Annotated in this window: 51 protein-coding genes (1 of these 51 only partly in view); 37 read left to right on the top strand and 14 right to left on the bottom strand. The window is 68.1% G+C overall.

What is annotated here, in order from left to right; genetic code table 11:
• Both ABQF13_RS03460 and ABQF13_RS03465 read right to left on the bottom strand, forming a co-directional pair.
• On the bottom strand, nucleotides 1–704 hold the 5' portion of the coding sequence (locus ABQF13_RS03460) for a 3-oxoacyl-[acyl-carrier-protein] synthase III C-terminal domain-containing protein (RefSeq protein WP_448391294.1). 172 nt of this gene lie to the left of the window's left edge; the window shows 704 of its 876 coding nt (coding positions 1–704); its start codon is at nucleotides 702–704; the stop codon falls past the left edge of the window.
• The gene (locus tag ABQF13_RS03465) at nucleotides 688–1,773 is read right to left on the bottom strand and encodes a 3-oxoacyl-ACP synthase III family protein (protein ID WP_448391391.1); all 1,086 of its coding nucleotides are present in this window, start codon (nucleotides 1,771–1,773) and stop codon (nucleotides 688–690) included. The genes ABQF13_RS03460 and ABQF13_RS03465 overlap by 17 nt, the downstream gene beginning before the upstream one ends.
• Before the next feature lie 124 nt (nucleotides 1,774–1,897).
• On the opposite strand from ABQF13_RS03465, the gene ABQF13_RS03470 reads away from it, so the two are divergent.
• Nucleotides 1,898–2,590: a hypothetical protein gene (locus ABQF13_RS03470; protein ID WP_448391295.1), complete on the top strand. Its 693-nt coding sequence runs from the start codon at nucleotides 1,898–1,900 to the stop codon at nucleotides 2,588–2,590.
• Between the two features lie 114 nt (nucleotides 2,591–2,704).
• Nucleotides 2,705–4,387 (top strand): sensor histidine kinase, encoded by a 1,683-nt coding sequence (locus ABQF13_RS03475; protein WP_448391392.1) that lies wholly within the window; start codon nucleotides 2,705–2,707, stop codon nucleotides 4,385–4,387.
• 2 nt (nucleotides 4,388–4,389) lie between these two features.
• Here the strand turns inward: ABQF13_RS03475 and ABQF13_RS03480 are convergent, their stop codons facing one another.
• Nucleotides 4,390–5,595 carry a serine hydrolase domain-containing protein gene (locus tag ABQF13_RS03480; protein ID WP_448391296.1) on the bottom strand — a complete coding sequence of 402 codons (1,206 nt, stop codon included), beginning with the start codon at nucleotides 5,593–5,595 and terminating at the stop codon, nucleotides 4,390–4,392.
• 111 nt (nucleotides 5,596–5,706) lie between these two features.
• Here ABQF13_RS03480 and pyrR point away from each other — a divergent pair, with 111 nt between their 5' ends.
• The 12 genes from pyrR (at nucleotide 5,707) to metK (ending at nucleotide 18,779) form a co-directional block, all read left to right on the top strand.
• Entirely contained in the window at nucleotides 5,707–6,261 is a 555-nt protein-coding gene (gene pyrR / locus ABQF13_RS03485; protein ID WP_448391297.1) for a bifunctional pyr operon transcriptional regulator/uracil phosphoribosyltransferase PyrR, read from the top strand.
• Nucleotides 6,258–7,211 (top strand): aspartate carbamoyltransferase catalytic subunit, encoded by a 954-nt coding sequence (locus tag ABQF13_RS03490; protein WP_448391298.1) that lies wholly within the window; start codon nucleotides 6,258–6,260, stop codon nucleotides 7,209–7,211. Before pyrR ends, ABQF13_RS03490 begins: the two co-directional genes overlap by 4 nt.
• Entirely contained in the window at nucleotides 7,208–8,512 is a 1,305-nt protein-coding gene (locus ABQF13_RS03495) for a dihydroorotase (protein WP_448391300.1), read from the top strand. Before ABQF13_RS03490 ends, ABQF13_RS03495 begins: the two co-directional genes overlap by 4 nt.
• Entirely contained in the window at nucleotides 8,509–9,009 is a 501-nt protein-coding gene (locus tag ABQF13_RS03500; RefSeq protein WP_448391301.1) for a PH-like domain-containing protein, read from the top strand. Before ABQF13_RS03495 ends, ABQF13_RS03500 begins: the two co-directional genes overlap by 4 nt.
• Nucleotides 9,006–10,130 (top strand): glutamine-hydrolyzing carbamoyl-phosphate synthase small subunit, encoded by a 1,125-nt coding sequence (carA, locus tag ABQF13_RS03505; RefSeq protein ID WP_448391303.1) that lies wholly within the window; start codon nucleotides 9,006–9,008, stop codon nucleotides 10,128–10,130. The genes ABQF13_RS03500 and carA overlap by 4 nt, the downstream gene beginning before the upstream one ends.
• A gap of 69 nt (nucleotides 10,131–10,199) precedes the next feature.
• The gene (gene carB, locus ABQF13_RS03510; RefSeq protein WP_448391304.1) at nucleotides 10,200–13,547 is read left to right on the top strand and encodes a carbamoyl-phosphate synthase large subunit; all 3,348 of its coding nucleotides are present in this window, start codon (nucleotides 10,200–10,202) and stop codon (nucleotides 13,545–13,547) included.
• A complete protein-coding gene (gene pyrF, locus ABQF13_RS03515; protein ID WP_448391305.1) occupies nucleotides 13,544–14,362 on the top strand; it encodes an orotidine-5'-phosphate decarboxylase in 819 nt (272 codons plus the stop codon). The genes carB and pyrF overlap by 4 nt, the downstream gene beginning before the upstream one ends.
• A gap of 508 nt (nucleotides 14,363–14,870) precedes the next feature.
• On the top strand, nucleotides 14,871–15,185 hold the full coding sequence (gene mihF, locus ABQF13_RS03520) for an integration host factor, actinobacterial type (RefSeq protein ID WP_006244838.1): 315 nt from the start codon (nucleotides 14,871–14,873) through the stop codon (nucleotides 15,183–15,185).
• A 16-nt stretch (nucleotides 15,186–15,201) separates the two neighbouring features.
• Nucleotides 15,202–15,777, top strand: coding sequence for a guanylate kinase (gene gmk / locus ABQF13_RS03525; RefSeq protein ID WP_448391306.1), 576 nt, complete (start codon nucleotides 15,202–15,204; stop codon nucleotides 15,775–15,777).
• Between the two features lie 132 nt (nucleotides 15,778–15,909).
• A complete protein-coding gene (gene rpoZ, locus ABQF13_RS03530; protein ID WP_448391393.1) occupies nucleotides 15,910–16,179 on the top strand; it encodes a DNA-directed RNA polymerase subunit omega in 270 nt (89 codons plus the stop codon).
• A 19-nt stretch (nucleotides 16,180–16,198) separates the two neighbouring features.
• Entirely contained in the window at nucleotides 16,199–17,446 is a 1,248-nt protein-coding gene (gene coaBC, locus ABQF13_RS03535; RefSeq protein ID WP_448391307.1) for a bifunctional phosphopantothenoylcysteine decarboxylase/phosphopantothenate--cysteine ligase CoaBC, read from the top strand.
• Nucleotides 17,447–17,570: 124 nt separating this feature from the next.
• Nucleotides 17,571–18,779, top strand: a complete 1,209-nt coding sequence (gene metK, locus ABQF13_RS03540; RefSeq protein WP_448391308.1) for a methionine adenosyltransferase — start codon at nucleotides 17,571–17,573, stop codon at nucleotides 18,777–18,779.
• 50 nt (nucleotides 18,780–18,829) lie between these two features.
• Here metK and ABQF13_RS03545 read toward each other — a convergent pair whose 3' ends face one another.
• Entirely contained in the window at nucleotides 18,830–20,332 is a 1,503-nt protein-coding gene (locus ABQF13_RS03545) for a flavin-containing monooxygenase (protein ID WP_448391309.1), read from the bottom strand.
• A 9-nt stretch (nucleotides 20,333–20,341) separates the two neighbouring features.
• Nucleotides 20,342–21,292: an alpha/beta hydrolase gene (locus ABQF13_RS03550; protein WP_448391310.1), complete on the bottom strand. Its 951-nt coding sequence runs from the start codon at nucleotides 21,290–21,292 to the stop codon at nucleotides 20,342–20,344.
• Here ABQF13_RS03550 and ABQF13_RS03555 point away from each other — a divergent pair.
• The 8 genes from ABQF13_RS03555 to ribD are packed head-to-tail and all read left to right on the top strand — an operon-like array spanning nucleotide 21,291 to nucleotide 30,407.
• A complete protein-coding gene (locus ABQF13_RS03555) occupies nucleotides 21,291–22,028 on the top strand; it encodes a lysoplasmalogenase (RefSeq protein ID WP_448391311.1) in 738 nt (245 codons plus the stop codon). The genes ABQF13_RS03550 and ABQF13_RS03555 overlap by 2 nt on opposite strands.
• Nucleotides 22,029–22,079: 51 nt before the next feature.
• Nucleotides 22,080–24,026 carry a primosomal protein N' gene (locus tag ABQF13_RS03560; RefSeq protein WP_448391394.1) on the top strand — a complete coding sequence of 649 codons (1,947 nt, stop codon included), beginning with the start codon at nucleotides 22,080–22,082 and terminating at the stop codon, nucleotides 24,024–24,026.
• Nucleotides 24,027–24,051: 25 nt separating this feature from the next.
• Complete coding sequence (locus tag ABQF13_RS03565; RefSeq protein WP_448391313.1) at nucleotides 24,052–25,863, top strand: DUF2207 domain-containing protein; 1,812 nt, start codon at nucleotides 24,052–24,054, stop codon at nucleotides 25,861–25,863.
• A complete protein-coding gene (locus ABQF13_RS03570; RefSeq protein WP_448391314.1) occupies nucleotides 25,857–26,393 on the top strand; it encodes a LemA family protein in 537 nt (178 codons plus the stop codon). The genes ABQF13_RS03565 and ABQF13_RS03570 overlap by 7 nt, the downstream gene beginning before the upstream one ends.
• Nucleotides 26,394–26,423: 30 nt before the next feature.
• Nucleotides 26,424–27,353, top strand: coding sequence for a methionyl-tRNA formyltransferase (gene fmt, locus ABQF13_RS03575; RefSeq protein ID WP_448391315.1), 930 nt, complete (start codon nucleotides 26,424–26,426; stop codon nucleotides 27,351–27,353).
• Complete coding sequence (locus ABQF13_RS03580) at nucleotides 27,350–28,729, top strand: RsmB/NOP family class I SAM-dependent RNA methyltransferase (RefSeq protein ID WP_448391316.1); 1,380 nt, start codon at nucleotides 27,350–27,352, stop codon at nucleotides 28,727–28,729. The genes fmt and ABQF13_RS03580 overlap by 4 nt, the downstream gene beginning before the upstream one ends.
• A 5-nt stretch (nucleotides 28,730–28,734) precedes the next feature.
• The gene (rpe, locus tag ABQF13_RS03585; RefSeq protein WP_448391317.1) at nucleotides 28,735–29,409 is read left to right on the top strand and encodes a ribulose-phosphate 3-epimerase; all 675 of its coding nucleotides are present in this window, start codon (nucleotides 28,735–28,737) and stop codon (nucleotides 29,407–29,409) included.
• Nucleotides 29,406–30,407, top strand: a complete 1,002-nt coding sequence (gene ribD / locus ABQF13_RS03590) for a bifunctional diaminohydroxyphosphoribosylaminopyrimidine deaminase/5-amino-6-(5-phosphoribosylamino)uracil reductase RibD (protein WP_448391319.1) — start codon at nucleotides 29,406–29,408, stop codon at nucleotides 30,405–30,407. The genes rpe and ribD overlap by 4 nt, the downstream gene beginning before the upstream one ends.
• On the opposite strand, the gene ABQF13_RS03595 is transcribed toward ribD, so the two are convergent.
• From ABQF13_RS03595 to ABQF13_RS03605, 3 genes are read right to left on the bottom strand one after another with little or no spacing between them, the layout of a single operon-like run.
• Nucleotides 30,404–31,420 carry an ABC transporter ATP-binding protein gene (locus ABQF13_RS03595; RefSeq protein WP_448391321.1) on the bottom strand — a complete coding sequence of 339 codons (1,017 nt, stop codon included), beginning with the start codon at nucleotides 31,418–31,420 and terminating at the stop codon, nucleotides 30,404–30,406. The two genes, ribD and ABQF13_RS03595, sit on opposite strands and share 4 nt — an antisense overlap.
• Nucleotides 31,421–31,423: 3 nt before the next feature.
• A complete protein-coding gene (locus ABQF13_RS03600) occupies nucleotides 31,424–32,473 on the bottom strand; it encodes an ABC transporter permease (protein ID WP_448391322.1) in 1,050 nt (349 codons plus the stop codon).
• Between the two features lie 47 nt (nucleotides 32,474–32,520).
• Complete coding sequence (locus ABQF13_RS03605; protein ID WP_448391323.1) at nucleotides 32,521–33,084, bottom strand: type 1 glutamine amidotransferase domain-containing protein; 564 nt, start codon at nucleotides 33,082–33,084, stop codon at nucleotides 32,521–32,523.
• Between the two features lie 150 nt (nucleotides 33,085–33,234).
• Here ABQF13_RS03605 and ABQF13_RS03610 point away from each other — a divergent pair, with 150 nt between their 5' ends.
• On the top strand, nucleotides 33,235–33,387 hold the full coding sequence (locus tag ABQF13_RS03610; RefSeq protein WP_448391324.1) for a hypothetical protein: 153 nt from the start codon (nucleotides 33,235–33,237) through the stop codon (nucleotides 33,385–33,387).
• 10 nt (nucleotides 33,388–33,397) lie between these two features.
• Here ABQF13_RS03610 and ABQF13_RS03615 read toward each other — a convergent pair whose 3' ends face one another.
• Together ABQF13_RS03615 and ABQF13_RS03620 are read right to left on the bottom strand one after the other, a co-directional pair.
• Nucleotides 33,398–35,011: an MFS transporter gene (locus tag ABQF13_RS03615; RefSeq protein ID WP_448391325.1), complete on the bottom strand. Its 1,614-nt coding sequence runs from the start codon at nucleotides 35,009–35,011 to the stop codon at nucleotides 33,398–33,400.
• Nucleotides 35,011–35,703, bottom strand: coding sequence for an LppX_LprAFG lipoprotein (locus ABQF13_RS03620; RefSeq protein ID WP_448391326.1), 693 nt, complete (start codon nucleotides 35,701–35,703; stop codon nucleotides 35,011–35,013). Before ABQF13_RS03620 ends, ABQF13_RS03615 begins: the two co-directional genes overlap by 1 nt.
• 43 nt (nucleotides 35,704–35,746) lie before the next feature.
• On the opposite strand from ABQF13_RS03620, the gene ABQF13_RS03625 reads away from it, so the two are divergent.
• From ABQF13_RS03625 to ABQF13_RS03640, 4 genes are read left to right on the top strand one after another with little or no spacing between them, the layout of a single operon-like run.
• Nucleotides 35,747–36,355 (top strand): riboflavin synthase, encoded by a 609-nt coding sequence (locus ABQF13_RS03625; RefSeq protein ID WP_448391327.1) that lies wholly within the window; start codon nucleotides 35,747–35,749, stop codon nucleotides 36,353–36,355.
• Nucleotides 36,356–36,413: 58 nt separating this feature from the next.
• Complete coding sequence (locus tag ABQF13_RS03630; protein WP_448391328.1) at nucleotides 36,414–37,739, top strand: bifunctional 3,4-dihydroxy-2-butanone-4-phosphate synthase/GTP cyclohydrolase II; 1,326 nt, start codon at nucleotides 36,414–36,416, stop codon at nucleotides 37,737–37,739.
• A complete protein-coding gene (ribH, locus tag ABQF13_RS03635; RefSeq protein ID WP_448391329.1) occupies nucleotides 37,736–38,212 on the top strand; it encodes a 6,7-dimethyl-8-ribityllumazine synthase in 477 nt (158 codons plus the stop codon). Before ABQF13_RS03630 ends, ribH begins: the two co-directional genes overlap by 4 nt.
• Complete coding sequence (locus ABQF13_RS03640; RefSeq protein WP_448391330.1) at nucleotides 38,209–38,658, top strand: PH domain-containing protein; 450 nt, start codon at nucleotides 38,209–38,211, stop codon at nucleotides 38,656–38,658. Before ribH ends, ABQF13_RS03640 begins: the two co-directional genes overlap by 4 nt.
• A gap of 3 nt (nucleotides 38,659–38,661) precedes the next feature.
• On the opposite strand, the gene ABQF13_RS03645 is transcribed toward ABQF13_RS03640, so the two are convergent.
• Complete coding sequence (locus ABQF13_RS03645) at nucleotides 38,662–40,554, bottom strand: gamma-glutamyltransferase family protein (protein ID WP_448391331.1); 1,893 nt, start codon at nucleotides 40,552–40,554, stop codon at nucleotides 38,662–38,664.
• A gap of 61 nt (nucleotides 40,555–40,615) precedes the next feature.
• Here ABQF13_RS03645 and uvrC point away from each other — a divergent pair, with 61 nt between their 5' ends.
• From uvrC to secG, 9 genes are all read left to right on the top strand, one after another.
• Complete coding sequence (gene uvrC / locus ABQF13_RS03650) at nucleotides 40,616–42,619, top strand: excinuclease ABC subunit UvrC (protein WP_448391332.1); 2,004 nt, start codon at nucleotides 40,616–40,618, stop codon at nucleotides 42,617–42,619.
• Nucleotides 42,616–43,557, top strand: a complete 942-nt coding sequence (gene rapZ / locus ABQF13_RS03655) for an RNase adapter RapZ (protein WP_448391333.1) — start codon at nucleotides 42,616–42,618, stop codon at nucleotides 43,555–43,557. Before uvrC ends, rapZ begins: the two co-directional genes overlap by 4 nt.
• The gene (gene yvcK / locus ABQF13_RS03660; RefSeq protein WP_448391334.1) at nucleotides 43,554–44,567 is read left to right on the top strand and encodes a uridine diphosphate-N-acetylglucosamine-binding protein YvcK; all 1,014 of its coding nucleotides are present in this window, start codon (nucleotides 43,554–43,556) and stop codon (nucleotides 44,565–44,567) included. The genes rapZ and yvcK overlap by 4 nt, the downstream gene beginning before the upstream one ends.
• On the top strand, nucleotides 44,564–45,541 hold the full coding sequence (gene whiA / locus ABQF13_RS03665; RefSeq protein ID WP_448391395.1) for a DNA-binding protein WhiA: 978 nt from the start codon (nucleotides 44,564–44,566) through the stop codon (nucleotides 45,539–45,541). Before yvcK ends, whiA begins: the two co-directional genes overlap by 4 nt.
• 88 nt (nucleotides 45,542–45,629) lie before the next feature.
• Complete coding sequence (locus ABQF13_RS03670) at nucleotides 45,630–46,337, top strand: ABC transporter substrate-binding protein (RefSeq protein ID WP_448391335.1); 708 nt, start codon at nucleotides 45,630–45,632, stop codon at nucleotides 46,335–46,337.
• Nucleotides 46,338–46,420: 83 nt separating this feature from the next.
• A complete protein-coding gene (gene gap, locus ABQF13_RS03675) occupies nucleotides 46,421–47,443 on the top strand; it encodes a type I glyceraldehyde-3-phosphate dehydrogenase (RefSeq protein WP_448391336.1) in 1,023 nt (340 codons plus the stop codon).
• Between the two features lie 2 nt (nucleotides 47,444–47,445).
• Entirely contained in the window at nucleotides 47,446–48,669 is a 1,224-nt protein-coding gene (locus ABQF13_RS03680; protein WP_448391337.1) for a phosphoglycerate kinase, read from the top strand.
• Nucleotides 48,670–48,701: 32 nt separating this feature from the next.
• The gene (gene tpiA, locus ABQF13_RS03685; RefSeq protein WP_448391338.1) at nucleotides 48,702–49,487 is read left to right on the top strand and encodes a triose-phosphate isomerase; all 786 of its coding nucleotides are present in this window, start codon (nucleotides 48,702–48,704) and stop codon (nucleotides 49,485–49,487) included.
• Between the two features lie 30 nt (nucleotides 49,488–49,517).
• A complete protein-coding gene (gene secG, locus ABQF13_RS03690) occupies nucleotides 49,518–49,751 on the top strand; it encodes a preprotein translocase subunit SecG (protein ID WP_448391339.1) in 234 nt (77 codons plus the stop codon).
• Here the strand turns inward: secG and ABQF13_RS03695 are convergent.
• Nucleotides 49,748–50,158: a hypothetical protein gene (locus ABQF13_RS03695; protein ID WP_448391340.1), complete on the bottom strand. Its 411-nt coding sequence runs from the start codon at nucleotides 50,156–50,158 to the stop codon at nucleotides 49,748–49,750. The genes secG and ABQF13_RS03695 overlap by 4 nt on opposite strands.
• A 131-nt stretch (nucleotides 50,159–50,289) precedes the next feature.
• On the opposite strand from ABQF13_RS03695, the gene ppc reads away from it, so the two are divergent.
• Nucleotides 50,290–53,055 (top strand): phosphoenolpyruvate carboxylase, encoded by a 2,766-nt coding sequence (gene ppc, locus ABQF13_RS03700; protein ID WP_448391341.1) that lies wholly within the window; start codon nucleotides 50,290–50,292, stop codon nucleotides 53,053–53,055.
• Here the strand turns inward: ppc and ABQF13_RS03705 are convergent, their stop codons facing one another.
• Entirely contained in the window at nucleotides 53,056–53,427 is a 372-nt protein-coding gene (locus tag ABQF13_RS03705) for an ATPase (protein WP_448391342.1), read from the bottom strand.
• Between the two features lie 216 nt (nucleotides 53,428–53,643).
• The coding region (locus tag ABQF13_RS03710) for an HNH endonuclease signature motif containing protein (RefSeq protein ID WP_448391344.1) at nucleotides 53,644–54,685 on the bottom strand (1,042 nt) is incomplete at its 5' end.

Consider the following 54,685-nt stretch of genomic DNA (forward strand, 5'->3'; position numbering starts at 1 on the left):
CCCAGGCGCTGGGCCAGCGCTGTCCGGTAACGCCCCCGCGCCGGGGCGGCGATGACCATGTTGACGTCCGAGGTTTCGAGGGATTCTTCGCGAAGGCACCGGTGGGCCGCCTCGGCGGCAGCATCGGCGAAGCGTTCATCGAGTGCCGCCGATTCATGGATGCGAAGCACATTGCGCCGGTCGACAAGTCCGACTGTGGCGCGCAGGTTTGCGCCCTCATCGGGCCGGTGGATCCAATACACCTGGCCCAGCCCGTCGTGGCCATCGGCCCAGGAACACGACATCGCCGCTCCGACAGGTGAATACGGGAAGCGGTCGCAGGATCCGCTGCCGGGGTCGGCGTCACTTGTCACGATCACCGCGTTGCCGATGGTGCGTGCCTTCAAGAATCCGTCGACCACCTGCAGGGCTGTCATGACACCGCAGGTTCCGTTCGCGACATCGAAGGAGAAGGTTCCGTGGCCGCCGCTGTGCGGTTCTTCCGGATTCGCTCCGATGTCGTCCTGGATCATCGCCGCGAGTGCGGGCTCGCCGAGATTGCGGTCCCGGTAGATGCCTGCGTTGACCAGAAGGTCGACGTCGTGCGGGTCGAGGCCGGCCCGGCGCAGGCAGGCTCTCGCCGCCGCGTCCGCAAGACGTAGCGCGCTACGCCGGCGACGCCAACCGCCGCGGATTACGACGATATCGTCAACGATCGTGCCCATAGCGGCCCACCAGTTCCGAATCCAGGGTCAAGAGCACCACACCGATCTGCAGTCCGGAAGCCAGGGCGATCAAAGCGATCGTCTCGCCCGGCTCGATGTGTGCGGCCTCGAGTTCTTCAATGAGGGCGACGGTGTGTGTGGTCGATGCGGTGTTGCCGTAGCGGTCGACAGTGATCACCGCGTCGTGGCGGGGGCCCTCGCCGAATGCCGTTGTGACTTCGGCCATTCCCTTGCGTATTGCGCGCGCCGACGTCTGGTGGGTGATCACGTGATCGATGTCGTGCATCGCTATCCCCGCGGTTTGGAGGACTTCGTGCAACAGCGGTGGGGTATTCGCCATCGCGGCTTTGTGGATCCCGCGGGCGTCGGTGAACATCCGGGCGCCGGGATCGTGTCCCTTCGGGTAGCCGAGGCAGAGCCGGCTGTAATCGGCGACGGTCGTGAAGCCGGCGAGGACTATTCCCTCGGAGGTGCAGTCGGCACGTTCGAGCAGAAGCGCCGCACCCGCATCGCCAAGCGTCAACGACGCGAGTTCCTTGCTCATGACGTTGTGGATATGGCGGGCGGCGTTTCGGCCCAGTTGGGAGATGTACTCCCCGCTGACCACCAGCGCGCGTTCGATGACGCCCTGCCGGATCCAGTTGTTGGCGATCGTGACGCCGGTCAGCATCCCCGCGCAGGCATTGTTGATGTCAAAGGTCACCGCGTCGTCGGCGCCGATCGCGTGGGCGATCGCGCTGCTCATGGTCGGTTCCAGCCACTGGGTCAAGCCGCCACGGAACTTGGTGATACTGCAGTTGATCACGGCATCGACGGCGCCGGCGTCCCGTTGGGCCCGGTCCAGACAGTCCAGCGCCGCCGATGTCGCCAGGCTCAGCGAGTCTTCATCGCCGACGGACACCCGCCGCTCGTGGATGCCGGTCAGTCGCTCGAGGTCGATGTGCGTGTGATGCCGTGTGGTCGCCATCAACTCGTCGGTCGTGAGATGGGTGCGGGGCAGGTGCCGCCCAGCGCCTGCCAGCCGGGTGCAAAACGGTGCGGCCCCGTCCCGGTGCGAGGCCTCCATCATGAGCCAATGCGTAGGCACCGCTCAAGGTTCGGTCACACAGGCCGGCGCCGATAGGCGCTTTGGTCCTCGGCGCTGAGGACTTTCGGCTCTGCGTCGGGCAATGCGAACTTCCTACTCTCGGGTTATGGGTAAGCAGCGGCCGTGTCTGGCGATGCTGATGACGGCGGTCGTGGCGGTGGCGTTGTACCACGGCCGGATTCGGCGGTGGATGTACACGTGGGGCGCCGACGCGGCCGAAATCAGCCAGGTGCTGCCCGGTGACGAGTTGGTGGCCGCGACCACACCCCGCACCACGCGGGCGGTGACGATCGACGCCCCGATCGAGGACGTGTGGCCGTGGCTGGCGCAGATCGGGGAAAGCCGCGGCGGCTTCTACAGCTACTCGGTGATGGAACGGGCCGTGGGCGCCCAGATCCACAACGCGTCGACCATTCATCCGGAGTGGCAGGATCTTCGTGTCGGCGACACGATTTGGCTGGCCCGACGCTACGGCGAGTCGGCCCGGCAGGTGGTGGCATCGGTCGAACCCAACTCGCATCTGGTGCTTACCTCCGGTGATGACTTCCAGCGGATCCGCCGCGGCCAGCGGGCGTCCGGAAGCTGGGGGTTCTACCTGCGCCGCAAGAACGGCTGGACCCGGCTGCTGGTGCGCGGCAGCGGCGGCGCCGTCGGCCACGCCGCCTTCGACATCCCGCATTTCGTCATGGAGCAAAAGATGATGCGCGGCATCCGCGACCGGGCCCAGCGGCTGCGCCGACACGAGGTGCACGACTTCATCGAGCATTACGAATCGACGCACACGGTCGCGACCAGCTGAACGGCTCCGGCGTCATCGTTACTGCCCTGAACCCGCGACAGGTGCGGCGAAAAAGTGGACGATGGTGTGGTGACCGACGAGGCCGACCCGCGGGTGCAGACGAGCATCGCGCCGATGCGGGACACGTTGTCGCAGCTGCGCCTGCGTGAACTGCTTACCGAGGTGCAGGAGCGCGTCGAGCAGATTGTCCAAGCCCGGGACCGGATCGACGGTCTCGTCGAAGCCATGCTGGTGGTGACGTCGGGTCTGGAGCTCGACCAGACCCTCAAGACCATCGTGCGCACCGCCATCGACCTCGTCGACGCCCGGTATGGGGCGTTGGGTGTGCGCGGGCAGGACCACGAACTGGTGGAATTCGTCTACATCGGCATCGACGAAGAGGAGCGCGAGAGAATCGGTCATCTGCCCGAAGGGCGCGGCGTGCTGGGAGTCCTGATCGACGATCCCAAACCGATCCGGTTGGATAACATCGCACATCACGCCGCATCGGTAGGATTTCCGCCGAATCACCCGCCGATGCGGACGTTCCTCGGGGTGCCGGTGAGGATCCGCGACGAAGTGTTCGGCAACCTGTACCTGACGGAAAAGGTGGGCGGTCAGCCGTTCAGCGAAGACGATGAGGTGTTGGTCCAGGCCCTCGCCGCCGCCGCGGGCATCGCCATCGACAATGCGCGCCTGTACGAATCGTCGAAGACGCGTCGAGCATGGATCGAGGCCACCCGCGACATCGGCACCGAGCTGCTCGCAGGAACCGATCCGGCCCGCGTGTTCGATCTGGTCGCGGCCAAAACGCGTCAGCTCAGCGGGGCCGAGCTGACATTCGTCGCGGTACCGGCAGATCCCGAAGCGCCGCCACACGAGGTCGACGAATTGGTCATCGCCGGAATCTCGGGGGACGCCCCTGCTTTGCTGTCCCAACCGATTCCGGTGAAGGGAACGCTGGTCGGCGAGGCGTTTCATGAGCGCCAGCCCAGGCGATTCGATCGATTCGACGACTCACTCGGTGACACGTCGCCCGCCGGTCCCGCGCTGGTGCTTCCATTGCGCGCCGCCGACACGGTCGCCGGAGTTCTCGTCGCGATACGGCCCGCGGGCACACCACCGTTCACCGACGATCAGCTCGACATGAAAGCCGCCTTCGCCGATCAGGCGGCTCTGGCGTGGCAGTTGGGCACCGCACAGCGCCAGACGCGTGAACTGAGCATCCTGACCGACCGTGACCGCATCGCCCGCGACCTGCATGACCACGTCATCCAGCGACTCTTCGCGGTCGGGCTGTCACTGCAGGGTGTCGTCCCGAGGGCGCGTGTCCCCGAGGTGAAACAACGGCTTTTGGACTGCGTCGATGACCTCCAGCAGGTCATACAGGAGATCCGAACGGCGATCTTCGATCTGCACGGTTCGCCGGTCGACAGCACCCGGCTGAGGCAACGCTTGGATGCGGCCGTGGCACAGTTCTCGAGTTCGAGTCTGCGTACCAGCGTGCAGTACGCCGGCCCGTTATCGGTCGTCGACGCCGATCTCGCCGATCACGCGGAAGCCGTTGTGCGCGAAGCGGTCTCCAATGCGGTCCGGCATGCCAACGCCACGACGCTGAGCATCAGTGTCGTCGTCGCCGACGAGTTGACCATCGAAGTAATCGACAACGGCCGGGGCTTCAGCGATGACGTCGCCCGCAGTGGTCTGTACAACCTGCGGAAACGCGCGACGGACATGGGCGGCACCTTCAGCGTGCACCGTGCGCCCGATCAAGGCACCGTATTGCGGTGGTCGGCGCCGTGTCTGACCGCCGAGTGAACTCAGATGTCGAGCGCCTCGTAGGTCCGGCGGACGAACTTCGGTTGTGTCGACTGCAGTTTCAGCAGCGATGTGTTACCGGCGATGGCCGCGGCGGCGTCGGGTCCGAGGTTCGGGAAGTTCTGCACGAGGTAGAGCAGAATCAGGTCCTCGCTGGGATCAGCCTGCCACCACGTGCCGTACGCGCCCGGCCAGCTGAACGTGCCCGGCCCGCCCGGACCGAACAGCTGACGTGACTTCGCCGCATTGGTGACCACCGAGAGGTTGAGCCCGAAGCCGCGCCCGATCCAGAACGGCATCCCGAGGAAGTCGTGCTGCTTTTGCTCATCGGTGAGCCGGTCGGTGCGCATCGAACGCACCGCATCCTGGGAAAGCACCCGCACATCGTCAATCTCGCCGCCGGCCAGGAGCATCCGGGCGAACCGCAGGTAGTCGTCGGCGGTGGAGAACAGGTTCGCGCCGCCCATACAGAACGGGGGCGGGGACGCCGGCGTCGGGCCCATCGCGTCGTGGCTCAGCTTGTGCTCATCGGTGAGCTTGTACATGGTGGCCGCACGGTTGCGGTTGCGGGATGGCACGTAGAAGCCGGTGTCGGTCATGTTCAACGGGCCCAGGATCCGTTCGGTGAGCACCTCCTGCAAGGAGGTGCCTTCCAGGCGTTCGAGGATGATGCCCAGCACGTCGGTGGCGTTGCTGTAGGTCATCCGCTCGCCGGGCTGGTGCTCCAGCGGCAGCGCCGCGATCTCGGCCAGCCACCCGTCGGGGTTCTGCCGTATGGAGATCTTCGAGTAGGCGCGCGCCAGCGGCCCCACCACCGAGAAGTAGTAGGCCAGCCCGCTGCGGTGGGTCATCAGGTCCTCGACCGTGATCGCACGGCGCGCCGGATGGGTTTCGTCCAGCGGTCCGCCGGGCGCGTCGAGCACCCGCATCTGCTCGAATTCGGGCAGCCACTTCGTGACGGGGTCGGTTAGCGCGAGCTTGCCCTCGTCGATCAGCGACATCGCGGCGGCGACGGTGACCGGCTTGGTCATCGACGCGATGCGAAAGATCGTGTCGCGTTGCATCGGCAGCCTCGCTTCGACATCGCGGTAGCCGAGTTCGTTGACCTGCAGCACCTCGCCTGCCCGCCACACCAGCGTGACGGCGCCTGCGAGCAGGCCGGCGTCGATGGCTTCCCGGATGGATGCTTGATTGCCGTCGAGATTCACCGCGCCAGCGTATCCAGGACGTCGGGACGCGTTCGGAGGTGCTAAGCTCGGCGAAGTTTCGACGTCCTTTAAAGAGCCGTCCCGAGAGGCGGAGAAGGAGGTCAGAGTCGCTTGGGCTCTTCAGGCACCGACCGGGAGTTGATGTCCGCAGCGGACGTCGGCCGGACCATCTCCCGTATCGCCCACCAGATCATCGAAAAGACCGCACTCGACGGTTCCGATGCACCACGCGTCGTCCTGCTCGGCATCCCCACCCGCGGTGTGATTTTGGCCACCCGGCTCGCCGAGAGGATCAAGGAGTTCTCCGGCGTCGACGTCCCGCACGGCGCGCTGGACATCACGCTGTACCGCGACGACCTCAACATCAAACCGCCGCGACCGCTCGAGGACACCTCGATACCCGAGGGCGGTATCGACGACGCGCTGGTGATCCTGGTCGACGACGTCCTGTACTCGGGGCGGTCGGTGCGCTCGGCGCTGGACGCGCTGCGCGATATCGGCAGGCCCCGCGCCGTGCAACTGGCGGTGCTGGTCGACCGCGGCCACCGTGAGCTGCCGCTGCGCGCCGACTATGTGGGCAAGAACGTGCCGACCTCGCGCAGTGAGAGCGTGCATCTGCTGCTTTCCGAACACGACGACCGCGACGGGGTGGTGATCTCCAAGTGACGAGCCGGCACCTGCTGTCCGCCGCCGACCTGTCCCGGGAGGAAGCACTGGCCATCCTCGACGACGCCGACCGGTTCAGCCAGGCGCTACTGGGCCGCGAGGTCAAGAAGCTGCCGACGCTGCGTGGGCGCACCGTCGTCACGATGTTCTACGAGAACTCCACCCGCACCCGGGTGTCCTTCGAGGTGGCCGGAAAGTGGATGAGCGCCGACGTCATCAACGTCAGCGCCACGGGATCGTCGGTGTCCAAAGGTGAATCGCTGCGCGACACCGCGCTGACCCTGCGCGCCGCCGGCGCCGACGCGCTGATCATCCGCCATCCCTCCTCCGGTGCGCCGCAGCAGCTCGCTGAATGGACGGCCTCCGGCGGCGACGGTCCCGCGGTGATCAACGCCGGCGACGGCACCCACGAGCACCCCACCCAGGCGCTGCTCGACGCGCTGACCATCCGCCAGCGGCTCGGCGACATCGAAGGCAAGCGGGTGGTGATCGTCGGCGATGTTTTGCACAGCCGGGTCGCCAGGTCGAACGTACTGTTGCTCAACACCCTTGGTGCCGAGGTGGTTTTGGTCGCGCCGCCCACGCTGCTGCCCGTCGGGGCCGACACCTGGCCGGTCACCGTGTCACACGACCTCGACGCCGAACTGCCCGTCGCCGACGCGGTGCTGATGCTGCGGGTGCAGGCCGAGCGGATGAACGGCGGATTCTTCCCGTCGGCCCGCGAGTACTCGGTGCTCTACGGGCTCTCGGAGAAGCGGCAGGCGATGCTTCCCGGCAACGCGGTGGTGTTGCATCCCGGCCCGATGGTCCGCGGTATGGAGATCGCATTCTCGGTGGCCGAATCGACCCAATCGGCGGTGTTGCAACAGGTTTCCAACGGTGTGCACGTGCGGATGGCCGTGCTGTTCCACCTGCTGGTGGGAGCTGACAGGGAGGTTCTCAACGCATGAACACCCTGATTCGAGGAGTTCGGCGCTACGGCGAGGGCGACCGGGTCGATGTGCTGGTGGCCGACGGCCAGATCGCCGAGATTGGCGCCGGGCTGGCTGAGTCCGGAGGACTCGAAAAGGCCTGGGATGTGTTCGACGCCACCGATCACGTTCTGCTGCCCGGCTTCGTCGATTTGCACACCCATCTGCGGGAACCCGGCCGCGAGTACGCCGAAGACATCGAAACCGGCTCGGCGGCAGCGGCTTTGGGTGGCTACACGGCGGTGTTCGCGATGGCCAACACCAACCCGGTCGCCGACAGCGCGGTGGTCACCGACCACGTGTGGCACCGCGGCCAGCAGGTCGGTCTGGTCGACGTGCACCCGGTCGGGGCGGTCACCATGGGGTTGGCCGGCGCCCAGCTGACCGAGATGGGTCTGATGGCCGCGGGCGCCGGGCAGGTGCGGATGTTCTCCGACGACGGCATCTGCGTGCACGATCCGCTGATCATGCGTCGCGCCCTGGAGTACGCCAACGGGCTTGGCGTCCTGATCGCCCAGCACGCCGAGGAACCGCGGCTCACCGTCGGCGCTGTCGCACACGAAGGGCCAAACGCAGCCCGGCTCGGGCTGGCCGGATGGCCGCGCGCCGCCGAGGAGTCGATTGTGGCACGCGATGCGCTGCTGGCCCGCGACGCCGGATCCCGGGTGCACATCTGCCACGCCTCCACCGCCGGCACCGTGGAGATCCTCAAATGGGCTAAGGCGCAAGGCATCTCGATTACCGCCGAGGTGACTCCGCATCACCTGCTGCTCGACGACGGGCGGCTGGCCAGCTACGACGGCCGAAACCGGGTCAACCCACCGCTGCGGGAGGCCGCCGACACCGAAGCGCTGCGCCAGGCCCTGGCCGACGGGGTGATCGACTGCGTGGCCACCGATCACGCCCCACACGCCGAGCACGAGAAGTGCTGTGAGTTCGCCCAGGCCCGGCCCGGAATGCTCGGACTGGAAACCGCGTTGTCGGTCGTGGTGCAGACGATGGTGCGGCCCGGGCTGCTGAGCTGGCGCGATGTGGCGCGCGTGATGAGTGAGAACCCGGCGCGCATCGTCGGGTTGCCCGACCAGGGCAGGCCGCTGGAGGTGGGCGAACCGGCCAACCTCACCGTCGTCGACCCCGATGCCACCTGGACGGTCGACGGTACGGTGCTGGCCAGCCGGTCGGCCAACACGCCCTACGAAACGATGGAACTGCCGGCGTCGGTCACGCTGACCATGCTGCGCGGCAAGGTCACTGCACGCGACGGGAAGTGTCCGGCGTGAACACGGGGACGTTGGTGGGGTCGCTGGTGCTGGCCGCCATCCTCGTCGTGGTGATCGCGGTGCTGATTCAGGCGATGATGCGGGGCTGGCGCCGTCGCGCCGAGCGGCAGGCCGAGCTCATCGGGACGCTTCCACCGCTGCCGGACACCGTCGGCGAAGCGATCGTCGCGCCGACAAAGGGCCTCTACGTCGGCAGTACACTGGCACCACGCTGGAACGATCGCGTGGTGGTCGGAGATCTCGGCTTCCGTACCAAGGCGGTGCTGACCCGCTACCCCGAGGGAATCATGGTGCAGCGCAGCGGCGCACGACCGATTTGGATCCCCGACGAGTCGGTCACCGCGATCCGCACCGAACGCGCGATCGCCGGGAAGGCCATGACGCACGAAGGAATCTTGGCCATCCGGTGGCGGTTGCCGTCGGGCGCCGAGCTCGACACTGGGTTTCGTGCCGATGACCGGGGGGAATATGCGCGATGGCTTGAGGAGGCTGCATGAATTCCAAAGCGGTACTGGTGCTCGAGGACGGCCGCGTCTTCACCGGCACCGCGTACGGCGCCGTCGGGCAGACGCTGGGGGAGGCCGTGTTCAACACCGGGATGTCCGGCTACCAGGAGACGCTGACCGATCCGAGCTACCACCGCCAGATCGTGGTCGCCACCGCACCGCAGATCGGCAACACCGGCTGGAACCACCAGGACGCCGAGAGCCGAGACGACAAGATCTGGGTGGCCGGCTACGCGGTGCGTGACCCGTCTCCGCGCGCGTCGAACTGGCGCGCCAGCGGAACGCTGGAAGACGAACTGGTGCGCCAGAACGTCGTCGGCGTCGCGAACATCGACACCCGCGCCGTGGTGCGACACCTGCGCAGCCGCGGCTCGATGAAGGCCGGCGTGTTCAGTGGAGATGAGGCTGCGGCGTCCTTGGACGAGTTGGTGACCCGCGTGCAGGCGCAGCCGTCGATGCTGGGCGCCGATCTGGCCGACGAGGTCAGCACCGACACCGCCTATGTGGTGGAACCCGAAGGGCCGGCACGCTTTACCGTCGTCGCCGTCGACCTGGGTATCAAGACCAACACCCCGCGCAGCTTCGCCCGCCGCGACATCCGAACCCACGTGCTGCCGTCGTCGGCCACGTTCGAGCAGATCGCCGACCTGAAACCCGACGGCGTATTCCTGTCCAACGGACCCGGCGACCCCGCCACCGCCGACCACATCGTCGCCGTCACCCGCGACGTGCTCGGCGCCGGGACCCCGCTGTTCGGCATCTGCTTCGGCAACCAGATCCTCGGCCGCGCGCTGGGCCGATCGACCTACAAAATGGTCTTCGGGCACCGCGGCATCAACATCCCGGTCATCGACCACGCCACCGAACGGGTCGCGGTGACCGCGCAGAACCACGGGTTCGCGTTAGAAGGAGAGCGGGGCGAGGTTTTCAATACCCCGTTCGGCAAGGCGATCGTCAGCCACACCTGCGCCAACGACGGCGTGGTCGAAGGCGTCAAACTTCTTGACGGGAAGGCGTTTTCGGTGCAGTACCACCCCGAGGCCGCGGCCGGTCCACACGACGCGAACTACTTGTTCGACCAGTTCGTCGACCTGATGGCGGGGGAGAAGTGAGCGCTCACTGCGGTACAGATTTCGGTGCGCTCTGCGTACCTAGATGCGCGCTCGCGCAGGAGGTAGCCCATGCCTAAGCGCACCGACCTCAACCACGTGCTGGTCATCGGGTCCGGGCCGATCGTGATCGGGCAGGCCTGCGAGTTCGACTACTCGGGCACCCAGGCCTGTCGCGTGCTCAAGGCAGAGGGCCTGCAGGTCAGCCTGGTCAACTCGAACCCGGCGACCATCATGACCGACCCGGAGTACGCCGATCAGACCTACGTCGAACCGATCACGCCGTCGTTCGTCGAACGCGTCATCGCCCAGCAGGCCGAACGCGGCAACAAGATCGACGCGTTGCTGGCCACGCTCGGCGGGCAGACCGCGCTCAACACCGCCGTCGCGCTCTACGAGAACGGGGTGCTGGAGCGCTACGGCGTCGAGCTGATCGGCGCCGACTTCGAGGCAATCCAGCGCGGTGAGGACCGGCAGCGGTTCAAGGACATCGTCGCCAAGGTCGGTGGTGAATCCGCCCGCTCGCGTGTGTGTTTCACGATGGACGAGGTCAGGGAGACGGTGGCCGACCTGGGGCTGCCGGTCGTGGTTCGGCCCTCGTTCACGATGGGCGGGCTCGGCTCGGGGATGGCGTACTCCGCCGAGGACGTGGATCGGATGGCCGGTCACGGCCTGGCCTCCTCGCCCAGCGCCAACGTGCTGATCGAGGAATCGATCTTCGGGTGGAAGGAATACGAGCTCGAGCTGATGCGCGACGGCAACGACAACGTGGTCGTGGTCTGCTCGATCGAGAACGTCGACCCGATGGGCGTGCACACCGGCGACTCGGTCACCGTCGCGCCCGCGATGACGCTCACCGACCGCGAGTACCAGACGATGCGCGATCTGGGCATCGCGATCCTGCGTGAGGTCGGCGTCGACACCGGCGGCTGCAACATCCAGTTCGCCGTCAACCCGGCCGACGGCCGGCTCATCGTCATCGAGATGAACCCCCGGGTGTCGCGCTCGAGCGCGCTGGCCTCGAAGGCCACCGGGTTTCCGATCGCCAAGATCGCCGCCAAGCTGGCCATCGGCTACACGCTCGACGAGATCGTCAACGACATCACCAAGGAGACCCCGGCCTGCTTCGAGCCGACGCTGGACTATGTGGTCGTCAAGGCCCCGCGGTTCGCGTTCGAGAAGTTCCCCGGCGCCGACGACACGCTGACCACCACGATGAAATCCGTCGGCGAGGCAATGTCGTTGGGCCGCAACTTCATCGAGTCGCTGGGCAAGGTGATGCGCTCGCTTGAGACCACCAGGGCGGGCTTCTGGACCGCGCCGGACCCCGACCTTACCGTCGACGAACTGCTGCAGAACCTCAAGACACCCACCGACGGCCGACTCTACGACATCGAGTATGCGCTGCGCCTCGGCGCCACCGTCGAGCAGGTGGCCGAGGCTTCCGGTGTCGACCCCTGGTTCGTCGAACAGATTGCCGGGCTGGTGACGCTGCGCGCGGAGATCGTCGAGGCCCCCGTGCTGGACACCGATCTGCTGCGGCGCGGGAAGTACCACGGCCTGTCCGACCGCCAGATCGCCGCGCTGCGACCCGAACTGGCCGGTGAGGTCGGGGTGCGGGCGCTGCGGGAACGACTCGGCATCCACCCCGTCTACAAGACGGTCGACACCTGCGCGGCCGAGTTCGAAGCCAAAACCCCGTACCACTACAGCAGCTACGAACTCGATCCCGCCGCCGAGACCGAGGTGGCCCCGCAGACCGAGCGGCCCAAGGTGCTCATCCTGGGCTCGGGTCCCAACCGCATCGGTCAGGGCATCGAGTTCGACTACAGCTGCGTGCACGCCGCCACCACACTGAGCCAGGCCGGCTTCGAGACCGTGATGGTCAACTGCAACCCCGAAACCGTGTCCACCGACTACGACACCGCCGACCGGCTCTACTTCGAACCGCTGACGTTCGAAGACGTCCTCGAGATCTATTACGCTGAACAGCAATCCGGGCGCAGCGGCCCCGGTGTCGTCGGCGTCATCGTGCAGCTCGGCGGGCAGACCCCGCTGGGCCTGGCCGACCGCCTCGAACAGGCTGGGGTGCCGATCGTCGGCACCAGCCCCAGCGCGATCGACCTGGCCGAGGACCGCGGCGCGTTCGGCGAAGTGCTGACCAACGCCGGGCTGCCCGCACCGAAGTTCGGTACCGCCACCAGCTTCGAACAGGCCCGCCGGATCGCCGCCGACATCGGATACCCGGTGCTGGTCCGCCCGTCCTACGTGCTGGGCGGCCGCGGTATGGAGATCGTCTATGACGACGAGACGCTGCACGGCTACATCACCCGCGCCACTCAACTCTCACCCGAGCACCCGGTGCTCGTCGACCGGTTCCTCGAGGACGCCATCGAGATCGACGTCGACGCGCTGTGCGACGGCACCGAGGTGTACATCGGCGGCATCATGGAGCACATCGAGGAGGCCGGTATCCACTCCGGCGACTCATCGTGCGCGCTGCCGCCGGTGACGTTGGGCCGCAGCGACATCGAAGCGGTGCGCAGCGCCACCGAGGCCATCGCGCACGGAATCGGCGTCGTCGGCCTGCTCAACGTGCAGTACGCGCTCAAAGATGACGTGCTCTACGTGCTGGAGGCCAACCCACGCGCCAGCCGTACGGTGCCATTCGTGTCGAAGGCCACCGCGGTGCCGCTGGCCAAGGCGTGTGCGCGGATCATGCTGGGTGCCACAATCGCCGAACTGCGCGCCGAAGGTGTGTTGACCAAGACCGGTGACGGTGCTTCGTTTTCTGCGAACGCCCGCAACATCCCGGTGGCGGTCAAGGAAGCCGTGCTGCCGTTCAACCGGTTCCGCGGCGCCGACGGTGCGCAGATCGACAACCTGCTGGGCCCGGAGATGAAGTCCACTGGTGAGGTGATGGGCATCGACCGCGACTTCGGCAGCGCGTTCGCCAAGAGCCAGACCGCCGCCTATGGCTCACTGCCGATCGAGGGCACGGTGTTCGTCTCGGTGGCCAACCGGGACAAACGGTCGCTGGTGTTTCCGGTCAAGCGGCTCGCCGACCTGGGCTTTCGGGTACTCGCCACCGAGGGCACCGCGGAAATGCTGCGCCGCAACGGGATTCCGTGCGATGAAGTGCGCAAGCACTTTCAGGAGCCAACTCCCGACGGACCGAAGATGTCTGCGGTCGACGCGATCCGGGCCGGTGAGGTCGACATGGTGATCAACACCCCGTACGGAAACTCCGGGCCGCGCGTCGACGGCTACGAGATCCGCTCGGCGGCGGTGTCGAACAACATTCCGTGTGTGACGACGGTGCAGGGCGCGTCGGCGGCGGTGCAGGGCATCGAGGCGGCGATCCGCGGTGAGATCGGCGTGATGGCCCTGCAGGAACTGCACAGCGCGCTGGGCACGTGAGCGGGTTCGGTCGGCGGCTGGCCGAGGCCGTCTCGGCGCGCGGACCGCTGTGCCTGGGCATCGATCCGCACCCCGAACTGCTACGGGCGTGGGAGCTTTCGGCCGACGCCGACGGGCTGCGGAGGTTCTGTGACATCTGCGTGACGGCGTTCAAGGGGTTCGCGATCGTCAAGCCGCAGGTGGCGTTCTTCGAAACCTACGGCGCGGCAGGCTATGCGGTGCTCGAGCACACCATCGCGGCGCTGCGCGAGGCCGAAGTGCTGGTGCTCGCCGATGCCAAGCGCGGTGACATCGGATCCACGATGGCCGCCTATGCGCAGGCGTGGGCGGGCGATTCACCGATTGCGGCCGACGCGGTGACCGCCTCGCCGTATCTGGGCTTCGGCTCGCTGCAGCCGCTGTTGGACACTGCGCTGGCCCACGGGCGTGGGGTGTTCGTGCTGGCCGCCACCTCCAACCCGGAAGGCCACACCGTCCAGCGTGCGCTTGGCGACGGCCGGACCGTCGCGCAGTCGATCGTCGACGCCGCCGCCGCCATCAACCGCGGCGGCGCACCCGAACCGGGCGCCGTCGGTGTCGTCGTCGGCGCCACCGTGGCGCAGCCGCCCGATGTGAGCGCGCTGGGCGGGCCGGTGCTCGTTCCTGGCGTCGGCGCCCAGGGTGGACGTCCAGAGACCCTGGCGGGGCTCGGCGGGGCAAAGCCGGGCCAGTTGCTGCCCGCCGTATCCCGGGAGGTGCTGCGGGCCGGGCCGGATGTGGCCACGCTGCGGGCGGCGGCCCAGGCGATGCGCGACGCGGTGGCCTACCTCGGCTGAGCACGCGGTTCGCAAGTTGCGCTGAGGGCTATGGCAGGCGCCGCGCACGACCCTGACGCAAAATCGAGCACACATCCGAAGCGGTCAGAGTCACAGCTGTAACACAGCAAACATTGGCACCAGGTGTCGCAGAAGCGACGCATCAGCGCTGCTCGACACGCCCGACATGCGCTGACCAGCGAAAATTTTTCGAAAACCCCGCCGCGCCGGGCCTCGGACCACACGGAAAACCGGCGTCGCATCGGCCGTGGTCCCGGGCTCGCGCGAAATCCCTTGAGTGCTAGGAAATTCCGCTCGATCGCGGCCCGATTACCCGGTTCCCGCGTTCAGCGCCGCGGCCCGGCGTCTGGCGTGCCACTGCCTTACACGCTGGGCTTTTGGCCTCGTAACCGGGGGGTGGGGTTCGCATTCGTCAGGATGCGTGGGTACGGTCGTCGTCGCTGGCTGTTGTGGACTTGTCCGAGCAGCTGATTTAAAACAATTGATGGTGATGAGACGGAGGAACCCCGTGGCCCTTCCCCAGTTGACCGACGAACAGCGCGCGGCCGCGTTGGAGAAGGCTGCCGCCGCACGTCGAATCCGGGCCGAACTCAAGGATCGGCTCAAGCGCGGTGGCACCAACCTCAAGCAGGTGCTCAAGGACGCCGAGACCGACGAGGTCCTCGGCAAGATGAAGGTTTCCGCACTGCTGGAGGCCCTGCCCAAGGTGGGCAAGGTCAAGGCACAGGAGATCATGACCGAGCTCGAGATCGCCCCCACCCGCCGGCTGCGCGGCCTGGGCGATCGTCAGCGCAAGGCGCTGCTGGAAAAGTTCGACCAGTAGTTCCCGGACGCAGAAGTTGAGCGCCGGCCGAGGGGCCGGTCGGGTAGTTGTGCTGTCCGGCCCCTCTGCCGTCGGGAAATCGACGCTCGTGCGCTGTCTGCGCGAACGAATTCCCGACCTGTACTTCAGCGTGTCGGTCACCACCAGGGCGCCTCGCCCCGGCGAGGTCGACGGTGTCGACTACGCGTTTATCACCGATGACCAGTTCGCCCAGCTGATCCACAGCGGGGCCCTGTTGGAGTGGGCCGAAATTCACGGTGGCCTGCACCGCTCCGGCACCCCGGCGCAGCCCGTGCGCGACGCCACGGCGGCCGGTCGTCCCGTCCTCATCGAGGTGGATCTCGCCGGTGCAAGGTCCGTCAAGCAGGCGATGCCCGAGGCCCTCACCGTGTTCGTCGCTCCGCCGGACTGGGCCACGCTTCAGAGCCGGCTGACCAGGCGCGGCACCGAAACCCCGGAGGTGATGGCGCGCCGGCTGGCCACCGCCAAGGCCGAACTGGCCGCACAGGGCGAGTTCGACGCCGTCGTGGTCAACAGCCAATTGGAATCGGCCTGCGCCGAATTGGTATCCTTGCTGGTGGCCCACGATTGACCCAGCGCCGAAGCCGGCGCAGACGTCCCCGATAGCCACCTTTTAGTCACAGGCAACCGCCAGGAGAATTTTTACGTGAGTACCCCGCACGCCGATACGCAGCTGGCCGCTGTGGACGACTTCGACAGGTCCATGGACATTTCAGCCGGCGCCTACGACACGCCGCTCGGCATCACCAACCCGCCGATCGACGAGTTGCTGGAGCGCGCATCGAGCAAGTACGCCCTGGTCATCTACGCCGCCAAGCGCGCGCGCCAGATCAACGACTACTACAACCAGCTCGGCGACGGCATCCTCGAGTACGTCGGCCCGCTGGTCGAGCCGGGCCTGCAGGAGAAGCCGCTGTCGATCGCGCTGCGCGAGATCCACGCCGACCTGCTCGAGCACACCGAAGGCGAGTAGCAACCCAGGAGCGGCCCGCATGGAGCCCAAGCGGATCATCGTCGGCGTCGCCGGGGGCATCGCCGCTTACAAGGCGGCGACCGTGGTCCGCCAACTCACCGAGGCCGGACATTCCGTCCGCGTCGTCCCGACCGAGTCCGCGCTGCGGTTCGTCGGCGCCGCGACGTTCGAGGCGCTGTCCGGCAACCCGGTGCACACCGACGTCTGGGACGACGTGCACGAGGTGCCCCACGTCCGCATCGGCCAGCAAGCCGACCTCGTCGTCGTCGCACCCGCCACCGCTGACCTGCTGGCCCGCGCGGTCATCGGACGCGCCGACGATCTGCTGACCGCGACGCTGCTCACGGCGCGATGTCCGGTGCTGTTGGCGCCCGCCATGCACACCGAGATGTGGTACCACCCCGCGACCGTCGACAACGTCGCCACGTTGCGACGCCGGGGCGCGGTGGTGCTCGAACCCGCGTCGGGCCGGCTCACCGGCGCCGACACCGGTGCCGGGCGGCTGCCCGAGGCCGAGGAGATCACCACGTTCGCCCATCTGCTGCTGGCCCGCGGTGATGCCCTGCCCTACGACCTGGCCGGCGTCAAGGCACTGGTGACCGCGGGCGGCACCCGCGAGCCGATCGATCCGGTGCGGTTCATCGGCAACCGCAGCTCCGGCAAGCAGGGCTACGCGATGGCCCGGGTGATGGCTCAGCGCGGCGCGGAGGTCACGCTGATCGCCGGGAACACCTCGGGGCTGATCGACCCGGCCGGCGTCGACGTCGTGCACATCGGATCGGCCGCCCAGCTCAAAGACGCCGTGTCCAAACATGCGCCCGACGCACACGTGCTGGTGATGGCGGCCGCCGTCGCCGACTTCCGGCCAGTCCGCCAGGCCACCAGCAAGATCAAGAAGGGCCCGGAAAGCGAAGGCGAACCCGTCATCGAGCTGACCCGGACCGACGATGTGCTGGCAGGCGCGGTGCGCGCCCGCGCCGACGGGCAGCTGCCGAATATGCGCGCCATCGTCGGGTTCGCCGCCGAGACTGGGGACGCCAACGGCGACGTGCTCTTCCACGCCAGGGCCAAACTCGCGCGCAAGGGCTGCGATCTGCTCGTCGTCAACGCCGTCGGGGAGAATCGGGCGTTCGAGGTGGAAGACAACGCCGGCTGGCTGCTCGCGGCCGACGGCACGGAGTCGGCTCTGGAACACGGCTCCAAGACGCTGATGGCCAGCCGTATCGTTGACGCGATCGCCTCGTTCCTCGGGAGCGGCGCCGGGTAGCTCGAGCCACGCCACATGCGGCGGCTGAGGGTTGCGCCGAACCCGCGCACGCGCTTGGGTGCATCAGGCGAGCCAAACCCCAAGGCATACAATTCGTCCAACTAACTTTCGGAAGGATCACACCGTGACGCAAGCTCGGCTGTTTACCAGTGAATCGGTAACCGAGGGCCATCCGGACAAGATCTGCGACGCCATCAGCGACTCGGTGCTCGATGCGCTGCTGGCGGACGATCCCAAATCCCGGGTCGCGGTGGAGACACTGGTGACGACCGGCCAGGTGCACGTCGTCGGCGAGGTGACGACTACGGCCAAGGAAGCGTTCGCCGACATCACCAAAACCGTGCGCGAACGGATCCTCGAGATCGGCTACGACTCATCGGATAAGGGCTTCGACGGCGAGACCTGCGGCGTCAACATCGGCATCGGCGCGCAGTCACCCGATATCGCCCAGGGCGTCGACACCGCCCACGAGACCCGCGTCGAGGGCGCCGGCGACCCGCTGGACTCCCAGGGCGCCGGTGACCAGGGGCTGATGTTCGGTTACGCCATCAAGGACACCCCCGAGCTGATGCCGCTGCCGATCGCGCTGGCGCACCGGCTGTCGCGCCGGCTGACCGAGGTCCGCAAGAGCGGTGTGCTCGACTACCTGCGCCCCGACGGCAAGACCCAGGTCACCGTCGCCTACGACGGCGTCACCCCGGTGCGCCTCGACACCGTCGTGCTCTCCACGCAGCACGCCGCTGGTATCGACCTCGATGCGACGTTGACGCCCGACATCCGCGAGAAGGTCGTCAACACCGTGCTGGCCGACCTCAACCACAGCACGATGGACACCTCCGACTTCCGCCTGCTGGTGAACCCGACCGGCAAGTTCGAACTCGGCGGGCCGATGGGCGACGCCGGGCTGACCGGCCGCAAGATCATCGTCGACACCTACGGCGGGTGGGCCCGCCACGGCGGCGGCGCGTTCTCCGGTAAGGATCCGTCCAAGGTGGACCGTTCCGCGGCGTACGCGATGCGCTGGGTGGCAAAGAACGTGGTCGCCGCGGGCTTGGCCGAACGTGTCGAGGTGCAGGTCGCCTACGCGATCGGCAAGGCCGCCCCGGTCGGGTTGTTCGTCGAGACCTTCGGCAGCGAGACCGTCGATCCCAGCCGCATCGAGAAGGCCATCACCTCGGTGTTCGACCTGCGGCCCGGCGCGATCGTGCGCGACCTGGACCTGCTGCGCCCGATCTACGCGCAGACCGCCGCCTACGGGCACTTCGGCCGCACCGACGTCGAGTTGCCGTGGGAGCGCCTCGACAAGGTCGACGAGCTCAAGGCCGCCGTCTAGGGCGATTTGTGTGCGTTTGGGCGCGCTGAACGCAACAGAACGCACACAAATCAGCTGAATGCGTAATCGTCGATCGGGAACCGGCGGCTGCGCCAGTGCGCCTCCAGCGTGGTGGCCGGCCGTAGCGGCACGTCGCCGTTGACGTCGAAGTAGTAGCTGTTGGCGAGCTTGCAGCTGTCCTGCCAGAAGATCTGCCGATGCCGTTTGCGCATCATCTCGGCGAAGTAGCGGTCGTTGGCTTCCTGTTTCACCTCGACACGGGTGGCGTGGCGGCGCCGGGCGTGGGTCAGGCACCGCACGATGTGGTGCGTTTGGGCCTCGATGAGCGCGAAGTAAGAGCTTCCGACGTACCCGTACGGCCCGAACACGGTGAAGAAGTTCGGGAAGCCGGGCGCGCTGACGCCCTCGTAGGCCTGCAGCCGCTGCTCGTTCCAGTAGCTCGACAGCGAGCGGCCTCCCGGCCCGGTGACCGCATAGGTCGGCACGCTGTCGGGGTCCATCACCTTGAAGCCGGTCGCCAGGATGAGCACGTCGATATCGCGGGTCTGCCCGTCGGCGGTCGCGACCCCGGTGCCGGTGATCTTGTCGATCGGTTCGGTCACCAGCTCGACGTTGTCGCGGTTGTACGTCGACAAGTAGGTGTTGTGAAATCCCGGCCGCTTGCAACCGACGGCGTAGCGCGGGGTGAGCTTGTCGCGGACCTGCGGGTCGTCGACCTCTTTGCGTAGGTAGTACTTGCCGATGTTCGCCATCCGCTTGGCCATCGGGTTGACCGTGAAGTACTGCGCGGGCAGCGTGAACGTGAGCTCGACGTAGGCCTGGCTGATCAGCCGCTGCAAAGTGTGACCGCCCGGCAGCCGCATCAACGCCCGCAACGCCGGTGACAGCGGCACGTCGAACTTCGGGAAACACCAGATCGGGGTGCGCTGAAATACGGTGAGCTGCTCCACGATCGGCGCGATCTCCGGAATCACCTGAACCGCTGAGGCGCCGGTGCCGATGACCGCGACGCGTTTACCGGTGAGGTCCAGGTCGTGGTCCCAGCGCGCGGTGTGCATGGTGACACCGGTGAACGAGTCGACACCGTCGATGTCGGGCAGGTTCGGGGTGATCAGCACGCCGCAGGCGTTGATCAGGTAGCGCGCGGTGACGACGCCGGGATCGGTGCGGATCTGCCACAGGTCGGTGTCGTCGTCGAAGTCGGCGGTCAGCACCTTGGTGTTGAACCGGATCTTGGGCGCCAGCCCGTACTTGTCCACACAGTGCTCGGCGTAGGCCCGCAGTTCGTGGCCGGGGGCGTAGCTGCGTGTCCAGTTCGCGCTCTTCTCGAACGAGAACTGGTAGGAGAACGACGGAATGTCCACGGCGATACCGGGATAGGTGTTCCAGTACCACGTGCCGCCGGGGCCGTCGCCGGCCTCGACCACCAGGTAGTTGCCCATCCCGGCCTGGTCCAGCTTGATCGCCGCGCCGATACCGGAGAAGCCGGCGCCGACGATGACGGTGTCGTAGTCCGGGTCGATACCCGGCCGCGCTGCCGTGGAATCGGTCATAGGCCCACGTTAGCGGGAATGCAGCGCACGGCGCAGCGCCGCCAACCCCCGGTCCATCGCCTCGGTCGCCGCCGGCACCACCCCCGCGTAACCCAGATAGCCGTGGACCAGCGTCTCGGCGTTGTGCACCTCGACGGGGACGCCGGCGGCGGTCAGCAACTCGGCGTAGCGCATCCCGTCGTCGCGCAGCGGGTCGTGGTTGGCGACGGCGATGTAGGCCGGCGGCAGGCCGGTCAGGTCGGTTGCGCGGGCGGGCACCAGCGTCGCAGGCGGATCCGACATGTCCAGATCGCCGATATACCAACGGCTATAGCCCTTGCACGCGGCCAGGCTGAGCACCGGGGCGTCGGCGTTCTCGGCGAACGACGGCAACCCGGTGTCGAACGTCGTCGACGGATACCACAACAGCTGCTGAGCGATCGCCGGTCCGCCCGCGTTGCGCGCCAGCTGGCACACCACCGCCGCGAGGTTGCCGCCCGCGGAGTCACCGGCGATGGCCAGCCGGTCGGGGTCGGCGCCCAGCTCCGCGGCGTGCGCACCGACCCATCGTGTCGCGGCCCAGGCGTCGTCGACGGCGGCGGGGTAGGGGTGCTCGGGCGCCAGCCGGTAGTCCACTGACACCACCACCGCGCCGGCGCCGACGGCGTGCATGCGGGCGGTGCCGTCGTAGGTGTCGAGGTCACCGACCGACCAGCCGCCGCCGTGCAGGAACACCACCACCGGCGCGGCGGCCCGGTCGGCCTCCGGCGGCCAGTACACGCGGATCGGGATCGGGCCTGCGGGCCCGTCGACGGTGCAGTCCTCGGTGCGCAACTCGGGGTGGACCTCACGGCGCGGCAGCTCACGGAACCGGCGGCGGGCGGCGTCGGCCCCTCCGTCGGTTGTCAACTGAAACGGAACGGCCTTTAGTACCTTCTGCAGGATGGCATCGACGGCCGGCTTCTCTTCAGCCACGGACATGGCAACACCGTACGTTCCCCGGCGCACCAAGCTGCTCTGGGTGACCGCCGCGGTGGTCGCCGCCTGCTACGGGGTGTTCCTGATCGTCACCGCGATCCGGCTGCCCGCGGGTGCGGAGCTGACCGGTCAGTTCACCCTGCAACCAGCGGCCAAGGCGCTGGCCGCGGTGCTGCTGGCCGCCGCGGCCGTCAGCCATCCGATCGCGCGGGAACGACGTTGGCTGATCGGCGCCCTGCTGTTCTCGGCCGCGGGCGACTTCCTGTTGGCGCTGCCGTGGTGGGAACCGTCGTTCGTGCTCGGCCTGGCGGCGTTTCTGGTGGCCCACCTGTGCTTTCTGGGTGCGCTGGTGCCGCTGGTCGAGCGGACGGCGCCGGGGGTGGCGTTTGCGACGGTCACCATCGCCGCCTGTGTGGCGCTGCTGATCTGGTTCTGGCCCGGGTTGATCGCCCTGGGGATGGCCGTGCCGGTGGTGCTCTACATCGCGGTGCTGGGGGCGATGGTGTGCGCCGCGCTGCTGGCCCGGCTGCCCACGCCGTGGACCGCGCTGGGCGCGGTGTGTTTCGCGGTGTCCGACGCGATGATCGGCATCAGCAAGTTCGTGCTGGCACCGGAGAACGCCGAGGCGTTGGCGGTGCCGATCTGGTGGGGGTACTCGGCGTCGCTGGTGCTCATCACCGCGGGCTTCTTCTTCGGCCGCACGGCAGGATCGTCGCCGTCCTCTGCTACCACTGGGTAGGTGAAGATTCGACAGCAAGCCGAGCACGAGCCGATCGCGCGCGTGCTGCCCATGCTGTCGGTGCCGCACCTCGACCGGGAGTTCGACTACCTGGTATCGGCCGAGCAGTCCGACGACGCCCAGCCCGGTGTGCGGGTGCGGGTCCGGTTCTCCGGTCGGCTGGTCGACGCCTTCATCCTCGAAAGGCGTTCGGACACCGACCATGTCGGAAAACTCGGCTGGCTGGACCGGGTGCTGTCGGCCGAGCCGGTGCTCACCCCTGAGGTGCGCCGGCTCGCCGGCGCGGTCGCCGCGCGCTACGCGGGTACCCGCGCCGACGTGCTGCGTCTGGCCATTCCGCCGCGCCACGCCCGCGTCGAGAAGCAACCCCAGGCCGAGCCGGCGCCGCTGGCCGTCAAACCCGTTGACCCCGCGGCCTGGTCGGCCTACGGCGGCGGGGAGCGGTTCCTGGCCGCGCTGGGCGACGGCCGCGCCGCCCGTGCCGTCTGGCAGGCGCTGCCCGGTGAGCGCTGGGCCGAGCGGCTCGCCGAGATCGCGGCCGCCACCGTCGACTCCGGGCGCGGGGTGTTGGTGATCGTGCCGGATCAGAGCGACATCGACACGATGCACGCCGCCGCCGTCGCCTACGTCGACGAGGACCGGGTGGTGGCGCTGTCGGCGGGTCTCGGTCCCGCCCAGCGCTACCGGCGGTGGCTTTCGGTGCTGCGCGGCGGCGCTCGTTTGGTGATCGGCACACGCAGCGCGGTGTTCGCACCCGTCGCCGACCTCGGCCTGGCGGTGGTGTGGGACGACGGCGACGACACCCTCGCCGAGCCCCGCGCGCCCTACCCGCACGCCCGCGAGGTCGCGATGCTGCGTGCGCACCAACTGCGCTGCGCGGCGCTGATCGGCGGCTATGCCCGGACGGCCGAAGCCCAGGCGCTGGTGCGCAGCGGCTGGGCGCACGACCTGGTGGCACCGCGCACCGCGGTGCGGACCGCCGCGGCGCGCGTCGTCGCCATCGAGGACAGCGGCTACGCGCAGGAACGCGATCCCGCTGCCCGCACCGCGCGGTTGCCGTCGATGGCGCTGCAGGCCGCACGCACCGCCCTGCAACAGGGTGCACCGGTGCTGGTGCAGGTACCGCGACGCGGATACGTGCCCGCGCTGGCCTGCAACCGCTGCCGCGCCGTGGCGCGGTGCAGGCACTGCACCGGACCGCTGTCGCTGCCGGACCGCGACACCGCCGGGGTGGTGTGCCGCTGGTGTGGCCGCGTCGACACCGCGTTGCGTTGTGCGCGCTGCGGATCCGACGCCGTGCGCGCGGTGGTCGTCGGTGCCCGCCGCACCGCCGAGGAACTCGGGCGGGCGTTCGCCGGTACGACGGTCATCACCTCCGGCGGTGACGCGATGGTGTCCAGCGTCGCCGCCGCACCTGCGCTCGTGGTCGCAACGCCCGGCGCCGAGCCGAAGGCCGCCGACGGGTACGGTGCGGCGCTGCTGCTGGACAGCTGGGCCCTGCTCGGCCGCCAGGACCTGCGCGCGGCCGAGGACACCCTGCGACGCTGGATGGCCGCTGCCGCTCTGGTGCGCAGCCGCGCCGACGGCGGCGTGGTGGCGGTGGTCGCCGACTCGGCGATTCCCACTGTGCAGGCGCTGATCCGGTGGGATCCGGTCGGCCACGCCGAGGAAGAACTCGACGCCCGGACCGAGGTCGGGCTGCCGCCGGCGATGCACATGGCCGCCGTCGACGGTGTGCCCGAATCGGTGCGCACGCTGCTCGACACCGTGGAAATGCCCGATGCCGCAGAGGTTTTGGGGCCTGTCGACCTGCCTGTCGGAGCGCGACGGCCGCCGGGTGTGCCGCCGGGCAGCGCCGTGAGCCGGATGCTGGTCCGGGTGCCCCGCGGCGGCGGCCTGGCACTGGCGACCGCCCTGCGCCGGGCCATCGGCCTGCTCAGCGCCCGCCACGATCAGCACCCGGTTCGTGTGCAAATCGACCCGTTACACATAGGGTAATGCGCACACGGAACCGGAGGTGGGTATGCGGCGGCTACTCCTGGTGCTCTTGCTGTTGGGACTCATCACGTTTGGTGTCCTGTGGCCGCGGCTCTTCGATTCGTGGTCGGAACAAGCCTCCGACGCCGCGGACCCGGTGGTGTTCAGCGAGTTCCGTGCCGACTTCACCGTCGCCGCCGACGGCCGCCTCGACGCGATCGAGACCATCACCGCCGAGTTCCCCGCCGGGCGCCACGGCCTGTTCCGGTACTGGGATGTCGCCAACCCCAACGTTCCCGGCATCCGGCAGCGACCGCAGATCACCTCGATACAGCTCGACGGCGAGCCGGCCAAGTACGAGATGCTGTGGGAGAACGGCACGCGCTTTCGCGTAGCCAAGATCGGCGACCCCGACGTGTACCTGAGCTCGGGCACCCACGTCTTCGAGATCCGCTACACCATCGACGGGGTGCTCGACCCGGCCGACATCGGCGCCGACAGGCGGTTCGCGACGTCGGTCGGTTCGGCCGAAACCGCGGAGTCGGTGTTCTTCTGGAATGTGATCGCCCCGTCGTGGAACAACCGGATCCAGCGCGCTGACATCTCGATCACGCTGCCCGGCGAGGTCGGCCGCGTACAGTGTTCGGTCGGCCACGGCATCGGATCACCCTGCCGCGGTGTCAGCGCATCCGCGGGCACCGTACAACTGTCGGCGGTCAACCTGCCGCCGCGCACCCCCGTCACGGTGCGGGCCAGCCTGGACGTTCCGGTCCCGCCGCGCCACGAGCTGCCGTGGCCGCAGGCATGGGACGGAGTGTTGGGCCAGTCCGTCGCGGGGCTGGTCTGGGTTGGCGGGCTCACCGTCGCCGCGGCGCTGCTCGCCATGTGGTGGTACGGCCGGATCCTGGAGACTCCGCCCGGATTTCCGTTGCAGTACAGTCCACCGGACGGCCTCGGCCCGGTCCAGACCGAATACATCCGCACCGAGAACGTGCCCGCCAATGCGCTCACCGCCACGCTGTTCCACCTCGCCGAACGCCGGCTGATCGCGCTGCAGCAGATCAGCGACAAACACTGGAAGATCCGCGGGATCGCCGAAGAGGGGGCTTGGGCCGACGCCGATCCCGTCGGCGTCACGGTCGGTGCGGCACTCAAGGTGCTGGGACCCGGTAAGGAGTTCGACGCCAAGCGGACCGTCAAGTCGGGGGAGCGGTTGAGCAAGGCCAAGACCGATCTGGCTGCGGCAGTGCACAATTGGGCGCTCGATGAGAGGCTGCTCGTCAAGAAGCGCTCCGAGTGGTGGCTGCGGGCGGCCAACGCCGCCGCCTTCGTGGTGATGCTGCTGTGCTTCTTTCGGTGGTTCGGCATCACCAACACGCTGTGGGCGGTGCCGTTCGCGGTGTTCTTCCTGTTGACGACCCCGGCCTGGTTGCCCGGTGTCGGCACCCGCCGCACCGCCGCGGGCCGTGAACTGTGGTCGCGCGCAGGCGGATTTCACCGCATGCTGGCTACCGACTCCGCCGAGAGCCGGTTCGACTTCGCAGCGCACAAGGACCTCTACACCGCCTACATTCCGTTCGCGGTGGCCGCGGGTGCCGCGGCGTTGTGGGCCAAGAAGTATGAGGCGGTGATGGGTCAGCCTGCCCCCCAACCGGACTGGTATCACGCGCCGGCGTCGAGCGGGTGGGGTTCCACCAGCGGGTCCGGCGGGGCGAACTTCGACAGTTTCGAATCGGCGCTGTCGTCGTCGATCAGCGCCTACACCGCCTCACAGTCGTCTTCGTCGTCCTCCGGTGGCGGCGGTGGCGGCGGTGGCGGTGGCGGCGGAGGAGGAGGAGGTGGAGGCGGGTCATGGTGAGGTTGCTGTTGATCGTTCTGCTGATGCTCGCGGTGGCGGCGCTGGTCAGCTTTGTGTTGGGTTACAACAGAATTCGCGCCGCCGATATCCGGGTTGCCGAGGCGCTTTCGGGCATCGACGTAGAGTTGATGCGCCGGGCGTCGCTGATCCCCAGCCTGGTGCACACCGTGCAGACATTCGCCGCGCACGAGAAGGCGATCCTCGACCACGTCACCAACGCCCGCGCTGCGCTGGCATCGGCGACGACCGGCAAGTCGGTGGCCCAGCGCAGCGCCGCCGAGAAGGAACTCGACAGCGCGCTGGTGCCCCTGCTGGCGCTCGGCCAGAACTATCCGCAGCTCAACTCTTCAGAGAACTTCCTGCAGCTGCAGAACAGCCTCGCCGACACCGAGGACAAGCTGGCGTTCGCCCGCCAGTACTACAACGACGCGGTGGCCACGGTGAACCGGCTGATCACCACGATTCCGTGGATGTTCGTCGCGCCGTTGGTCGGGGTGTCCGAACGCGAGTTCTACCAGACGCCACGGTGAGCGCCGCCGTCGTCTCACTAGACTGGCTCGGTGCGCATCGTCTTCGCCGGCACCCCGGAACCCGCCCTGCCCGCGCTGCGCCGGCTTCTCGAATCGCCACGCCACGACGTCGTCGCGGTGCTGACCCGCCCCGACGCCGCCGCGGGCCGGCGGGCCAAACCCGCACCGTCGCCGGTGGCCCGCGTCGCGCTCGAACACGATATTCCGGTGCTGCGACCGGCGCGGCCCAACTCCGATGAGTTCATCGCCGAACTGACCGAGTTGGGCCCGGACTGCTGCGCGGTGGTGGCCTACGGCGCGCTGCTGAGCGAGCACCTGCTGGCCGTGCCCCGACACGGCTGGGTCAACCTGCACTTCTCGCTGCTGCCGGCCTGGCGCGGCGCCGCGCCCGTGCAGGCCGCGATCGCCGCCGGCGACACCGTGACCGGTGCGACGACGTTTCTGATCGAACCCGCTCTGGACTCCGGCCCCGTCTACGGCGTGGTCACCGAGACCATCCAGCCGACCGACACGGCGGGGGATCTGCTTGACCGGCTGGCGGTTTCGGGCGCTGAGCTGTTGGAGACGACGCTGGACGGCATCGCCGACGGTACGTTGACCCCGGTCCCGCAGCCGTCCGACGGGGTCAGCGTCGCCCCCAAGATCACCGTCGAGCAGGCCCGCGTGCGGTGGGACCTGCCCGCCCACGTGGTGGAACGCCGCATCCGCGCGGTCACCCCCAACCCCGGCGCCTGGACGACGATCGGCGACCTGCGGATCAAGCTCGGGCCGGTGACTGTCGACGGCGACGCAGAACCGTTGCCGCCCGGCATAATTCAAGCTGACCGCAAAAGCGTACGGGTCGGCACCGCGTCGCAACCGGTGCGGCTCGGCGTCATCCAGCCGCCCGGCAAGAAGCCGATGGACGCCGCCGACTGGGCCCGCGGCGCCCGGCTCGACGGCACCGCGCAGGCGACATGACCAGACCCCGTCGTCCCCGCCCCGCGCGCCGTCGACCGCTCGACCCCGCTCGCCGCGCGGCCTTCGACGTGCTGCGCGCGGTATCGGAGAAAGATGCCTACGCCAACCTCGCGCTGCCCGCACTGCTGCGCGAGCGCGGAATCAGCGGCCGCGACGCGGCATTCGCCACCGAGCTGGCCTACGGTACGTCCCGCACCCGCGGGCTGCTGGACGCGATCATCAGCGACGCCGCCGGACGCCCCACCGACCGCATCGATCCCGTGCTGCTCGATCTGCTGCGGCTGGGCACCTACCAGCTGCTGCGCACCCGCGTTGAGCAACACGCCGCGGTGTCCACCACCGTCGAACAGGCCGGTATCGAATTCGACTCGGCCCGTGCGGGTTTCGTCAACGGTGTGCTACGCACCATTGCCGGGCGCGACGAGAGCGCCTGGGTGCAGCAGCTGGCGCCCGACAAGGCCGCCGATCCGATCGGTCACGCGGCGTTCGTGCACGCCCACCCCAGGTGGATCGCGCAGGCGTTCGCCGACGCGCTCGGCGCCGAGGCCGGCCAGCTCGACGCGCTGCTGGCCAGCAACGACGCCCGTCCCGCTGTGCACCTGGCGGCGCGCCCCGGCGCGCTCACCGCCGAAGAACTGGCCGCGCAGGTCGACGGCACCGTCGGGCGGTATTCACCGCACGCGGTGTATCTGGCCGGGGGTGATCCCGGCCGGCTGGAACCCGTACGCGCCGGCGCCGCGCTGGTGCAGGACGAAGGCAGCCAGCTGGTGGCCCGTGCGCTGACGCTGGCCGAAGTCGACGGACCCGATACCGGTCGGTGGCTGGACCTGTGCGCCGGGCCTGGCGGTAAGACCGCGCTGCTGGCCGCCCTGGCCGCTGAGCAGGGCACGGCGCAGGTCACCGCCGTGGAACCCAACTCGCGGCGCGCTGAGCTCGTCGAGCAGAACACCCGGGGGCTGACCGTCGACGTGCGGCGCGTCGACGGGCGCGATAGCGGTCTGAAACCCGGCTTCGACCGGGTACTGGTGGACGCGCCGTGCACCGGGCTGGGCGCGTTGCGGCGCAGGCCGGAAGCGCGGTGGCGCCGCCAACCCGACGATGTGCCGCAACTGGCCAAGCTGCAGCGCGAACTGCTGGCCGCCGCGATCTCGCTGACCCGGCCGGGCGGGGTGGTGCTGTACGCGACGTGCTCACCGCACCTGGCCGAGACGGTCGGCATCGTCGCCGACGCGCTGCGCCGCCACCCGGTGAGTGCACACGACACCCGGCCGCTCTTCGCGCCCGTCGACCAGCTGGGTGACGGGCCGTACGTGCAGCTGTGGCCGCACCGCCACGGCACCGACGCGATGTTCGCCGCCGCGCTCCAGATAAGGTGACGAACATGTCGAAGCCCCTGATCGCGCCGTCGATTCTGGCAGCCGACTTCGCCAGGCTGGCCGAGGAGGCCGCCGCCGTGAAGGGCGCCGACTGGTTGCACGTCGACGTAATGGACAACCACTTCGTGCCGAACCTGACGATCGGCCTTCCGGTGGTCGAGGCGCTGCTGTCCACCACCGACATCCCGATGGACTGCCATCTGATGATCGAGGACCCGAAGCGCTGGGCGCCGCCGTACGCTGAGGCCGGCGCCCACAACGTCACCTTCCACGCCGAGGCGACCGACAAACCCGTCGCCGTCGCCCGTGACATCCGCGCCGCGGGCGCCAAGGCCGGCCTGGCCGTCAAACCGGGCACCCCGATCGAGCCCTACCTGGAGATCCTCGGCGAGTTCGACACGATGCTGATCATGTCGGTGGAACCGGGCTTCGGCGGGCAGAAGTTCATCCCCGAGGTGCTTCCCAAGGTGGGTGTCGTGCGCCGCCTGGTCGACGCCGGCGAGCTGACCATCCTGGTCGAGATCGACGGCGGCATCAACGCCGACACCATCGAGCAGGCAGCGGTGGCCGGCGTGGACTGTTTCGTGGCCGGTTCGGCGGTGTACAGCGCGTCCGATCCAGCCGCCGCGGTGGAGTCGTTGCGCCGCCAGGCCGCTGCGGCGTCCACGCACTTTCGATGAACCTCGAGGCCGCGATGCGGCTGGCCGTCGATAAGGCCAACGAAGTCAAGGGCAGGACGTATCCCAACCCGCCGGTGGGCGCGGTCATCCTCGATCGCGACGACGACGTGGCAGGCGTCGGCGCCACCGAGCCGCCTGGCGGGCCGCACGCCGAGGTGGTCGCGCTGCGCAGGGCGGGGGAGCGCGCCGTCGGCGGCACCGCCGTGGTCACGCTGGAACCGTGCAACCACCACGGCAGGACGCCGCCGTGTGTGGATACCCTTGTCGGGGCGGGGGTTTCACGGGTCGCCTACGCGGTGACCGATCCAAACCCGGTGGCCGCAGGCGGTGCGGCGCGGCTGGCCGAGATGGGCATCGAGGTGCTCGCCGGTGTGCTCGCGGCTGACGTCGCGGGCGGTCCGCTGCGGGAGTGGCTGCACAAACAGCGCACCGGATCCCCGCATGTGACATGGAAGTTCGCCACCAGCGTCGACGGGCGAAGCGCGGCCGCCGACGGCACCAGCCAGTGGATCACCAGTGAAGCCGCACGCGCCGACGTGCACCGCAGGCGCGCGGTGGCCGACGCGATTGTGGTCGGCACCGGCACGGTGTTCGTCGACGACCCCGCGCTGACCGCGCGGCTATCCGACGGCTCGCTCGCCGCGCGCCAACCGTTGCGGGTCGTCGTTGGCGAGCGCGAGATACCTTCTGATGCAAATGTTCTGAACGATGATTCACCGACGATGGTGATCCGCACCCGAGATCCGCACGAGGTGCTCAAGGCGCTGTCGGACCGCACCGACGTGCTGGTGGAGGGCGGGCCGACGCTGGCGGGTGCGTTCCTTCGGGCGGGGGTGATCCACCGTATTCTGGCCTATGTGGCGCCGATCCTGTTGGGCGGCCCGGTAACCGCGGTCGACGACGTCGGTGTGCTGTCCGTCGCCCACGCCCAACGATGGCGCTTCGACGGGATCGAACCGATCGGTCCGGACGTGATGCTCAGCCTGGTGCCCGCCTAATCGTCGTTATCTTCTTCGTTGTCCTCTTCGTGTGACAGGGGCCGGTGCTCGATGAGGTCACGGGTGCCCGATCCGAGCCGTTCGCGAAACGCCTGCACCGTGTAGCCGACCACCACCGCGTCGGTGCGGGCCCGCACGGTTGCCGAGCGGGGCAGGTGGAACAGCGGGCCGAACTCGCCGAAATAGTCACCGGCGACGGCCAGCTTGAGCATTTCCGCACCGCCGCCGGGGAGTTCGCGCACGATCTCGAGTTCGCCCTCGGAGACCAGATAGATCAGCTGGCCCATCGTGCCCTGTTCGAACAGCACGTCGCCGGCGGCCAACTCCGTCGTCTCGGGGCCCCGGTCGGTGGCGGTGAAGCCGGGGACAAGATCGACGACCCGGTCGGCCAGCGGCAGAATCCTCGCGTCGTGGGTGGCGACCACCACGATCCGGTCACCGGATGCCAGCTCGCGGATCAGCTTGAGCACCTCCTCGACCTGAATGAAATCCAGGTGCGCGGTCGGCTCGTCGGCCAGGATCAGCGGCGGGTCCAGTGCGACGGCGCGGGCCACCGCCACCCGCTGCTGCTGACCGCCGCTGAGGTCACCGGGGTGGTGGTGCAGTCGGTCGTGCAGGCCGACCCGCGCCAACAGTTGGTCGGCGCGTTTGGACGCCGCCCGCCGCGACATGCCCGACGCCAGCAGCGGCACCATCACGTTTTCCCGCGCGGTTAGGCTGGGCACCAGGTTGAACGCCTGAAAGACGATGCCGACGGTTTCGCGCCGAAACGTCGACAGCTCGCGCGCGTCCAGCGCCGTCACGTCGACATCGCCGAACTTGATGGTGCCCGCGGTGGGGCGCAGGATCGCACCGAGGCAGGACAACAAGGTCGTCTTTCCACAACCACTGGGGCCCAGCAGGATCACCAGCGAGCCGGCCGCCACGTCGAGGTTGAGCCCGTCGATGGGGCGTACCGCGTATCCGGCGTTGGCGTATTCGACGACCAGGTTCTGCACGGACAGATCACCCATGGCTCACGGCCCTCCGAACGCGACGGCCGGGTCGACCGACACCGCTTGGCGCAGGCCTGTGGCGCTCGCGATCAGACCGACCACGACGGCGAGCATCGGTAAAGCGGCATAGGCCTGCCCCGGCACGATCACCTGCATCGGGAACAACGGTCCGAGCAGCACGGACAGCGCGATGCCCAGTAGCGCGGCCAACAGTGCCACGATGACTGCTTGCAGCGCCAGCCCGCCCATCACCGCCCGGGTGGTTACCCCAATTGCCTTGAACACCGCGAAATCTCGCAGCCGTTCCAGCGCCGAAAGGTAGATCACCGATCCGACGATCAGCGCCGCCACCACCCACAGCAGGACCGCGACGATGGTGATCGAGTTGACCGCGACCCGCAACGGCCGCATCAGGTCGTCGATCGCGCCGCTGCGATCGATCGTGCGGTAGCCGTCGGGCGGCTGTTCGAGCGTGCCACGAATCCCGATGGAGGACACCAGTTGTTGGCTGCCGTACACCAACTGCCGGGCACCGTCGGTGGTCAAGAACACGTTGGGCAGGTTCGCCAACGCTGTGGAGTTCTCCACGATGCCGACGATGCGCAACGTGCGCGAGGCGATTTCGACTTCGTCGCCCAGACCGCGCCCTAGCGTACTGGACACCGCAACCTCATCGGTGGACGCCGGAGCCCTGCCGTCGGACACCGCGGGCATACCGGGACCCTGTTCGGGTGCACCGAATATGCCGATGTTGCGGGTGTCGTCGACGAGCGTGGCGGTGCCGCCGGCGTACACGAGCGGTGCCGCCGCCTCGACCCCCGGCGCGCGGGCGACCCGCTCCAACTCCGTCGGCCCGAACGGCGTCGCACCGACGAACGGCCCGGATGCTCCGGACATCACCAGGTACTGGTCCACCCCCAAGGTGTTTACGGTCCGCTCGGCTTCCCACCGAAATCCGTTGGCCAAACCCGTGAGCACCAGCGTCATCGCGAAGATGATCGCCGTCGACATCACCGCGATGGCGAAACGCCGCCTTCTCCACTGCATGTCGCGGAGGGCGGCCATTAGCATGCCCGCGACGTTACCGACGGGCGCCGTGTCGTGGGCCTGCTTTGGCCTTACTCCGCGCTGCCTGCGAACGTATTGACAAGCGAGTCGCAGAACGCGGGCAGATCATCGGGTTTGCGGCTGGACACCAAAGTGTTTGGCCCGCGCGAACATTCGACGACCTCCTCGTCGACCCAGTTGGCGCCGGCGTTGACGAGGTCGGTCTTGACGCTGGGCCACGACGTCATCATCCGGCCCCGCACCACGTCCGCCTCGACCAGTGTCCACGGTCCGTGACAGATCACCGCGACCGGTTTGCCTGCGTCGAAGAAACTCTTCGTGAACGCGACCGCCGCGGCGTTGGTGCGCAGGAAGTCGGGGTTGGCGACACCGCCGGGCAGCACCAACGCGTCGTACTCCGAAACCGACACGGCGCCAGCCGACTTGTCCGCCTCGAAGGTGTCCGCCGGGGTCAGGTGGTTGAACGCCTGGATCTTGCCGACTTCGGTCGACACCAGCTCCGGTGTTCCCCCGGCCTGTTCGACCGCTTTCCACGGTTCGGTCAGCTCGACCTGCTCGACGCCCTCAGGCGCGACCAGGAACGCAATTTTCTTGCCGTTCAGTGAAGTTGCCATGAATCTTTCTCCCGTGACGATGTGGTCTAGGGCACGCATACCCGCCGTTTCGGGCGGCCAATCAGGGTGCCGGCACCGGTACACTCGTACCGGAATGACAGTTGTGTGAGCACAACGGCACAATGCAACGGCACAATGGGAGGAGCGAGCATGACTGCACTGCAGACGTGGCTCAACTATCGGCCCATCGGCCCCCGCAGCCTGACGTCGCTGGTCTGCAATGTGCTGGGGGAGCGCAACGACCCTCAGCCTGCGCGTCGCGCCGAGCCGGTGCTGCTCGAGCGCGGGATGGAACGCTGCTGAGCGGAACCGCTTAGCAGCGGTCGGGCGCCGGCGCGTCGACGAGTTCGGCCGGTGTGCCACCGTCGCCGTCCCCTGGCGGCGGCACCTCGTCGGCCTGCTCGTTTCGGGTGGCGATCAGCAACCCGAGCAGGGCGCCGACGACGCAGACCACGGCCGTGGCCAGGAAGATATCGGCGTACTGCATTGCGTAGGCCTCCAGCGTGGCTTGTCGCAGCTGGGTGGCCGCCGCGATCAGCTGGCCGGCGGGGGAATCGTCGGTGGCGGGGGGCTGCGCAGCCATCCGCTCCTGCAGATACTGGTTGAACTTGTACAGCCCCCATGCGGTCAGCGCGGCAAGGCCGATCAGCATGCCGATCATGCGGGCCACCACCACGGCGGCCGACGCGATGCCGTGCTGGGCAGCGGGCACCACCCGCAGCGTCGCCGAGGTCAACGGGCCGATCACCAGCCCGAGGCCGAGGCCGGCGATGGCCAGATCGGTGTCGAACGCGGGCAGCGCGATGAACCCGAGGTCGTGGTGGCGCGACAAGATGTCGATGTGCCAATGGGAGATCAGCCAGTAGCCGCCCGCGGCGATCAACAGGCCGACGAACGCGACGATGCGGTCGCCGATCCGGGTGGCGATCCACCCGCCGATCACGGCGCCGATGGGCAGCGCGATCAGGAAGCGCAACAGCAGCATGACCGCTTCGGTCTGGTCCTTGCCGAGCACACCCTGGCCGAACAACTCGACGTTGACAAGCGTCACCATCAGCGCCGCACCCGCGCACAGCGAAGCACCCAGCGCCGCCAGGAACGGCCGGAAGTGCACGCCGGCCGGGTCGATGAGCCGGGTGCTGGCGAAACGTTCCCAGACGAAGAACGCCACCAGGGCCGCGGCCGCGGCGATCAGCACCGGCAGGCCGTAGTCGGGCAGGATCTTCTTGCCGTCGGGTGCCGGGTTGTACAGCCCGATCACCAACAGGCCGAGCGCGATGGCCAGCAGCACACCGCCCACCACGTCGACCCGCTCCGGGTTCTCGGGTTTGAGCCGACTGGGCAGGCTGAAATGAATGAGGACCATCGCGATCGCCGCCAGCGGCACGTTGATCCAGAACACGTCGCGCCACGTGTTCAAGGCCGCTACGACGGCGATGCCGTACAGCGGGCCCAGCACGCTGCCCAGCTCCTGGGCGGCGCCGATCCCGCCCAGCACCGCCGCCCGGTTACGGCTGGCCCACAAGTCGGCGGCCAACGCCAGCGTGACCGGCAGCAGTGCACCGCTGGCGACGCCCTGGATCGAGCGGCCGATCACCATCGGAAGCAGGTCGTTGGACAGCGCGGTGACCACCGAGCCGACCGCGAAGCCGACCAGGCTGGCCTGCAGGATGAACTTGCGGCCGAACCGGTCGGAGGCGCGGCCCAGCAGCGGCATCGCGGCGATGTATCCGAGCAGGTAGCAGGTGATGATCGGGGTCACCTGCTGCAGCTGGTTGACCGGTATTCGCAGGTCGAGGATGATGTCGCGGATGATCGCGACCACGACGTAGGTGTCGAGCGCGCCGAGCAGCACGGCGAGGCTGCCCGCGCTTATGGCAACCCTGCGGTTGCCGGTGGCCTGCGAGGTCTCTGTCAACGTCGACATCAGACGGGCTTGGTGACCGTCACCGGCTTACCCCAGTCCGACAGCGTCATCGTGACGCTGCCTTCCGGAGCGGTCTGCAGCGTGATCTGCATCAACTCGTGCTCGCCCTCCTCGGCGATCCACGCCGTGCCCGGCACCGGCTCGGTGGCGCCGATCTGCGGCGCGATGGCGTTGACGGCGTCGGCGGTGACGGACCCGGTGATGCGGACCGTCTCCACACCGTTGACGGTCTCGCGGCCCTCGGCCTTGGGATCGGAGAAGTTGGCCAGCACGTTGGCGAGCCCGACCTCCGGGCTGAGGATGGCTGCGACGTCGTAGACGTCGGCGGCCGGGCCGAAGTCCTGGAACGCGCCCGCACTGATCGCGGCGTAAAGGATTCCGTCGATGACCACGAACCCGACGCCCTGCAGCCGTTGACCCATGAACAACAGGTTCGCCTCACCTGCGGCGGCGACGGCGGGAACGTTGGTCAGATCGCCTTCCAGCGACTCCAGCGCCAGTCCGGGGATCTCGCCCTGCACTGTTAGCTTCAGGTGAACGCTCGTCTGGTTCTTGGTGGTCTCGGTCGACTCCGTGAGCAGCGTCGCAGCGTCGGGAAGGTCTTTGGCGGGCTCAGACGATGACGAACAACCTGCGACAAGAGCAAGAACAGCGATCAGGGCGGCAAGTATCGCTACGGGGCGGGTCTGCATGAGTGCATCGTAGAGGGTGTCGGCGGGTGGTTACGCTGACGGCGTGTTCACCGGAATCGTCGAAGAACTGGGTGAGGTCGTCGCCAAAGAAGACCTCCGCGACTTCGCGCGGCTGGTCATCCGGGGTCCCGTTGTCACGTCCGATGCAGGCCACGGCGATTCCATCGCGGTCAACGGCGTCTGCCTGACGGTGGTCGACGTGCTGCCCGACGGCGAGTTTTCCGTCGACGTCATCGGCGAGACGTTGAACCGGTCGAGCCTGCGCGCCATCGGCGTGGGCAGCCGCGTCAACCTCGAGCGCGCCGCGGCCGTCAACAGCCGGTTGGGCGGCCACATCGTGCAGGGCCATGTCGACGGCACCGGGCATGTGATCGCGCGCACACCCGCCGAACATTGGGAGGTGGTGCGCATCGCGCTGCCCACCGCGTTGTCGCGTTACGTCGTGGAGAAGGGTTCGATCACCGTCGACGGGGTGTCGCTGACCGTGTCCGGGCTGGGCCACGACTGGTTCGAGGTGTCACTGATCCCGACGACGCTGGAGACGACCACACTGGGCACCGCCGAGGTCGGCGCCCCGGTCAACCTCGAGGTCGACATCATCGCCAAATACGTCGAGCGCCTGCTCGGCGCGGGCGACGACGAAACCCAGTAAATGCCCAGCTCAACGACCTGGCAATAAGATCGACGCTCGCGTAGTTCATACTGATGTGATGACGAGGCTGGACTCTGTGGAGCGGGCGGTCGCCGATATCGCCGCGGGCAAGGCCGTCGTCGTCATCGATGATGAAGATCGCGAGAACGAGGGCGATCTCATCTTCGCCGCCGAAAAGGCGACACCTGAACTCGTCGCGTTCATGGTGCGCTATACCTCCGGCTACCTGTGCGTGCCGCTGGACGGCGCGATCTGCGATCGCCTCGGCCTGCTTCCGATGTACGCGGTGAACCAGGACAAGCACGGCACCGCCTACACCGTGACCGTCGACGCGAAACATGGAGTCGGAACCGGAATTTCGGCCTCCGACCGTGCGACGACCATGCGCCTGCTAGCCGATCCGTCCAGCGCCGTTCACGATTTCACCAAACCGGGCCACGTGGTTCCGTTGCGCGCCAAGGACGGTGGGGTGCTGCGGCGTCCCGGCCATACCGAGGCCGCCGTCGACCTGGCCCGGATGGCCGGTCTGCAGCCCGCGGGCGCGATCTGCGAGATCGTCAGCCAAAAGGATGAAGGCGCGATGGCGCAGACCGACGAGCTGCGGGTGTTCGCCGACGACCACGGTCTGGCGTTGATCTCGATCGCCGACCTCATCGAGTACCGGCGCAAACACGAAAAGCACATCGAACGCGTCGCCGAGGCGCGCATCCCGACCCGGCACGGCCAGTTCCGCGCCGTGGGCTACGCCAGCATCTACGAGGACGTCGAGCACGTCGCGCTGGTGCGCGGCGATATCGCCGGACCGCACGGCGACGGCCACGACGTGCTGGTGCGGGTGCACTCCGAATGCCTGACCGGCGACGTGTTCGGGTCGCGCCGCTGCGACTGCGGTCCGCAACTCGACGCGGCGTTGGCGATGGTGGCCCACGAGGGGCGCGGCGTCGTGCTCTACATGCGCGGCCACGAGGGCCGCGGCATCGGCCTGATGCACAAGCTGCAGGCCTACCAGCTGCAGGACGCCGGCGATGACACTGTCGACGCCAACCTCAAGCTCGGCCTGCCCGCCGACGCCCGCGACTACGGCATCGGGGCGCAGATCCTGGTCGACCTCGGGGTGCGGTCGATGCGGCTGTTGACCAACAACCCGGCCAAGCGTGTCGGCCTGGACGGATACGGGCTGCACATCATCGAACGGGTTCCGTTGCCGGTGCGCGCCAACGCCGAGAACATCCGCTACCTGATGACCAAACGCGACCGGATGGGCCATGACCTCGTCGGCCTCGACGACTACCACGAGGCCACCACCATGGACGCCTACGAGGAAGGCGTCTACCTGCTCGGTGACCGCAGGCCAAGCGATTTGGATCTCGGCGGAGCCCTATGAGCCCAGCGGCCGGTGTCCCCGACCTGCCTGAGCTCGACGCGTCCGGTTTGACGCTGGGCATCGTGGCCAGCACCTGGCACGAGACCATCTGCGACGCCCTGCTCGACGGCGCGCGAAAAGTGGTCGCCGAGGCCGGCATCGACAACCCGACCGTGGTGCGGGTGCTTGGTGCGATCGAAATTCCGGTGGTTGCACAGGCGTTGGCGGCCACCCACGACGCGGTGGTGGCGCTGGGTGTGGTCATTCGCGGTGAGACACCGCATTTCGACTATGTGTGCGACGCCGTCACCCAGGGTCTGACGCGGGTGTCGCTGGACGCGTCGACGCCGGTCGCCAACGGCGTGCTGACCACGAACAACGAAGCGCAAGCGCTCGACAGGGCCGGGTTGCCGACGTCGGCCGAGGATAAAGGGGCGCAGGCCGCCGCGGCCGCGCTGTCCACCGCGCTGACCCTTCGTGGCCTGCGGAAATGAGTGACTGGGACCTACAGGTGCGGCCGCATCTGGCGCCGTATTTCGTGTACGCCGCCGCGGTGCTGATCCTGGCCGCACACGTCACGGTCGGGGCGTTGCTGAAGATCGCGTCGACCGGGGTGATCTTCCGCACCGCCGACCAGGTGGCGATCGCGCTGCTGGGTGTGGTGATAGCCGGGGCGGTGCTGCTGCTGGCCCGGCCCCGTCTTCGCATCGGTGCGGCAGGCGTCTCGGTGCGAAACCTGCTCGGCTACCGTCTGATTCCGTGGTCGCAGGTCGTCGATGTGTCGTTTCCGCCCGGGGCGCGGTGGGCGCGGGTGGACCTGCCCGACGACGAGTACATCCCCGTGATGGCGATCCAGGCCGTCGACAAGGACCGCGCCGTCGACGCCATGGACAAAGTGCGGGAACTGGTAGACCGCTACAAGGGCATCAACTCGCGCTGATCGTCACTTCGCATCGCCCATGACCACGCCCTCACGGCGCGGGTCGGCACCGCCGATCAGCCCCTCACCGTCGACGACCACCACCGACAGCCCGCTGTTCTGCGGCGCCAAGTCGACCCGATGACCCAGCGCCCGCAGACCGGCCACCAGCGGATCGTGAGCGCCGTCATCAGCGGTGTCGATGACCGGATGCTCGCCGCCGACGTTGGTCTCAGCGGTGTTGGCCGCGCCGAAGTCGACCATGGACACCGCCTGTTGGGGATCCAGACCCCAGTCCAGCATCCCGACAAGGGTTTTCACGACGAACTGGATGATCACCGAGCCGCCGGGTGAGCCCACCGCCGCGTACAGCGGGCCACGGCGCTGCGGCGCGTCCGACTGCTCGAACACCAACGTCGGCGCCATCGTGCTGCGCGGGCGCTTACCCGGCTGCACCCGGTTGGCGATGGGCACCCCGTCGGGTCCGGTGGGTTCGGCGGAGAAGTCGGTCAGTTGGTTGTTGAGGATGAAGCCGTCGACCATGTGGAACGAGCCGAACTGGGCCTCCACCGTGGTGGTCAACGAGGCCGCGTTGCCCTCGGCGTCCACGATGCTGACGTGGCTGGTGCCGTGCTCGGGCACCACCCGTGCGGGCGCGGTCGACGCGCCGAAATCGCCCGGCTTCGCGGTGCCCATCGTCTGCTGCGGCGAGATCAGCGCCGCCCGCCCGGCCAGATAGTCGCTACCGAGCAGGGTCTGCGGTGAACCGCCGGGCAGCGCAACGAAATCGGTGTCGGCGACGTAGCGGTCGCGGTCGGCGTAGGCCAGCCGTTCGGCCTCGGAGACCAGATGCACGCCCACCACCGTGGGCCGCCCGCCGTTGAGGTCGACGTCGGTGGGTTTGTGGTCGGCCATCGCAAAGTGCTCGAGCACACCGAGCGTGGCGGCGACCGCGATACCGCCCGACGACGGCGGCGGCATACCGCAGATCTCGCGCCCGCGGTACGGCGTGCACAGCGGTTCGCGGCGTTTGACGGTGTAGGACGACAGGTCCTCGACGGTCATCAGGCTCGGTGTGCGCCCCCCGGACGTGTCGGTCGCGGCCGCGACGATATCGCCGGCGATGGCGCCGGTGTAGAACGACTGCGGGTCGGATGCGATGGCGCCCAGCGTCTTTGCGTACGCGGGGTTGACCAACCGCGTTCCCGCCGGCTTCGGTGTGCCGTCGGACTCGAGGAAGTACTCGGCGGCCTGCGGGTCGACGGCCAGTTGGGTGGCCGCGGCCGCGATCGAATCCGCCAGCCGCGAGCTGATGTCGAAGCCGGCGTCGGCCATCGCGACGGCGGGGTCGAACAGCTCACGCCAGCCGGTGCTGCCGTGCTCGGCATGGACCTCGTGTAACAGCCGCACGATGCCCGGCACCCCGATCGAGCGGCCCGACGCCCTGGCGTCGGGTCTGGGTTCGGTGCGGTCGGTGTCGGACACCCAGCGCAGGTAGTTCTCGGTGGCCGCCGCCGGGGTGCTTTCGCGGCCGTCGAAGGCCTGTACCGCACCGGTGGCGGCATCGTAGTAGAGCAGGAAGCCGCCGCCGCCGAGGCCGGAAGACTGCGGCTCGACCAGACCGAGCACGGCTTGCGCGGTGACGAGCGCGTCGGCGGCCGTGCCCCCGTCGCGCAGCACTTCGCAGGCGGACTGAGTGGCCAGCGGGTTGGCGGTGACAACCGCGTAGCTGCTCGTGCGCACCGCCGTCATGTCGCTGCGGTAGCCCTGCGCGGTCGGGTCACCGTCGGCGACGCCGGCGCACACCGGCGCCTCCGCGGTGTCGGTGGCCGGTTCGCCTGCGCATCCCGCCAGCACCAACGCCACCGCCGTCAGCGTGGCCAGCGACGAAATCCGCACCACTCGACGGTAGTTCATTCGCGCGGTTATGCAGTCGACTCCGCCGAGACGTTGTCGACACGGCCAGTAACCTGGGGTCATGCCTGATCCAGCGACGTACCGGCCTGCGCCCGGGTCGATCCCTGTCGAGCCGGGCGTCTACCGCTTCCTGGATCCGCACGGCCGGGTGATCTACGTCGGCAAGGCCAAGAGCCTGCGCAGCCGTCTCACGTCGTACTTCGCCGACGTCTCCAGCCTGGCGCCGCGCACCCGCCAAATGGTGACGACGGCCGGCAGCGTCGAGTGGACGGTGGTCAACACCGAAGTCGAGGCGCTGCAACTCGAGTACAACTGGATCAAGGAGTTCGACCCGCGGTTCAACGTCCGCTACCGCGACGACAAGTCCTATCCGGTGTTGGCCGTCACGCTCAACGAGGAGTATCCGCGGCTGATGGTGTACCGCGGTACGCGGCGCAAGGGCGTCCGCTACTTCGGCCCGTACTCGCATGCCTGGGCGATCCGCGAAACCCTTGACCTGCTCACCCGCGTCTTTCCCGCGCGCACCTGTTCTGCCGGAGTGTTCAAGCGGCACAGCCAGATTGACCGGCCCTGTCTGCTGGGCTACATCGACAAGTGCTCGGCGCCGTGCATCGGCAGGGTCAGCGCGGAGGAACACCGCAAGATCGTGTTGGGCTTCTGTGACTTTCTCGCCGGCAAGACCGACCGGCTGGTCCGCGACATGGAGCAGCAGATGAACCGGGCCGCCGGGGAACTGGACTTCGAACGGGCCGCCAGGCTGCGCGACAACATCTCCGCGCTCAAGCGTGCGCTGGAGAAGCAGGCGGTGGTCTTCGGTGACGGCACCGACGCCGACGTGGTGGCGTTCGCCGACGATGCACTGGAAGCTGCGGTGCAGGTGTTCCACGTGCGCGGCGGCCGGGTGCGCGGCCAGCGCGGCTGGATCGTCGAAAAGTCCGGGGAGCCCAACGAGTTCAGCCAGGAACGACTGGTCGAGCAGTTCCTCACCCAGTTCTACGGGGACCAGGCCGAGTTGGGCGGCGCCGCCGATGAAGCGCTGAACCCGGTACCCCGGCAGGTGCTGGTGCCGTGCCTGCCCGAAAACGCCGACGAGTTGGCGACCTGGTTGACCCAGCTGCGCGGTTCGCGGGTAGTTCTGCGGGTGCCGCAGCGCGGCGACAAGCGGGCCCTCGCCGAAACGGTGCGGCGTAACGCGCAGGATGCATTGGCCCAGCACAAACTCAAGCGGGCAGGCGATTTCACAGCCAGAACCGCTGCGCTGCAAAGCATCCAGGATGCGCTTGGGCTCGCCGACGCACCGCTGCGGATCGAGTGCGTCGATATCAGCCACATCCAGGGCACCGACGTGGTGGCATCGCTGGTCGTCTTCGAAGACGGGCTGCCGCGCAAGTCGGACTACCGCCACTACGCCATCCGTGACGCCGCGGGCGACGGCCGCTCCGACGACGTGGCCTCGATCGCCGAGGTGACGCGCCGCCGGTTCCACCGGCATCTACATGACATCCAGGAAGCCAAAGAGGTTGCCCCGCAGGAGAAAACAGCCGGGACGCCCACCAAAACGCGCAAGTTCGCCTATCCGCCGAACCTGTTCGTCGTCGACGGCGGCGCCGCACAGGTCAACGCCGCGCAGGCCGTCCTCGACGAACTCGGTATCCGCGACGTCGCGGTGATCGGGCTGGCCAAACGGTTGGAGGAGGTGTGGGTGCCGTCCGAACCGGACCCGCTGATCATGCCGCGCAACAGCGACGGGCTCTATCTACTGCAGCGGGTGCGCGACGAAGCGCACCGGTTCGCGATCACCTACCATCGCAGCAAGCGGTCCAAGCGGATGACGGCGTCGGCGCTCGACTCGATCCGCGGGCTGGGGGAGCACCGCCGCAAGGCGCTGGTGACCCATTTCGGGTCGGTGGCCCGGCTCAAGCAGGCCAGCATCGAGGAGATCACCGCGGTACCCGGCGTCGGCGTCGCCACGGCGCGCGCGGTGCTCAACGCGTTGGGGGTGGAAACCGAATCCGGCACGCCCGACGCGACGATCGGCGATGATCAACGCACGGTATCGGGATGACGGAACAGGGAATGCACGAGGAACTGCGCGGTGACGCCGGCGCCGAAGCGCTGCCTGTCGGCCGATCCGACGAATCGGGTATCGACGTTCTCCTGGTGACCGGGCTGTCCGGAGCCGGCCGGGGGACGGCGGCCAAGGTGCTCGAGGACCTCGGCTGGTACGTCGCCGACAACCTGCCGCCGGAGCTCATCGCCCGCATGGTAGAACTCGGGCTGGCGGCCGGTTCGCGGATCACCCAGCTCGCGGTGGTGATGGACGTACGCTCCCGCGGTTTCACCGGCGATCTGGACTGGGTGCGCAGGGATCTGGCCACCCGCAACATCGCACCGCGGGTGCTGTTCCTCGACGCCTCCGACGACATCCTGGTGCGCCGCTACGAGCAGAACCGACGCAGCCATCCGCTGCAGGGCGATCAGACGCTGGCCGAAGGCATCGCGGCCGAGCGTGCGATGTTGGCACCCATCCGGGCGGCCGCCGACCTCGTCATCGACACGTCGAAGCTGTCGGTGCCGGCGCTGCGGGAGAGCATCGAACGGGCATTCGGCGGCGAGACGGTCCGTCACACCAGCGTCACGGTGGAGTCGTTCGGGTACAAGTACGGGCTGCCGATGGACGCCGATACGGTCATGGATGTGCGATTTCTGCCCAACCCGCACTGGGTGGACGAGTTGCGGCCGTACAGCGGTCAACAACCGGCCGTCCGTGACTACGTTCTCGGCCAGCCCGGAGCCGCGGACTTCCTGGACACCTACCACCAACTGCTCGAGCTCGTGATCGACGGCTACCGCCGTGAAGGAAAGCGCTATATGACCGTTGCCATCGGCTGCACCGGCGGCAAGCACCGCAGCGTCGCGATCGCCGAGGCGCTCGCGGACCGGCTACAGGCGGGTGACGACCTCACGGTGCGAGTTCTGCACCGGGATCTGGGCCGCGAATGAGCCCGCGCATCGTGGCCCTCGGCGGCGGACACGGCCTGTATGCGACGTTGTCCGCGGCGCGCCGGATCACCCCGCACGTCACCGCGGTCGTCACTGTCGCCGACGACGGCGGCTCGTCGGGCCGGCTGCGCAACGAACTCGATGTCGTGCCGCCTGGTGATCTGCGAATGGCTTTGGCCGCCTTGGCATCTGACAGTCCGCACGGCCGGTTGTGGGCGACGATCATCCAGCACCGCTTCGGGGGCAATGGCGCGCTCGCGGGTCATCCGATCGGCAACCTGATGCTGGCGGGGCTGTCCGAGGTGTTGGCCGATCCCATCGCTGCGCTCGACGAACTGGGCCGCATGCTGGGCGTCAAGGGCCGCGTGCTGCCGATGTGTCCGATCGCGCTGGGGATCGAGGCCGACGTGGCGGGGCTGGAGTCCGATCCGCGGATGTTTCGGGTGATCCGTGGACAGGTGGCCATCGCCACCACCGTCGGCCAGGTGCGACGAGTCCGGCTGCTGCCCGGCGACCCGCCGGCCACACCGCAGGCGGTGGACGCGATCATGGCCGCCGACCTCGTGGTGCTCGGGCCGGGGTCCTGGTTCACCAGCGTCATCCCGCACGTGCTCGTTCCGGAACTGGCCGCGGCGCTGCAGGCGACCCCGGCGCGCCGGGCGCTGGTGCTGAACCTGGTCGCCGAACCGGGGGAGACGGCGGGGTTCTCCGTCGAACGCCACATCCACGTGTTGGCGCAGCACGCCCCGGGGTTCACCGTGCACGACATCGTCGTGGACGCCAGCCGGGTGCCCAGCGAACGTGAGCGCGACCAACTGCGCAAGACCGCCAACATCCTCGACGCTCACGTGGAGTTTGCTGATGTATCCAGACCTGGTACACCTTTACATGATCCGGCGAAATTGGCCGCAGCTTTGGAAGGTGTGCGGTTGCGTGGGCCGAAGCCATCTGCGCCGACCGTACCCACCCCGACAGTGAACGGACCGAGAGGTGACGACCCGTGGCGATGACTGCCGAGGTCAAGGACGAGCTGAGCCGCTTGTTGGTCAATTCCGTCAGTGCTCGCCGCGCCGAGGTGGCCTCGCTGCTGCGCTTCGCAGGCGGCCTGCACATCGTGTCCGGCCGGGTCGTGGTGGAGGCCGAGGTCGACCTTGGCATCATCGCGCGGCGGCTGCGCAAGGACATCTATGACCTCTACGGCTACACCGCGGTGGTGCACGTGCTGTCGGCCAGCGGCATCCGCAAGAGCACCCGCTACGTGGTGCGCGTCGCCAAAGACGGGGAAGCGTTGGCGCGGCAAACCGGCCTGCTGGACCTGCGCGGCCGCCCGGTGCGCGGACTGCCCGCCCAGGTGGTCGGCGGCAGCGTCGCCGACGCCGAAGCTGCTTGGCGCGGAGCGTTTTTGGCTCATGGCTCGCTGACCGAGCCGGGACGGTCGTCGGCGCTGGAGGTCAGCTGCCCGGGCCCGGAGGCCGCGCTCGCGCTCGTCGGCGCCGCACGCCGGCTGGGTGTCAGCGCCAAGGCCCGCGAGGTGCGCGGCAGCGACCGGGTGGTGGTGCGCGACGGGGAGGCGATCGGGGCGCTGCTGACCAGGATGGGCGCGCAGGACACCCGGCTGATCTGGGAGGAGCGCCGGATGCGTCGCGAGGTGCGGGCCACCGCCAACCGACTGGCCAACTTCGACGATGCCAACCTGCGGCGCTCCGCGCGGGCCGCCGTCGCCGCGGCCGCCCGGGTGGAACGCGCGCTGGAAATCCTCGGCGACACCGTGCCCGACCATTTGGCCGCCGCGGGCAAGCTACGCGTCGAACACCGACAGGCCTCACTGGAGGAGTTGGGCCGGCTCGCGGATCCGCCGATGACCAAAGACGCTGTGGCGGGACGGATTCGGCGCCTGTTGTCGATGGCCGACCGCAAGGCCAAACAGGACGGCATCCCCGACACCGAGTCTGCCGTCACCCCGGACCTCCTCGAAGACGCCTGACCGTCGCCACCCCGCGAACGTGGGTTACCAGCACGTGTTCGGCGCGAAACACGTGCATCGACCCCACACTCGTCGAACACTGGAACCCATGGAGATCCTGAAGGTCGGCACCGTCGTTCCGCGCCCACCGTTCAACGGTATGGCCGACGGGGGCGGCCTGGACATCGACCTGATGGCCGCGCTGGCCAAAAAGCTGGGCGTTGCAGTCGAATTCGTCGACGCAGCCGATTTCGACGGCCTCTTCGAGCGGCTCGACGCCGGAGACTACGACTGCGTGGCGGCGGGCACCGTCGTGACGCCGGAACGGGAAGCCAAGGCGCAGTTCGTGGCGCCTTACCTCATCTGCGGGCAGGCCCTGGCCGTCGACACCATGCGGCTGCCGAGGGTGAGCTCGCTCGACGACGTCGCCGGGCTGACGCTCGGCGTGCGCCAGGGCAGCACCGGCCAGCCGATCGCCGAAGACCTGGTCGCCGAAGGCCGCGCCGCGACGGTGCGCGGCTACGAACCCGGCAACGTCGACACCGCGTTGAGTGACCTGGGCAGCGGCGGGTGCGACGCGTTCCTGGAGCTGGGGCCGGTACTCAACGAACTGGTCAAACCCCTGCCCGGGGTGACGGTCGTGGCGCGCGGGCTTTCGGTGGAGAACATCGCCGTCGCCGTCGGCCTGCACAACCAAGCGTTGCTCAGCCGGCTCAGCGTCGCGCAGGCCGAACTCGAAGAGGACGGCGCGCTGCAGGTGATTCGGCGCAAATGGCTGGGTAACCCCTATGCCGACCAGAGCCTTGCGGTGCACTGAGGTGGTCGCACGTGGTCGGAATCACACCATTACGCTGGCCTGTGAGCAGCACGGCGTAACTAGGCGAAATAAGGGAGAGACAAGTGACAATCCGGGTAGGCGTTAACGGCTTCGGCCGCATCGGGCGCAACTTCTACCGGGCCCTCGCGGCGCAGCAGGCCGAGGGCAAGAGCACCGACATCGAGATCGTCGCGGTCAACGACCTGACCGACAACGCCACCTTGGCCCACCTGCTGAAGTTCGACTCGATCCTGGGCCGCTTCCCGGAGGACGTCACCCTCGAGGGCGAGGACAACATCGTCGTCGGCAGTAAGAAGATCAAGGCCCTCGAGGTCAAGGAGGGCCCGGCTGCGCTGCCCTGGGGTGACCTCGGCGTGGACGTGGTGGTCGAGTCCACCGGTATCTTCACCGACGCCGCAAAGGCCAAGGGCCACCTGGACGCCGGCGCCAAGAAGGTCATCATCTCCGCACCGGCCAAGGGCGAGGACCTGACGGTCGTGCTCGGGGTCAACGACGACAAATACGACGGCAGCCAGAACATCATCTCCAACGCGTCGTGCACCACGAACTGCCTCGGCCCGCTGGCCAAGGTGCTCAACGACGAGTTCGGCATCGTCAAGGGCCTGATGACCACCATTCACGCCTACACCCAGGACCAGAACCTGCAGGACGGCCCGCACAAGGACCTGCGTCGCGCCCGCGCCGCCGCGGTCAACATCGTGCCGACCTCCACCGGCGCCGCCAAGGCCATCGGCCTGGTGCTGCCCGAACTGAAGGGCAAGCTCGACGGGTACGCGCTGCGGGTGCCGATCCCCACCGGTTCGGTCACAGATCTGACCGCGGAGCTGAGCAAGTCGGCCACCGTCGACGAGATCAACGCCGCGTTCAAGGCGGCCGCCGACGGTCCGCTCAAGGGCATCCTGAAGTACTACGACGCGCCGATCGTGTCGGCCGACATCGTCACCGATCCCCACAGTTCGCTGTTTGACTCCGGATTGACCAAGGTGATCGACAACCAGGCCAAGGTGGTGTCCTGGTACGACAACGAGTGGGGCTACGCCAACCGGTGCGTGGACCTCGTCGCGCTGGTCGGCAAGTCCCTCTAACGGTGAGCATCAAGACGCTCGACGACCTTCTGGCCGAAGGTGTTTCGGGCAGAGGCGTGTTGGTGCGCTCGGATCTCAACGTCCCACTGGACGACGGCGCCATTACCGACCCCGGGCGGATCACCGCCTCGGTGCCCACGCTGCGGGCATTGTGTGACGCCGGTGCGAAGGTCATCGTCACCGCACACCTGGGCAGGCCCAAAGGCGCTCCGGACCCGAAACTCTCGCTGGCGCCGGTCGCGGCCGCGTTGGGAGAGCAGCTCGGCAGGCATGTCCAGCTGGCCGCAGACGTGGTCGGCACCGATGCGCTCGCCAGGGCCGAAGGCCTGACCGACGGCGACGTGCTGCTGCTGGAGAACATCCGTTTCGACCCACGCGAGACCAGCAAGGACGACGCCGAGCGGCTGGCGCTGGCCAGGCAGTTGGCCGAACTCGTCAGCGGCGCCGACGGTTCGCCGGGGGCGTTCGTGTCGGACGGCTTCGGTGTGGTGCACCGCAAGCAGGCGTCGGTCTACGACGTGGCCACGCTGCTGCCGCATTACGCGGGCCGGTTGGTGGAGGCCGAAGTCAAGGTGCTGCAGCAGCTGACCAGTTCGACCGAGCGGCCCTACGCCGTGGTGCTCGGCGGATCAAAGGTCTCCGACAAGCTCGCCGTCATCGAGAACCTGGCAACCAAAGCCGACAGCATCGTCATCGGCGGCGGGATGTGCTTCACATTCCTTGCATCCCAAGGGGTTCCGGTAGGCAATTCACTTCTCGAAGAGAGCATGATCGAGACCTGCCGCAAGCTGCTGGACACCTACGCCGACGTGATCCACCTGCCGGTGGACATCGTGGTGGCCGACGAGTTCGCCGCCGACGCCACTCCTGCGACCGTGCGTGCCGACCAGATCCCCGGTGGCAAAATGGGTTTGGACATCGGCCCGGGTTCGGTGGAGCGGTTCACCAACCTGTTGTCCAACGCCCAGACCGTGTTCTGGAACGGCCCGATGGGCGTGTTCGAATTCGCGTCGTTCGCCGCGGGGACCAAGGGGGTGGCCGAGGCCATCATCGCCGCGACGGGTAAGGGCGCGTTCAGCGTCGTCGGCGGCGGCGATTCGGCGGCCGCGGTGCGTCAACTCGGCCTGCCGGCCGACGGCTTTTCCCACATTTCCACCGGCGGTGGGGCGTCGTTGGAATACCTTGAGGGCAAGCAACTGCCCGGCATCGCTGTTTTAGAAGAGTGAGCTGTATTAGAAGAGTGAGAGGTACCACAGTCGTGAGCCGCAAGCCGCTGATCGCCGGCAACTGGAAGATGAACCTCAACCACTTCGAGGCGATCGCGTTGGTGCAGAAGATCGCGTTCGCGCTGCCGGCGAAGTACTTCGACAAGGTCGACGTCGCGGTGCTGCCGCCGTTCACCGACCTGCGCAGCGTGCAGACGTTGGTCGACGGGGACAAGCTGCTGCTGACGTACGGTGCCCAGGATCTGTCACAGCATGATTCCGGCGCTTACACCGGCGAGATCAGCGGCGCCTTCCTGGCCAAGCTGGGGTGCACGTTCGTCGTTGTCGGGCACTCGGAGCGCCGGACCTATCACCACGAGGACGACGCCGTTGTTGCCGCGAAGGCCGCCGCCGCGTTCCGGCACGGGCTGGTGCCCATCATCTGCATCGGCGAGCAGCTTGAGGTGCGCGAGGCGGGCAACCACGTCGAACACAACGTGGAGATGCTGCGCGGTTCGCTGGCCGGCCTGTCGACCGAGCAGATCGGGCAGGCGGTAATCGCCTACGAGCCGGTGTGGGCCATCGGCACGGGACGCGTCGCCAGCGCAGCCGATGCGCAGGAGGTCTGTAATGCCATCCGCACGGAGCTGGCAGCACTGGCATCCGCTGACCTGGCCGCCGGGGTGCGGGTGCTCTACGGCGGTTCGGTGAACGCCAAGAACGTCGGCGAGATCGTCGCGCAAGATGACGTGGACGGGGCGCTGGTCGGCGGGGCGTCGTTGGACGGTGAGCAGTTCGCCACGCTGTCGGCCATCGCGGCCGGCGGGCCGTTGCCGTAGCGGCCAACTCCGGCCTGTACGCTGGCTGCCATGGAATTGGGCCTGCAGATACTCCTGGTTGTGACCAGCTTGCTGGTTATCCTCCTGGTCCTGCTGCATCGCGCCAAGGGCGGCGGGCTGTCGAGCTTGTTCGGCGGCGGTGTGCAGTCGAGCTTGTCCGGCTCGACGGTCGTCGAGAAGAACCTGGACCGTCTGACGCTGTTCATCACCGGTATCTGGCTGGTGGCGATCATCGGCGTCGGCCTGCAGATCAAGTACGGCTAGCGGGGAGCGACCACCGACGGCGTCACGATCGGCGCCATACCGGGATTCTGGGGAGCCTCCGGCGCCACCGGTAGCTGGCCGATGACCGCCCCTGGCGGCATTCGCGGTGGCACGCCTGGTTGTTCGACCCCTTGGGCCTCAGCAGGCGGCGCGTAGCAGTTCGGCGAACCGTCGGCCTGCGTGTCGTCCGGATCCGAGGTGGGCACCCCGCCCGAGTCGACGCAGCAGAGGTCAGCACTTCTGACGGTCTGCTTCATGCAGTTGTCGTAGGCCTCGATGTCCCATTCGCCGTCGTCGGGTGCGGCGGCGGCGATCGCATTCGCCGACAGTGCGACCGCAGCGGCGAACACCGCGGCCGATGCGAAGCGGGTCAAAGCGGATCCGGTGTTGGTGATGGTTGTGGCCATGATGGCCTCCTACAGAGGTGTCGAGATGGAAATATCGTGCGCGCATCCGCGCGCCGTTTTCCGGGAATGGCCAAACTTCTTCGGTGGTCGTTGAGTGGGCAAGAAACGTGGCGGCACGGATACTGGAACGCATGGTCGACGATCTCGAGCCGACCGGCTCGGTACAGCGCACCCAGGTCGGCCGCGAGGCGACCGAGCCGATGCGCGAAGACATCCGGTTGCTCGGCGGGATTCTCGGCGACACCATCCGTGAACACAACGGTGAGGAGATCTTCGACCTGGTCGAACGCGCCCGCGTGGAATCTTTCCGGGTGCGACGCTCCGAGATTGACCGTGCCGAGCTGGCCGGGATGTTCGACGGCATCGCCGTGCGGAAGTCGATCGCCATCATCCGCGCATTCACGCAGTTCGCGCTGCTGGCCAACGTCGCCGAGGACATCCACCGGGAGCGCCGGCGCGCAGTGCATGTGGCCGCCGGCGAGCCGCCGCAACCCAGCAGCCTGGCCGCCACATATGCGAAACTCGATTCCGCCCAGCTGGATTCGGACCGGGTCGCCGAGGCGCTCACTGGTGCGCTGGTGTCGCCGGTGATTACCGCGCACCCCACCGAGACGCGCCGACGCACCATCTTCTCCACCCAGCATCGGATCACCGAGCTGATGCGTCAGCGGCTGCACGGCTTCGGCGATATCGAAGACGAACTGCGCAGACACATCCTGACGATGTGGCAGACCGCCTTGGTCCGGTTGTCGCGGTTGCAGATCCAGGATGAGATCGAGACCGGGCTACGGTACTACCGGTCGGCGTTCTTCGAGGTCATCCCGCAGGTAAACGCCGAAGTGCGCGCGGCACTTCAAGAACGTTGGTCCGACACCGGATTGCTCGACGAGCCGATGTTGCGGCCGGGGTCCTGGATCGGCGGCGACCGCGACGGCAACCCGAACGTCACCGGTGAGGTGGTGCGGATCGCGACGGGTGAAGCCGCGTTCACTGCACTGGATCACTACTTCAGTGAGCTCGCCGCGCTGGAAGAAGAGTTGTCGATGTCCGCCCGGCTCGTGACGACCAGCGAGGCGCTGACTGCGCTGGCCGACACGTGCGCCGATCCCGTCCGCGACGACGAACCGTATCGTCGCGCGGTACGCGTCATCCGCGGCCGGCTTACCGCCACGGCCGGGGAGATCCTCGACCACCAGCCCGAACGCGAACTCGACCTCGGCTTGCCGCGCTATGAGACGTCGCACGACCTGCTCGCCGACCTCGACGTCGTGGACGCGTCACTGCGGGCCGACGGCAGCGCGCTCCTTGCCGACGATCGGCTGGCCGCGCTGCGAGAAGCAGTGCGGGTATTCGGCTTTCACCTGTGCGGGCTGGACATGCGGCAGAACTCCGACGTCCACGAAGAGGTGATCACCGAGCTGCTGGAGTGGGCCGGTGTGCACCCCGACTACGGCGGCCTGACCGAACAGGAGCGCGTCGAGTTGTTGGCCACCGAGTTGGCCAACAGGCGGCCGCTTGTGAAACCGGACGCCGAACTGTCCGAGCTGGCCCGCAAGGAACTCGACATCATGGCGGCCGCGGCGCGGGCCGTGCGGGTGTTCGGGCCGCGGGCAGTGCCCAACTACATCATCTCGATGTGCGAGTCGGTCTCCGACCTGCTCGAAGCGGCAGTGCTACTCAAAGAAGCTGGTCTGCTCGATGTTTCGACAGAGCATGCATATGCGCCGGTCGGCATCGTGCCGTTGTTCGAGACGATCGAGGACCTGCAACGCGGCGCCTCGGTACTGGAAGCGGCGCTGCAGGTGCCGCTGTACCGGGCCGTCGTCGCGGCGCGCAGTGACCACCAGGAAGTGATGCTGGGTTATTCCGACTCCAACAAGGACGGCGGATACCTGGCGGCAAACTGGGCGCTGTACCGGGCCGAACTCGATCTGGTCGAGTCGGCTCGCAAGACCGGAATCCGGTTGCGGCTCTTCCACGGCCGCGGCGGCACCGTCGGTCGCGGCGGCGGCCCCAGCTACGAGGCGATCCTTGCCCAGCCGCCGGGCGCGGTGAACGGGTCGTTGCGGCTCACCGAACAGGGTGAGGTGATCGCGGCCAAATACGCTGAACCGCAGATCGCGCGCCGCAACCTGGAGACGCTGGTGGCCGCGACACTGGAGGCCACGCTGCTCGACGTCGAAGGCCTCGGCGACGACGCGGAGCCGGCGTATCGGATGCTCGACGACCTGGCGACCCGCGCACGTCGCGCCTACTCCGAATTGGTGCATAACACACCGGGTTTCGTCGACTACTTCATGCTGTCCACACCGGTCAGCGAGATCGGTGCACTCAACATCGGCAGCAGGCCGACGTCGCGCAAACCCACCACGTCGATCTCCGACCTGCGCGCGATCCCGTGGGTGCTGGCGTGGAGCCAGTCGCGGGTGATGCTGCCGGGCTGGTACGGCACGGGTACAGCGTTCGAAGATTACGTCGCCGGTGACGACGCGCAGCTGCAGACGTTGCAGGAGCTGTATCGGCGCTGGCCGTTCTTCCGCACCGTGCTGTCGAACATGGCGCAGGTGCTCGCCAAATCCGATATGGGGCTGGCTGCGCGCTACTCCGAGCTGGTCGAGGACGAGGCGCTGCGCAGCAGGGTGTTCGACAAGATCCTCGACGAGTACCACCGCACCATCCGGATGCACAAGCTGATCACCGGTCAGGACGACCTGCTGGCCGACAACCCCGCGCTGGCGCGTTCGGTGTTCAACAGGTTTCCGTACTTGGAGCCGTTGAATCACCTGCAGGTGGAGCTGTTGCGCCGCTACCGATCCGGTGATACCGACGAGCTTGTGCAGCGCGGCATCCTGCTCACGATGAGCGGGTTGGCCAGCGCGCTGCGCAACAGCGGCTAGCTACAGCCCCGCGCTGCGACGGACCTTGTTCACCGCGCCGCGCACCACCTGTTCGGTGGCCGCCAACGGTGAGAGCATCGATTCCCCGACACCGACGAGGCGTTCGACGCGGCCGACGATGCCCTCCATCCGGTCGACCACCGCGTTGAGCCGCGGTGCGAGTTCGTTGATGCTGTTGATCGTCCCGTTGAACCGTTCCAGCGTGGCATCGAGGTTCTCGGTGGAGCTGTTGAGATCCTCGAGTGTCTCGCTGAGCCCCTCCAGGATGGTATCGACCTGCTCGACGGTGACATCAGCGTTGAGCGCCGCCTGCGCCAGCTTCCTGATTCGCTCGGGCCCGGTGCGCACCTGCTTACCGCTTTTGTCTGCCATGGCCACAATTATGACCATTCGACGGAACCGCCGCGCCGAACCGGGCGTCTAATCAGTGTGACGACGTGCGAAGGCGCCCTGCGTCCCGCCAATGCCGGACCGACCCGCGACGCGCCGCTCTCGTACCTGATGCGACTCGGTCAGCGACCGACTACACCGCGGGTTACCGTGACGGTGAAACCGATTGTCCTGCAACCGGCTACGACTGACGATGTGTCAGAAGGGTGGTGGTTTTTCGTTGGCGGCGAGCCAGGCTTGGTGTTGGCGTTGTTGTTCGGCGATGAGTTCGGTGCGTTCGCGGCGTTCGGCGTTGATGCGGTCTTGGCGGTCTTGGTCGCGGGTTTGTCTGCGCCGCGGCATCATCGCCAGCCGGTCAGGGTGGGGCGGTTTGGGTTCGGTGGGCAGGTTGAGCTCGGCGGTGGGTTGCGCCAGTGCGGGAAACAGGGTCGCGCCATGGGCCTGGCTGGTGTAGGTGTGCCCGGTGGGCGAGGTCAACACCAGGGTTCCGTCGGGGCGCTGCTGCTCGCTCCAGCCACCGGGCCCAGTGATGAACGTCTTGATCAGATGATGAGTGCGGCAGTAAAGCTTGTTGTTCGACGGGTGCGTCGGCCCGACCGGCCAGGGCGCCGTATGGTCCACGTCGCAGCGCTGCGCGGGCCGATCACAACCGGGCCAGCGGCAGGTCAGATCACGAAAGCCGATGAACTCCACCGTCTTGGCACTGGGCCGATACCCCGGATCCGGCGCGGCGTCGGTGGGCACGTCCAACGGTTTCAACGTCGCGGTCTCGGCGAGCTCACGCACCGATTCGGCGGGCAGCACCCCAAAACCGGGCAGATAGCCCGGGGTGTCGGCGGTGCCGTCGAGGGTGGGTTGTTCGGCCAGCACATGGATGACCGCCGCCGCCGCGGCCTCACGCGTCGCGCGGGCCGGACAATCCTCGGATCCGCATTGGCACGCCAGGGTGGCTTCGCCTCGGGCCACCGGGCCGCAGGCATCGGCGCGACGCTGGCGTTTGGTGCGCGGATCGTTTTCACACACCGTGGCCGCCATCGCCTCGAGGCGCTGATCCATCGCGGCGGCATCGGCAGAGTGCAGGGTGCCCCATAAGATCGCCATGCCCGCGGTATCGCCAGGATGGATCTCCACGCAGCGATCCTCATCTTCTTTGGGCGCGACCCGCACCGCGGCCGGATCGTATTTGGCCACCCACATATCCAGCCGATCACGCAGCTTGGGCGTGGACAGCTTCATCCAT

The sequence above is a fragment of the Mycolicibacterium sp. XJ879 genome, from assembly GCF_053483935.1.

What these genes read in the sequence shown, in the direction of transcription:
- rpe (WP_448391317.1), top strand. Translation starts at nt 28,735, where the DNA reads ATGTCGAAGCCCCTGATCGCGCCGTCGATTCTGGCAGCCGACTTCGCC.
- ABQF13_RS03645 (WP_448391331.1), bottom strand. Translation starts at nt 40,554, where the DNA reads ATGAACTACCGTCGAGTGGTGCGGATTTCGTCGCTGGCCACGCTGACG.
- carB (WP_448391304.1), top strand. Translation starts at nt 10,200, where the DNA reads ATGCCTAAGCGCACCGACCTCAACCACGTGCTGGTCATCGGGTCCGGG.
- ribH (WP_448391329.1), top strand. Translation starts at nt 37,736, where the DNA reads ATGAGCCCAGCGGCCGGTGTCCCCGACCTGCCTGAGCTCGACGCGTCC.
- ABQF13_RS03545 (WP_448391309.1), bottom strand. Translation starts at nt 20,332, where the DNA reads ATGACCGATTCCACGGCAGCGCGGCCGGGTATCGACCCGGACTACGAC.
- ABQF13_RS03615 (WP_448391325.1), bottom strand. Translation starts at nt 35,011, where the DNA reads ATGTCGACGTTGACAGAGACCTCGCAGGCCACCGGCAACCGCAGGGTT.
- ppc (WP_448391341.1), top strand. Translation starts at nt 50,290, where the DNA reads ATGGTCGACGATCTCGAGCCGACCGGCTCGGTACAGCGCACCCAGGTC.
- ABQF13_RS03630 (WP_448391328.1), top strand. Translation starts at nt 36,414, where the DNA reads ATGACGAGGCTGGACTCTGTGGAGCGGGCGGTCGCCGATATCGCCGCG.
- ABQF13_RS03565 (WP_448391313.1), top strand. Translation starts at nt 24,052, where the DNA reads ATGCGGCGGCTACTCCTGGTGCTCTTGCTGTTGGGACTCATCACGTTT.
- ABQF13_RS03560 (WP_448391394.1), top strand. Translation starts at nt 22,080, where the DNA reads ATGCTGTCGGTGCCGCACCTCGACCGGGAGTTCGACTACCTGGTATCG.
- carA (WP_448391303.1), top strand. Translation starts at nt 9,006, where the DNA reads ATGAATTCCAAAGCGGTACTGGTGCTCGAGGACGGCCGCGTCTTCACC.
- whiA (WP_448391395.1), top strand. Translation starts at nt 44,564, where the DNA reads ATGACTGCCGAGGTCAAGGACGAGCTGAGCCGCTTGTTGGTCAATTCC.
- ABQF13_RS03595 (WP_448391321.1), bottom strand. Translation starts at nt 31,420, where the DNA reads ATGGGTGATCTGTCCGTGCAGAACCTGGTCGTCGAATACGCCAACGCC.
- ABQF13_RS03470 (WP_448391295.1), top strand. Translation starts at nt 1,898, where the DNA reads ATGGGTAAGCAGCGGCCGTGTCTGGCGATGCTGATGACGGCGGTCGTG.
- ABQF13_RS03705 (WP_448391342.1), bottom strand. Translation starts at nt 53,427, where the DNA reads ATGGCAGACAAAAGCGGTAAGCAGGTGCGCACCGGGCCCGAGCGAATC.
- ABQF13_RS03600 (WP_448391322.1), bottom strand. Translation starts at nt 32,473, where the DNA reads ATGCTAATGGCCGCCCTCCGCGACATGCAGTGGAGAAGGCGGCGTTTC.
- rapZ (WP_448391333.1), top strand. Translation starts at nt 42,616, where the DNA reads ATGACGGAACAGGGAATGCACGAGGAACTGCGCGGTGACGCCGGCGCC.
- ABQF13_RS03555 (WP_448391311.1), top strand. Translation starts at nt 21,291, where the DNA reads ATGGCAACACCGTACGTTCCCCGGCGCACCAAGCTGCTCTGGGTGACC.
- ABQF13_RS03695 (WP_448391340.1), bottom strand. Translation starts at nt 50,158, where the DNA reads ATGGCCACAACCATCACCAACACCGGATCCGCTTTGACCCGCTTCGCA.
- ABQF13_RS03640 (WP_448391330.1), top strand. Translation starts at nt 38,209, where the DNA reads ATGAGTGACTGGGACCTACAGGTGCGGCCGCATCTGGCGCCGTATTTC.
- ribD (WP_448391319.1), top strand. Translation starts at nt 29,406, where the DNA reads ATGAACCTCGAGGCCGCGATGCGGCTGGCCGTCGATAAGGCCAACGAA.
- uvrC (WP_448391332.1), top strand. Translation starts at nt 40,616, where the DNA reads ATGCCTGATCCAGCGACGTACCGGCCTGCGCCCGGGTCGATCCCTGTC.
- ABQF13_RS03495 (WP_448391300.1), top strand. Translation starts at nt 7,208, where the DNA reads ATGAACACCCTGATTCGAGGAGTTCGGCGCTACGGCGAGGGCGACCGG.
- ABQF13_RS03610 (WP_448391324.1), top strand. Translation starts at nt 33,235, where the DNA reads ATGACTGCACTGCAGACGTGGCTCAACTATCGGCCCATCGGCCCCCGC.
- ABQF13_RS03605 (WP_448391323.1), bottom strand. Translation starts at nt 33,084, where the DNA reads ATGGCAACTTCACTGAACGGCAAGAAAATTGCGTTCCTGGTCGCGCCT.
- rpoZ (WP_448391393.1), top strand. Translation starts at nt 15,910, where the DNA reads ATGGACATTTCAGCCGGCGCCTACGACACGCCGCTCGGCATCACCAAC.
- ABQF13_RS03475 (WP_448391392.1), top strand. Translation starts at nt 2,705, where the DNA reads ATGCGGGACACGTTGTCGCAGCTGCGCCTGCGTGAACTGCTTACCGAG.
- ABQF13_RS03550 (WP_448391310.1), bottom strand. Translation starts at nt 21,292, where the DNA reads ATGTCCGTGGCTGAAGAGAAGCCGGCCGTCGATGCCATCCTGCAGAAG.
- ABQF13_RS03465 (WP_448391391.1), bottom strand. Translation starts at nt 1,773, where the DNA reads ATGATGGAGGCCTCGCACCGGGACGGGGCCGCACCGTTTTGCACCCGG.
- ABQF13_RS03580 (WP_448391316.1), top strand. Translation starts at nt 27,350, where the DNA reads ATGACCAGACCCCGTCGTCCCCGCCCCGCGCGCCGTCGACCGCTCGAC.
- ABQF13_RS03570 (WP_448391314.1), top strand. Translation starts at nt 25,857, where the DNA reads ATGGTGAGGTTGCTGTTGATCGTTCTGCTGATGCTCGCGGTGGCGGCG.
- ABQF13_RS03670 (WP_448391335.1), top strand. Translation starts at nt 45,630, where the DNA reads ATGGAGATCCTGAAGGTCGGCACCGTCGTTCCGCGCCCACCGTTCAAC.
- yvcK (WP_448391334.1), top strand. Translation starts at nt 43,554, where the DNA reads ATGAGCCCGCGCATCGTGGCCCTCGGCGGCGGACACGGCCTGTATGCG.
- coaBC (WP_448391307.1), top strand. Translation starts at nt 16,199, where the DNA reads ATGGAGCCCAAGCGGATCATCGTCGGCGTCGCCGGGGGCATCGCCGCT.
- secG (WP_448391339.1), top strand. Translation starts at nt 49,518, where the DNA reads ATGGAATTGGGCCTGCAGATACTCCTGGTTGTGACCAGCTTGCTGGTT.
- ABQF13_RS03620 (WP_448391326.1), bottom strand. Translation starts at nt 35,703, where the DNA reads ATGCAGACCCGCCCCGTAGCGATACTTGCCGCCCTGATCGCTGTTCTT.